The organism is Candidatus Nitrohelix vancouverensis (assembly GCA_015698305.1).
Lineage (GTDB): Bacteria > Nitrospinota > Nitrospinia > Nitrospinales > VA-1 > Nitrohelix > Nitrohelix vancouverensis.
The window spans coordinates 872,914-929,925 of the sequence record CP048620.1; the positions used below are offsets into that span (position 1 = coordinate 872,914).

General features: G+C 51.3%; 56 protein-coding genes and 1 pseudogene (2 of these 57 cut by a window edge). 31 read left to right on the forward strand and 26 right to left on the reverse strand.

The window, feature by feature from the left end:
* Positions 1–1,084, forward strand: partial view of an MFS transporter gene (locus G3M78_04270; GenBank protein QPJ64646.1) — the 3' portion only. It extends 350 nt beyond the left edge of the window; the window shows 1,084 of its 1,434 coding nt (coding positions 351–1,434); its start codon lies beyond the left edge, outside the window; it ends in the stop codon at positions 1,082–1,084.
* Positions 1,085–1,126: 42 nt separating this feature from the next.
* On the forward strand, positions 1,127–2,224 hold the full coding sequence (gene ychF / locus G3M78_04275) for a redox-regulated ATPase YchF (protein QPJ64647.1): 1,098 nt from the start codon (positions 1,127–1,129) through the stop codon (positions 2,222–2,224).
* Positions 2,225–2,397: 173 nt separating this feature from the next.
* On the opposite strand, the gene G3M78_04280 is transcribed toward ychF, so the two are convergent.
* On the reverse strand, positions 2,398–3,150 hold the full coding sequence (locus G3M78_04280) for an MBL fold metallo-hydrolase (protein ID QPJ64648.1): 753 nt from the start codon (positions 3,148–3,150) through the stop codon (positions 2,398–2,400).
* A gap of 111 nt (positions 3,151–3,261) precedes the next feature.
* Here G3M78_04280 and G3M78_04285 point away from each other — a divergent pair, with 111 nt between their 5' ends.
* Both G3M78_04285 and G3M78_04290 read left to right on the forward strand, forming a co-directional pair.
* Positions 3,262–4,221 carry an NAD-dependent epimerase/dehydratase family protein gene (locus G3M78_04285; protein QPJ64649.1) on the forward strand — a complete coding sequence of 320 codons (960 nt, stop codon included), beginning with the start codon at positions 3,262–3,264 and terminating at the stop codon, positions 4,219–4,221.
* A 125-nt stretch (positions 4,222–4,346) separates the two neighbouring features.
* Positions 4,347–6,290: a hypothetical protein gene (locus G3M78_04290; GenBank protein ID QPJ64650.1), complete on the forward strand. Its 1,944-nt coding sequence runs from the start codon at positions 4,347–4,349 to the stop codon at positions 6,288–6,290.
* Between the two features lie 23 nt (positions 6,291–6,313).
* Here G3M78_04290 and G3M78_04295 read toward each other — a convergent pair whose 3' ends face one another.
* From G3M78_04295 to G3M78_04305, 3 genes are all read right to left on the reverse strand, one after another.
* Positions 6,314–6,643 carry a hypothetical protein gene (locus G3M78_04295; protein QPJ64651.1) on the reverse strand — a complete coding sequence of 110 codons (330 nt, stop codon included), beginning with the start codon at positions 6,641–6,643 and terminating at the stop codon, positions 6,314–6,316.
* An 8-nt stretch (positions 6,644–6,651) separates the two neighbouring features.
* A complete protein-coding gene (locus G3M78_04300; protein ID QPJ64652.1) occupies positions 6,652–7,062 on the reverse strand; it encodes a hypothetical protein in 411 nt (136 codons plus the stop codon).
* A gap of 131 nt (positions 7,063–7,193) precedes the next feature.
* Positions 7,194–8,381 (reverse strand): hypothetical protein, encoded by a 1,188-nt coding sequence (locus G3M78_04305; protein ID QPJ64653.1) that lies wholly within the window; start codon positions 8,379–8,381, stop codon positions 7,194–7,196.
* 164 nt (positions 8,382–8,545) lie between these two features.
* Here G3M78_04305 and G3M78_04310 point away from each other — a divergent pair, with 164 nt between their 5' ends.
* Positions 8,546–8,902: a hypothetical protein gene (locus G3M78_04310; protein ID QPJ64654.1), complete on the forward strand. Its 357-nt coding sequence runs from the start codon at positions 8,546–8,548 to the stop codon at positions 8,900–8,902.
* 86 nt (positions 8,903–8,988) lie between these two features.
* Here G3M78_04310 and hemG read toward each other — a convergent pair whose 3' ends face one another.
* On the reverse strand, positions 8,989–10,422 hold the full coding sequence (gene hemG / locus G3M78_04315) for a protoporphyrinogen oxidase (GenBank protein ID QPJ64655.1): 1,434 nt from the start codon (positions 10,420–10,422) through the stop codon (positions 8,989–8,991).
* A gap of 62 nt (positions 10,423–10,484) precedes the next feature.
* The gene (locus G3M78_04320) at positions 10,485–11,033 is read right to left on the reverse strand and encodes a hypothetical protein (GenBank protein QPJ64656.1); all 549 of its coding nucleotides are present in this window, start codon (positions 11,031–11,033) and stop codon (positions 10,485–10,487) included.
* A 262-nt stretch (positions 11,034–11,295) separates the two neighbouring features.
* On the opposite strand from G3M78_04320, the gene G3M78_04325 reads away from it, so the two are divergent.
* The 6 genes from G3M78_04325 to G3M78_04350 all read left to right on the forward strand — a co-directional run bounded on the left by G3M78_04325 (position 11,296) and on the right by G3M78_04350 (position 17,009).
* Entirely contained in the window at positions 11,296–12,255 is a 960-nt protein-coding gene (locus G3M78_04325) for a DNA cytosine methyltransferase (protein QPJ64657.1), read from the forward strand.
* Positions 12,256–12,333: 78 nt separating this feature from the next.
* Entirely contained in the window at positions 12,334–12,852 is a 519-nt protein-coding gene (locus tag G3M78_04330; GenBank protein ID QPJ66763.1) for an HNH endonuclease, read from the forward strand.
* 243 nt (positions 12,853–13,095) lie between these two features.
* The gene (locus G3M78_04335; GenBank protein ID QPJ64658.1) at positions 13,096–14,301 is read left to right on the forward strand and encodes a CBS domain-containing protein; all 1,206 of its coding nucleotides are present in this window, start codon (positions 13,096–13,098) and stop codon (positions 14,299–14,301) included.
* Positions 14,302–14,411: 110 nt separating this feature from the next.
* Complete coding sequence (locus G3M78_04340) at positions 14,412–15,914, forward strand: ABC transporter permease subunit (protein ID QPJ66764.1); 1,503 nt, start codon at positions 14,412–14,414, stop codon at positions 15,912–15,914.
* A 148-nt stretch (positions 15,915–16,062) separates the two neighbouring features.
* Positions 16,063–16,524, forward strand: coding sequence for a hypothetical protein (locus G3M78_04345; protein QPJ64659.1), 462 nt, complete (start codon positions 16,063–16,065; stop codon positions 16,522–16,524).
* A gap of 56 nt (positions 16,525–16,580) precedes the next feature.
* Positions 16,581–17,009, forward strand: a complete 429-nt coding sequence (locus tag G3M78_04350) for a hypothetical protein (GenBank protein ID QPJ64660.1) — start codon at positions 16,581–16,583, stop codon at positions 17,007–17,009.
* Positions 17,010–17,032: 23 nt separating this feature from the next.
* Here the strand turns inward: G3M78_04350 and G3M78_04355 are convergent, their stop codons facing one another.
* The 3 genes from G3M78_04355 to G3M78_04365 all read right to left on the reverse strand — a co-directional run bounded on the left by G3M78_04355 (position 17,033) and on the right by G3M78_04365 (position 20,851).
* Complete coding sequence (locus G3M78_04355) at positions 17,033–19,321, reverse strand: response regulator (GenBank protein ID QPJ64661.1); 2,289 nt, start codon at positions 19,319–19,321, stop codon at positions 17,033–17,035.
* Positions 19,322–19,628: 307 nt separating this feature from the next.
* Positions 19,629–20,462 (reverse strand): chlorite dismutase family protein, encoded by an 834-nt coding sequence (locus G3M78_04360; protein ID QPJ64662.1) that lies wholly within the window; start codon positions 20,460–20,462, stop codon positions 19,629–19,631.
* 119 nt (positions 20,463–20,581) lie between these two features.
* Complete coding sequence (locus G3M78_04365) at positions 20,582–20,851, reverse strand: YtxH domain-containing protein (GenBank protein ID QPJ64663.1); 270 nt, start codon at positions 20,849–20,851, stop codon at positions 20,582–20,584.
* Positions 20,852–21,216: 365 nt separating this feature from the next.
* Here G3M78_04365 and G3M78_04370 point away from each other — a divergent pair, with 365 nt between their 5' ends.
* From G3M78_04370 to rpsT, 4 genes are all read left to right on the forward strand, one after another.
* A complete protein-coding gene (locus G3M78_04370) occupies positions 21,217–21,582 on the forward strand; it encodes a response regulator (GenBank protein QPJ64664.1) in 366 nt (121 codons plus the stop codon).
* 31 nt (positions 21,583–21,613) lie between these two features.
* Positions 21,614–21,970 carry an Hpt domain-containing protein gene (locus G3M78_04375; protein ID QPJ64665.1) on the forward strand — a complete coding sequence of 119 codons (357 nt, stop codon included), beginning with the start codon at positions 21,614–21,616 and terminating at the stop codon, positions 21,968–21,970.
* Positions 21,971–21,981: 11 nt separating this feature from the next.
* Positions 21,982–22,506 (forward strand): hypothetical protein, encoded by a 525-nt coding sequence (locus G3M78_04380; protein QPJ64666.1) that lies wholly within the window; start codon positions 21,982–21,984, stop codon positions 22,504–22,506.
* 75 nt (positions 22,507–22,581) lie between these two features.
* Entirely contained in the window at positions 22,582–22,854 is a 273-nt protein-coding gene (rpsT, locus tag G3M78_04385) for a 30S ribosomal protein S20 (protein QPJ64667.1), read from the forward strand.
* Positions 22,855–22,912: 58 nt separating this feature from the next.
* On the opposite strand, the gene holA is transcribed toward rpsT, so the two are convergent.
* From holA to G3M78_04410, 5 genes are all read right to left on the reverse strand, one after another.
* Positions 22,913–23,932 carry a DNA polymerase III subunit delta gene (gene holA, locus G3M78_04390; GenBank protein ID QPJ64668.1) on the reverse strand — a complete coding sequence of 340 codons (1,020 nt, stop codon included), beginning with the start codon at positions 23,930–23,932 and terminating at the stop codon, positions 22,913–22,915.
* 2 nt (positions 23,933–23,934) lie between these two features.
* Positions 23,935–24,456 carry an LptE family protein gene (locus tag G3M78_04395; GenBank protein QPJ64669.1) on the reverse strand — a complete coding sequence of 174 codons (522 nt, stop codon included), beginning with the start codon at positions 24,454–24,456 and terminating at the stop codon, positions 23,935–23,937.
* Between the two features lie 53 nt (positions 24,457–24,509).
* The gene (locus G3M78_04400; GenBank protein ID QPJ64670.1) at positions 24,510–27,008 is read right to left on the reverse strand and encodes a leucine--tRNA ligase; all 2,499 of its coding nucleotides are present in this window, start codon (positions 27,006–27,008) and stop codon (positions 24,510–24,512) included.
* A gap of 172 nt (positions 27,009–27,180) precedes the next feature.
* On the reverse strand, positions 27,181–27,612 hold the full coding sequence (locus G3M78_04405) for an energy transducer TonB (protein ID QPJ64671.1): 432 nt from the start codon (positions 27,610–27,612) through the stop codon (positions 27,181–27,183).
* A 176-nt stretch (positions 27,613–27,788) separates the two neighbouring features.
* Positions 27,789–28,577: a hypothetical protein gene (locus tag G3M78_04410; GenBank protein QPJ64672.1), complete on the reverse strand. Its 789-nt coding sequence runs from the start codon at positions 28,575–28,577 to the stop codon at positions 27,789–27,791.
* Between the two features lie 282 nt (positions 28,578–28,859).
* Between G3M78_04410 and G3M78_04415 the strand changes: the two genes are divergently transcribed.
* Entirely contained in the window at positions 28,860–29,522 is a 663-nt protein-coding gene (locus G3M78_04415; protein QPJ64673.1) for a class I SAM-dependent methyltransferase, read from the forward strand.
* Between the two features lie 10 nt (positions 29,523–29,532).
* Here the strand turns inward: G3M78_04415 and G3M78_04420 are convergent, their stop codons facing one another.
* Entirely contained in the window at positions 29,533–30,528 is a 996-nt protein-coding gene (locus G3M78_04420; GenBank protein QPJ64674.1) for a TIGR00341 family protein, read from the reverse strand.
* Between the two features lie 153 nt (positions 30,529–30,681).
* Here G3M78_04420 and G3M78_04425 point away from each other — a divergent pair, with 153 nt between their 5' ends.
* From G3M78_04425 to G3M78_04435, 3 genes are all read left to right on the forward strand, one after another.
* A complete protein-coding gene (locus tag G3M78_04425) occupies positions 30,682–31,776 on the forward strand; it encodes a mechanosensitive ion channel family protein (GenBank protein QPJ64675.1) in 1,095 nt (364 codons plus the stop codon).
* Between the two features lie 180 nt (positions 31,777–31,956).
* Entirely contained in the window at positions 31,957–33,066 is a 1,110-nt protein-coding gene (msrB, locus tag G3M78_04430; protein QPJ64676.1) for a peptide-methionine (R)-S-oxide reductase MsrB, read from the forward strand.
* Between the two features lie 45 nt (positions 33,067–33,111).
* Positions 33,112–33,381, forward strand: coding sequence for a hypothetical protein (locus tag G3M78_04435; GenBank protein QPJ64677.1), 270 nt, complete (start codon positions 33,112–33,114; stop codon positions 33,379–33,381).
* Positions 33,382–33,399: 18 nt separating this feature from the next.
* Here the strand turns inward: G3M78_04435 and htpX are convergent, their stop codons facing one another.
* Positions 33,400–34,278, reverse strand: coding sequence for a zinc metalloprotease HtpX (htpX, locus tag G3M78_04440; protein ID QPJ64678.1), 879 nt, complete (start codon positions 34,276–34,278; stop codon positions 33,400–33,402).
* 349 nt (positions 34,279–34,627) lie between these two features.
* Between htpX and G3M78_04445 the strand changes: the two genes are divergently transcribed.
* Entirely contained in the window at positions 34,628–35,248 is a 621-nt protein-coding gene (locus G3M78_04445; GenBank protein ID QPJ64679.1) for a hypothetical protein, read from the forward strand.
* 25 nt (positions 35,249–35,273) lie between these two features.
* Complete coding sequence (locus tag G3M78_04450) at positions 35,274–35,972, forward strand: tetratricopeptide repeat protein (protein ID QPJ64680.1); 699 nt, start codon at positions 35,274–35,276, stop codon at positions 35,970–35,972.
* A gap of 206 nt (positions 35,973–36,178) precedes the next feature.
* On the opposite strand, the gene G3M78_04455 is transcribed toward G3M78_04450, so the two are convergent.
* The gene (locus tag G3M78_04455) at positions 36,179–36,391 is read right to left on the reverse strand and encodes a hypothetical protein (GenBank protein ID QPJ63872.1); all 213 of its coding nucleotides are present in this window, start codon (positions 36,389–36,391) and stop codon (positions 36,179–36,181) included.
* A gap of 261 nt (positions 36,392–36,652) precedes the next feature.
* On the opposite strand from G3M78_04455, the gene G3M78_04460 reads away from it, so the two are divergent.
* The 3 genes from G3M78_04460 to msrA all read left to right on the forward strand — a co-directional run bounded on the left by G3M78_04460 (position 36,653) and on the right by msrA (position 41,147).
* Positions 36,653–39,964, forward strand: coding sequence for a PAS domain S-box protein (locus G3M78_04460; protein QPJ64681.1), 3,312 nt, complete (start codon positions 36,653–36,655; stop codon positions 39,962–39,964).
* A 158-nt stretch (positions 39,965–40,122) separates the two neighbouring features.
* Positions 40,123–40,629, forward strand: a complete 507-nt coding sequence (locus G3M78_04465; GenBank protein ID QPJ64682.1) for a heme-binding protein — start codon at positions 40,123–40,125, stop codon at positions 40,627–40,629.
* Positions 40,630–40,679: 50 nt separating this feature from the next.
* Entirely contained in the window at positions 40,680–41,147 is a 468-nt protein-coding gene (gene msrA, locus G3M78_04470) for a peptide-methionine (S)-S-oxide reductase MsrA (GenBank protein ID QPJ64683.1), read from the forward strand.
* Between the two features lie 45 nt (positions 41,148–41,192).
* On the opposite strand, the gene G3M78_04475 is transcribed toward msrA, so the two are convergent.
* The gene (locus tag G3M78_04475; GenBank protein QPJ64684.1) at positions 41,193–43,643 is read right to left on the reverse strand and encodes a response regulator; all 2,451 of its coding nucleotides are present in this window, start codon (positions 43,641–43,643) and stop codon (positions 41,193–41,195) included.
* 224 nt (positions 43,644–43,867) lie between these two features.
* Here G3M78_04475 and G3M78_04480 point away from each other — a divergent pair, with 224 nt between their 5' ends.
* The gene (locus tag G3M78_04480; protein ID QPJ64685.1) at positions 43,868–44,836 is read left to right on the forward strand and encodes a DUF523 and DUF1722 domain-containing protein; all 969 of its coding nucleotides are present in this window, start codon (positions 43,868–43,870) and stop codon (positions 44,834–44,836) included.
* A gap of 20 nt (positions 44,837–44,856) precedes the next feature.
* Here the strand turns inward: G3M78_04480 and G3M78_04485 are convergent, their stop codons facing one another.
* The 8 genes from G3M78_04485 to G3M78_04520 all read right to left on the reverse strand — a co-directional run bounded on the left by G3M78_04485 (position 44,857) and on the right by G3M78_04520 (position 50,668).
* A complete protein-coding gene (locus G3M78_04485; GenBank protein QPJ64686.1) occupies positions 44,857–45,336 on the reverse strand; it encodes a hypothetical protein in 480 nt (159 codons plus the stop codon).
* A gap of 6 nt (positions 45,337–45,342) precedes the next feature.
* Positions 45,343–45,891 (reverse strand): lipocalin family protein, encoded by a 549-nt coding sequence (locus G3M78_04490; GenBank protein ID QPJ64687.1) that lies wholly within the window; start codon positions 45,889–45,891, stop codon positions 45,343–45,345.
* Positions 45,892–45,953: 62 nt separating this feature from the next.
* Positions 45,954–46,382, reverse strand: a complete 429-nt coding sequence (locus G3M78_04495) for a DUF4149 domain-containing protein (protein QPJ64688.1) — start codon at positions 46,380–46,382, stop codon at positions 45,954–45,956.
* A 99-nt stretch (positions 46,383–46,481) separates the two neighbouring features.
* A complete protein-coding gene (locus tag G3M78_04500; protein ID QPJ64689.1) occupies positions 46,482–46,991 on the reverse strand; it encodes a hypothetical protein in 510 nt (169 codons plus the stop codon).
* Positions 46,992–47,008: 17 nt separating this feature from the next.
* Positions 47,009–48,373, reverse strand: a complete 1,365-nt coding sequence (locus tag G3M78_04505) for a TIGR01777 family protein (GenBank protein QPJ64690.1) — start codon at positions 48,371–48,373, stop codon at positions 47,009–47,011.
* Positions 48,374–48,389: 16 nt separating this feature from the next.
* Positions 48,390–49,325: a MerR family transcriptional regulator gene (locus G3M78_04510; GenBank protein QPJ64691.1), complete on the reverse strand. Its 936-nt coding sequence runs from the start codon at positions 49,323–49,325 to the stop codon at positions 48,390–48,392.
* Between the two features lie 28 nt (positions 49,326–49,353).
* The gene (locus tag G3M78_04515) at positions 49,354–49,689 is read right to left on the reverse strand and encodes a hypothetical protein (GenBank protein QPJ64692.1); all 336 of its coding nucleotides are present in this window, start codon (positions 49,687–49,689) and stop codon (positions 49,354–49,356) included.
* A 283-nt stretch (positions 49,690–49,972) separates the two neighbouring features.
* Positions 49,973–50,668 carry a hypothetical protein gene (locus tag G3M78_04520; GenBank protein ID QPJ64693.1) on the reverse strand — a complete coding sequence of 232 codons (696 nt, stop codon included), beginning with the start codon at positions 50,666–50,668 and terminating at the stop codon, positions 49,973–49,975.
* Positions 50,669–51,024: 356 nt separating this feature from the next.
* Here G3M78_04520 and G3M78_04525 point away from each other — a divergent pair.
* The 6 genes and pseudogenes from G3M78_04525 to G3M78_04550 all read left to right on the forward strand — a co-directional run.
* A pseudogene (locus tag G3M78_04525) lies at positions 51,025–51,610 on the forward strand (LexA family transcriptional regulator).
* A 2-nt stretch (positions 51,611–51,612) separates the two neighbouring features.
* Positions 51,613–52,077 (forward strand): translesion error-prone DNA polymerase V autoproteolytic subunit, encoded by a 465-nt coding sequence (umuD, locus tag G3M78_04530; protein QPJ64694.1) that lies wholly within the window; start codon positions 51,613–51,615, stop codon positions 52,075–52,077.
* The gene (locus tag G3M78_04535) at positions 52,068–53,360 is read left to right on the forward strand and encodes a Y-family DNA polymerase (GenBank protein ID QPJ64695.1); all 1,293 of its coding nucleotides are present in this window, start codon (positions 52,068–52,070) and stop codon (positions 53,358–53,360) included. The genes umuD and G3M78_04535 overlap by 10 nt, the downstream gene beginning before the upstream one ends.
* A gap of 283 nt (positions 53,361–53,643) precedes the next feature.
* Positions 53,644–55,665 carry a TonB-dependent receptor gene (locus G3M78_04540; protein ID QPJ64696.1) on the forward strand — a complete coding sequence of 674 codons (2,022 nt, stop codon included), beginning with the start codon at positions 53,644–53,646 and terminating at the stop codon, positions 55,663–55,665.
* A 72-nt stretch (positions 55,666–55,737) separates the two neighbouring features.
* Positions 55,738–56,277 carry a YfiR family protein gene (locus G3M78_04545; protein QPJ64697.1) on the forward strand — a complete coding sequence of 180 codons (540 nt, stop codon included), beginning with the start codon at positions 55,738–55,740 and terminating at the stop codon, positions 56,275–56,277.
* A gap of 15 nt (positions 56,278–56,292) precedes the next feature.
* Positions 56,293–57,012, forward strand: the 5' end (the start) of a protein-coding gene (locus G3M78_04550; GenBank protein QPJ64698.1) for a response regulator. The gene runs 1,197 nt beyond the window's last position; only the first 720 of its 1,917 coding nucleotides appear in the window; its start codon is at positions 56,293–56,295; its stop codon lies beyond the right edge, outside the window.

Consider the following 57,012-nt stretch of genomic DNA (forward strand, 5'->3'; position numbering starts at 1 on the left):
TGGGACGAAGATGATCTCCGACCATTTTCCCGACAACCGGATGGGACTGGCACAAGGAATCTACGCCGGCTGGGGTAATTTTGGCGCGGCGGCGGCGGCGTTTTCTCTGCCTGCAATCGCCTGGGCCTTTCCTGAAGAGACGGGTTGGCGGGTGGCGTCTTTCATTCTTGGCGGAGTTTGTTTGCTGAGCGCGGTCGCTTACTGGCATTACGCGGAAGACACCAACGGATTGCTCAAAGGGCATCTGTCTTTCAACGGTTTCGCGATTGAGGTGGGTTCTCGTCGCGATTTCATTTTGCAAGCGTTGACCTTGTCGGCGATTTTGGGCGGGATGGTTTTGATCGTCTACAAACTGACCTACGCAGAATATCCTTTGCTTTCGCCTCGAGGCGGTTGGATTGCTTCGGCGGTTTTGTTCGGTTTGTATGCGTGGAATATAAGGAGCATTTACAATTTGAACAAGGGGCGCTTCAGCAATGGCGGCGGCGAATACGATTACGCTTTCAGTCAGGCGCTGATCCTCAGTCTGGTCTACGCCCTGACCTTTGGCGCGGGGCTGGCGATCATATCCATTTTTCCAGAATTCCTGCAAATCACTTTTGGTTTGTCCGTGGTCGCGGCGGGAATCTTTGGCTCGACCCATTCGGTATTGAATCTGATATCACGACCCGGAGGCGGTTGGATTTCGGATCAATGGGGTCGCCGCAAAACTTTGATAGGCGTTGTGTTTGGCGCCTTTGTGAGTTTGCTGGTGATGTCGCAGATATCCTCCGAATGGAGTTTGATCGCTTCTGTGATGGTGGGGATGCTGGCAGGTTTGTTTCTTCAGGCGGGCAATGGCGCTTGTTTCGCTATCGTCCCGCGCGTGCGTAAAGAATTGACGGGCAAGCTGGCAGGCCTGGTTGGCGCTTACGGCAATCTGGGCGGGATCATTTTTTTGACCGTGTACAGCCTGACGGACACAGAGGGTCTGTTCCTCAGCATGGCGGGCTTTGCATTGGCGGTTTTGGTCAGTTTATTTTTTTTGAAATCGGAGGAGCGTTTGTCTGCGGACAAGGCGCTTGCTGAAACGGTTCAGCATTAGAGAATTATATTATCTATTGAGAGAAAAGGGAGCGATTGGATTATGGGATTCACCTGCGGCCTGGTAGGCCTTCCGAATGCGGGCAAATCGACTTTGTTTGGCGCGTTGACGCGAACCAAGGCGCAAGCGGGCAATTACGCCTTCACAACCATCGAACCGAACAGCGGCGTGGTTCCGGTGCCGGATCCGCGTCTGGACACGATTTCGCAATTCATCAAGGCGGAAAAAGTTGTGCCGACGCAAATGGAGTTTGTCGATATTGCGGGGCTCATCAAGGGCGCGTCGAAGGGCGAAGGACTGGGCAACAAATTTCTCGGACATATTCGCGAGGTGGACGCCATCGCCCATGTCGTGCGTTGCTTCGACGACGGCAACGTGCCGCATGTGAGCGGAACCATCGACCCGGCCTCTGACATCGACACGGTCAACACGGAACTGATGATCGCCGATCTGGAAAGCCTGGAGCGTCGAAAAATTAAAATAGAAAAACTGGCAAAATCCGGCGACAAGGAAGCGCGCATGCAAGTGGCGGTGCTCGACAAGATCGTGTCTGCGCTGAACGACAATCGGCCGGTTCGTTCGATCACTGATTTTAACGATGAAGAGAAACGGTATGTGAAAACGCTCACGCTTCTCAGCGCCAAGCCCTCGCTTTATATTTGCAATGTCATGGACCCCGGCGATATCGAAAACGATTACGTTCAAAAAGTGAAAGAAATCGCGGCGCAGGACGGCTCTTCGCTGGTGGCGCTGGCGGGAAAAATTGAAGGCGAGATCATGGAAATCGAAGACCCGGAAGAACGCGCCATGTTCATGGAGGAACTGGGCTTGAAAGAAACCGGACTGGATCGGATGATCGCGGCGGGTTACGGCCTGCTCGACCTGGCAACCTTTTTCACCGCAGGCGGTAAGGAGAACCGGGCCTGGACGATCCGCAAAAACTCCAAGGCTCCGCAGGCGGCGGGGGTCATCCACACAGATTTTGAAAAAGGTTTCATTCGCGCCGAGGTCTATAGCCTCGACGATCTGGTTCAGTACAAGACGGAAGCGGGCATCAAAGAGGCGGGCAAACTGCGCGTCGAGGGCAAAGAGTATGTGGTCAAGGACGGCGACATTTTACATTTTCGCTTTAATGTCTAGCGGCGGCTGTCGCCGGTTTAAAGTTCGAATTGCATACCATCCTCGGCTAGAAAAATATTCAAGTCCCAAAAGTTTTCAGCGCTCGGATCGGTAGGTCACAGTTCGAATTGCATACCATCCTCGGCTAGAAAAATATTCAAGTCCCAAAAGTTTTCAGCGTTCGCATCGTTAAGTCACAGTTCGAATTGCATGCCGTCTTCGGCTAGAAAAATTTCGCCGGAGTATTCCTGCGCGCAGGCCTTTCGGATTTCATCGAGGTCGCAAGGCGGGTAAAAATGAGTCAGGCAAAGTTTGCGGCAATTCGCTTCGCGCGCCAGCCGACCCGCCCATTGCGGGCTGAGGTGACCCTTCACTTTCATATCGTCGGGAAAGGCGCATTCCAGAATCATGAGATCGGCGTCTTTTCCCAGCTCGACCATCGCTTCGCAATAATCGGTATCGCCGGAAATCGCTACAGACGCGCCGCGCGCGTCGGTCACTCGGTAGCCGCGGCTCAAGGGAATGTGTTCGACTTTCTTCGATAGCACTTTCAGGTTTTCATAGACGCGTTCTTCTTCATCCTGCTCGCTGAAGGTGATCGCGTATTCGGTGGGACGCAACCATTTGCCGAAGGAGTTCAACAATTGATCGAGAAACTCATGAAAGCCCGGCGCTGCGACAATTTCCAGATCGGCGCGACGCGGGTCGGGATAGTAGCGCGAGCCGAACAGGAAGGGAATCAAATCACAGATATGATCGGGGTGATTGTGCGTGAAAAAAATACGGTCGATGCGGTGGTAGTCAATGCCTTGATTGAGCAGGGCCTTGAGCGTTCCGTAGCCCATGTCGAACAGGGTGTTGACGTCGCCGTCCTGCACGAGCAGGCCGGATGAATTGCGATGTAAGGAGGGAACGGCAGTTCCCGATCCTAAAATGGTGATTTTCATGATAGAATTGCAACTTCCTTTCCGGCCCCGCAGTGAAGGCCGGGAGGGCTTCTTCGGGCCTCGTTCTAAAATTTCCGAATTCTATTTTACTCCTGTTATGAAGCGTATCCTATGATTCTTGTCACCGGCGCGGCCGGATTTATTGGTTATCATCTATGCCGGGCCTTGCTGGACCGCGGCGACGCGGTGGTCGGTCTGGACAATCTCAACGACTATTACGACGTTGGCCTGAAAAAAGATCGCCTCGAGCGTTTGCTGAGCGCTCCGAATTTTTCATTTCATGAGGCGGATCTGTGCGACGCCGACGCTTTGGATGCGATCGCTTCCAAGGCGCCGATTCGAAAAATCTGTCATCTGGCGGCGCAGGTCGGGGTGCGTTATTCATTGAGCAATCCTCAGGCCTATCAAAAATCCAATCTCGACGGTTTCCTCAACATCATCGAGCAAGCGCGCAAACTTGAGGCGGAAAATTTTGTGTACGCTTCGTCTTCATCGGTCTACGGCAACAATCGCAAGATTCCTTTTTCAACTGACGATCGCACCGACGAGCCGATTTCGTTCTACGCCGCGACCAAGCGCGCCAACGAACTGACCGCTCATGTTTACAGCCATCTGTATCAACTGCCCGTCACCGGCCTGCGTTTCTTCACGGTCTACGGCCCCTGGGGTCGGCCCGACATGGCGCCCTTTCTCTTCACCAAAAAAATTCTCGCGGGGGAAACCATCGACGTCTACGGTCATGGAACGATGAAACGCAATTTCACCTATGTGGACGATATCATTCAGGGCGTGATGCTTTCCCTCGACCGCCCGCAGGCTTACAAGCTGTATAATATCGGCAACGACCGGACGGAGGAGCTCGAACGCTTCATCGCGGTGATTGAAGAGATCACTGGCAAGAAAGCCCTGCGTAACGAGATGGACAAGCAACCGGGGGAGATGACGGAGACCTGGGCGGATATCGAACCGATCCAGAACGATCTGGGCTACCAGCCCAGCACGGACATCGAATCCGGCATGAAGCGCTTCATCGACTGGTATCGCGACTATTACAATATTCCCGCTCGTTGAGTTGAAGTCTGGATATGCAAGTCGTGGGATCAATGCCTTTCAATATCCCAACTCTTAATATAATTTTTGGAGCTATAAACCACTGTGCTATAGTTTCAGAGCTTTTCAACCAGAGGTTCTGAAACATGAAAGCATCTCCCCCGCTCAATGTCAGTTTTTGCTCCGCCATTCTCAGTTTTTTCACTTTCCTTTTTCTCTTTTTTACTCCTTCAAAGCTAATCGCCAAGGCGACTGTGGATCAGGACGCGTCCTGCCGGTCAACGCTGGGTCATTTCTACCTTCCAGAAAAATGCTGGAATGACACCGAAAAGAAAATCTGGTCGCAACTGCTACAAGGCAAAAAAGCCGATTTGAATTCTTTGGAATTCTGGGACAACGCGCCGAACAAACCCGCGCACCTTCAGCCACAACCCAAATCAAACGAAAACTGGGAAGAGCCGCGCCTGATACGCGCTGGTTTTCTAAGAAGCATTTTATTGAATAAAGATTTCAAGGATGAGGTTCCGCACAAGGGCGTGAGAATCTCCGGGGCCCTGTTCTGCGAAGAACTGGATCTGTCTTCGTCTCATATCGAGCGCACCGTCTGGCTGGACAATTCCCGTTTTGAAAAAAATGTTTCTTTCGACGGCGTCAAATCCGGTTTCATGCTGTCGCTGGAAGGTTCTGGAATTTTGGGAAATTTAAATATGCTGGGAGCGGTGATTCCCGGTCAATTGAACCTTTCGTCCTTATACCTTGGCGGCGGATTCAATCTGGAATCCATCCATGTGAAAGGAACGCTATTCCTGAACGATGCCGTCATCGTAGGCGCGGCGGATGTTCTTAAGAATCCTGACAATAAAAATATTGAACTGCCCTTCGTGGACCGAAGTCCCAGTTCCGTTTGCCGCGATAGAATTTTCACGAAAGAGAGCCGGGTGGCCAAGGGCAACGAACCTTCCCTGGCAACGGACAATGCCGAATTGAAAACTTCTCCGGTTGTTCGTGATGATTGTTTGCTGGAACCTGCAAACGGAGTGGAGAATTTTATGCGCGGCGCCGTTGTCGATGGCGATTTGGAAATGAACCGCGCTCGCTTTTATTACGGATTGGATATGGACCGGGCGCAGGTGGAAGGCATCTTCTTCATGCGAGACCTTTCCGCCAATCAGTTTATTTTTGTCAATGGATCGGTCAAGGGCAACGCCTATATTGAAGGTTCGCGCATTCAGTCCTTGTTCATGGAGGGAACCCGGCTGGGCGGAAGCGTGTTCATCGACCAGAACTTCTCGCGGCATAAAAAAATGTGCCTTTCATTTTTGAAAGTGGACGGTAATGTTTTTTTCGATCACAGCGTACTTGGCAATCTGGAATTATCTTATGCCTCGGTTCAGGGCATGCTTTCATTTGGCAAAGGGCGGGAGAAATCTCTTTGGCAAAACGATTCCCGTCTCGATTTGAAAAACGCATCCGCCACACGGCTTGAAATGGATCTGCACCCGAAGCAAGGCGAAGATAAATTTCCAGGCATCCCCGGCTTGATACATATTCAGGGAATGACGCTCAGCCATTGGGAACTATTGGGCGCTCAGGAAAACCGGGAAGAAGATATGGAAAATCTGAAACACTGGCTTTCCCTGCACAAACCCTACACGCCCCAGCCTTATCAGGAAGCGGCGAAAGTTTTGAGAAAGGCCGGGTTCGAGGCGGAGGCATCGGAAATCCTCTACACCGGTCGGGAACGCGAGAGACAGGAACTCAGTCATTCCTTTGGTAAAAAAATCTGGTTGCTCCTGATGGATGCTCTGATCGGCTATGGCTACAAAATTGAAAGGTCTCTCATCAGCATCGGTGTCATGATAGCGCTGGGTTGGCTGATCTCATTGGGGGCTGGACTGGTTCGTCTCAAAGGAGGGGTTTGGGTGTTCTGGTTCAGTCTGGGCAGACTGTTGCCGATCATTCGACTGGACGACGAGCATTCAAAATTTCAACTTCACGGTATCGTGAAATATTATTTTTACGTCCATCATATCGTAGGTTTTGTTCTGGGCTCCTTCCTGCTGGCGGGGCTTTCCGGGTTGACGCGCTGACAGCGCACCATCCGGGGCGTTCGTTACTCGGGGGCGGCTTCGCCGGATTTCAAGATTCCCTCGTCTAAACAGCCGCAATCTTCGCCGACTTCCATTTCATAGGCTTTGTCGCAGAGAAGTTCGGCGCTGACCCTGCAAAGAGTCGTATAACTCCCCAAACTCCCGGAACCCTGAAGACGCGTTTCGCTGGCAGCGCCAATTCTTTTGAAGGAGGAACTACTCGAAGCGGAGCTACTTGAGGAGGAACTGCTTTGTCCGGCGGCGCAGGCGCTGAGCGCGAGAACAAGACTGAAAATGAGCAGGAGTCTAAATGGCTTGCGAAATGGAAGGATGCGGATTTTTAATGGATCCATTTTTAAAATTATTCGGAGTGAGAACGATTCTTTAGAGACCTGCTTTTGAGTCGCTGTTCTATGTAGACAGCGATTCCTTTTTTCTCCTTGCCGTTTTGAGTGCATTTGCAAACGTCCCCAACGACGAGTTCAAAGGCTTTATTGCAGCTTAGACTCTGATCGACATAACAAAGATCGGTGAAACGGGCCTCGTCAGGGATTTTGATTCCCGTAGTGGGTTCGCCGGATCGAAAGCCCGTCTTATGACCGTCTTCCAAAGGCTTTGCCCAATCGCCTTCGCGGTCATTCTCTATTGCTTCAAAGACTCTTGCAGAACCGTCGCTGTTTCCCAGAGCCTGCGCGTGGGACAGGGTGGGGATCGTAAACACGAAGAGCAAAATTGAAAAAATAAGCGATGTTATTTTGTCAAAGCTCGTCATAGCGTTCTCATGCCAATTGCAAAACAAATTTTTCAAACAGGCGTCGCCTGTATCACACTGATGCAGGTTTGAAAATTCCGGTCAGCAATTGACTGGCAGGCAACAAGTTTTTCAAAAGCGCATCGCTAATATTAAGCCGATGCAGGTTTAAAAATTCCGAAGGAGCTGGTGTATCCGTGCAGGAAGGTGGAACTGCCCACCGGCCCGATCTCGCCGTTGCAGAAAAATCCGCCGAGAGGGATGGCCCCCAGTTTTTCCTTGAACATATTCGAGTCGTGGTTGGGTTCTCCATACAGGTATTGACCGCGACCGAGACAGGAAAACAGCAAGGCGCCGGAACCTTCCGCAAGATCGTTCTTTTCGCTGTAACGGGTGAGGACCATGTTGAGGTCCTCCGCCGACATGATTTTATCGCGCAGGTGGAACTGCACCAGTTGACCTTCGCGAAGCATGGCGCCCACGGAAATGCCGCCGGACTCCCGGTCCGCGCCCATCAGGTTGCGGATGAGGAAATCGCCCTGTTGCGGGTTGTCGTTCAGCGCGTTCATTTCGATGCCGAGGAACAGCGAGGTCTGCAGAAGCTCCTGGTCTTTTTCATTGAGGGTCTCGTAGATTTCCTGAAGGATTTCCAGCGGCGGTTTGCCGTCCAGGGTGCGAATCAACATCTGGTCGCATTCGGTGATGTTCATGGGCTTGCCGATGGGTCGGCATCCCTGCGCCACGACGGTGTCGAGCTGAATGTTCCCGCTCAATGCCAGGCCGACCATGCCCTTGGAGTAAATTTTATCGTCGAGGAACAGACGGTTGCCGCCGGGTTGTCGCGCGCCGCTGGCCAGTCCGCCGACTTTTTTGCTGTTCGGGTAGGCAAAGTCGAAGCCCGCGAGAAATTCCTCGCCGCGAAAAGAAAAGGGATCGGCGAGAAAAATGAAGTGTAGATTTTCCACCGCTTCGACTCCCAGCCACTCCCGCCACACGCTGGGCGCGGTGTCCTGGTCGGGCAGGTTGAGCGTATCGGAATAAATTGGTTTGATGTTCACATCAGGCAGATGCGCGCAGGTCATGCTGAAGGCCGGTTTTTGTTCGACCTCTTCCCCTGCCCCGATGATGCCGCCGCCGGTGCAACCGAAAAGGATGCCGGGGGACATCAACTTGGAGACTTTTTCACGAACCGCATCGAGATCGGTTCCATAGTTGGACGATACGAACAGAATGGTCAAATGCGGCTCTGCCCCTCCCAGTTGCTGTTTGATCGATGCAACGGTCTCTTCGATGCAAGGGTCCAGTTGTTCATTTGTCGAAATTGCAGAAGCCCATTTCATGTAAAATTCTCCCTGTTCATATCATTTTGATTGCAAGTATCATTTAGATGCACTCGATTCGATTAAGATTTATGTCCGATCTGGCGCGCCAGCGTTTGCATCTTGACAGCGGCCCGCTGAGGCGGCAATCTAGCTGTGATTGACCCTTATTCGAGAGGACCCTGATGTTCATCGAAGTCGAACCGAACAAAAATATAGACGCTTGCATCAGCCAGATGTACCGGGATGTTTCGTCTCCGCGCGAGGCCTATTGTATCCAATATCAGGTGGATGGAAAAGACGAAACCGTGCGCCTCATGGGTTACGACCGGGACGAAAACCAATTTTGTCCCGCTTACGCTTGCGCCATCGAGGAATCGGGCGATGGACTGGCCTTATTGATCTTCGGTGGAAACGGCGGTTTGCGCATGAAACTGCTGGAGGATGAGTCGGACTGGAGCGTCGACGCGCCGGGTCAATGGAGCGAAACGCATCTCATCTACCCCAGCGACAGTTTCATCGTTTACAAAGATCAGATCTAAGTTGAAACAATATTTGATTGTTCATAAAGACACGATCTAAATCCTGGCCAGGGTTGCTGTTTGCAAATATCAGATCTAGGTCAATTTCAGGGCGCGGGAACCGGCGCAACGCCAAGGGCTTTTTCGGCGGCCTTGGTGCCGTCGAGAACGCAGTCGGGAATGCCAATTCCGTGATACGCGCTTCCTGCCAGATAAAGTCCCGGATGCGCTTCCATTTCTTTTTCAATTGAGGCGATCAGTTCGCCGTGTCCCACCTGATACTGCACGTTGGATTTCCGGTTGTGGTAGACCTTGCAGAAGACCGGTTCCTGTTCGATCCCCATCATGAATTTCAGTTCCTCCCGAACCATCGTCACGATTGCGGACTCCTCCTGCTCCGCCATGTCCTCGCGCTGGGCGCCGCCGACAAAGACGCGGAGCATGACATGGTCGTCGGGCGTGCGTTTGGGAAATTTGGACGAGGTCCAGGTACAGGCCAGAATGCGTCGCCCTTCGTTGCGCGGGATGACGAATCCGAAGCCGTTCAGCGGATGCTCGAAACCTTCTTTTTTGAAGGCGATGGAAACGGTGGCGGTGGACACGTATTTGATGGTCTTCAATAATTCGGAGGCTTTGGGCGCCGTCGGCTCGATCAGCTTCGCTGTGATGCTGGCGGGGCAGGAGACGATGACAATATCCGCCTCAAGCGCTTCGCCGCCCTCAACGTTCACCTTCCAGCCCTCGCCGTTGCGGGTGATGGAGTCGATGCGGGTGTTCGGGCGAAACTGAATGTCTTTGGATTTTTCGAGAACCGCATCGACCATTTCTCCGAGACCGCTTTGCAGGGTCATGAACAGGGAGAAGGGCGCGGGGCCTTTGGGCGCAGGCGTTGCGGGTTTTTTCATCAACATGTCGCGTTTGCGCGCCAGCGCGCCGAGAATGAGCGAGCGGTATTTTTTTTCCGCCTGCACGAACATGGGGAAGGTGCTTTTGATGCTCATGGTCTCCGGGTCGCTGGCGTAGATGCCGGCCAGCATCGGTTCCGCCATTTTGCGCAGCGCCTCTTCGCCGAGTCGTCGTCTAATGAAGGAAGCCAGACTTTCATCCTCGTCGTTCTTTTTACCGGGAATGATGAGGTCCATGCCCATGCGAATTTTCCCCGACCAGCTGAACAGCGGGCTGAGGGCGAAGGGCAGGAATTTGGTCGGGATCATCAAGCTCAAGCCGTCGGGCATGGTCACCAGACGCTGACCGGTGTAGACATAGGTCTTGGGTTGCTCCGGGTTGGTGCCCATCAAACGATGCGCCAGCCCGAGGCGTTTGCAAAGCTGGATGGCCCAGGGTTTCTGCGAGATGAAAGAGTCGGGGCCGCGTTCGACGATAAAACCGTCGAAGCGTTCCGTATGAATCTTGCCGCCGAAATGTTCGGAGGCTTCGAGAACCTGACATTGCACATCGGCTCCGTTGTCGATTTCTTCCTGAATACGAAAGGCCGCCGCCAGTCCGGCGATGCCGCCTCCAATGATGATGATTTTTTTCATGCGCTTATTATGTCAGGTTTGTGAGTTGTCGGCAAACGCTTCAAGCGGAGCATTCTACCGAATCAGGAATAGGCGTTCAACTGACTTCCGCGCCCCATGCGATAAAGGAAGAGATTGCGGTCGGCGTTGACCTTGTCCGCTTGCCTGCCGGCAAAGCAGAAACGGTAGCAGACGATGCGCGCCGAAGGCTTCAACTGCCCTTCCAATAGAGGGAGAAGGCGGTCCATCGCCTGATGCGTCAGATAGAGATAAACCACGTCCGCCTGCGAGACGTCGGCGTTGAGGAAATTCTGGCGCAGGAAGCGCGTTTGCCCGGCGACGCCCGCGCGTTTGGCCAGCCATGTGGCGGACCAGACCTTGATCGGGTCGATTTCCACGCCGACGCAGTGCGCGCCGAAATCCCGCGCCGCAGAAATGGAGACCCGCCCGTCGCCGGAGCCGAGTTCATAAAAATGCTCGCCCGCTTTCAGTTCGGAAAAATCGAGGATGCGTTGGATCGAGGCCTTGCGGAGCGGGTGCCAGGGCGAGCCGAAAAAGGCCGGAACCAGCGCGATAAGGGCGACGCCGGAAACCAAAATGAGCAGGGCGATGGATAGATAAGTGCTGAACAATAGGAAGTTCCGGGTGATTATTCAGGAGCGTTCAAGGATTCGGTCAGAGCCGACAGATTGCAGGTGTAAATTAGCACGAAGGCAGAGCGCTTCGCCAGAATTAGCTGAACGCCCGGCGACCTGCTCTGCATTTTCCTGCAAGGGATTAGTTCGCTATTTTTCGCTTTATTGTTAAAAATAAATTTTAATTCTGTTATTTTAATGGCGTTGAATTATTGTTTTGTTAACGTCTGAAATCAAGCATATCTATAGATTGGATTTAATGAAATCTTTACGCTGTATTGAAATATGTGCGGGCGCTGGAGGTCAGGCGCTTGGCTTAGAACGTGCTGGTTTTGAACCAGAAGCTCTGGTCGAGATAGATAGGCCGTGCTGTGAAACATTGAGGTTTAACCGTAGTTCTTGGAATATTGTTGAAGAAGACTTGAAGGATTTTAAAGGTCAGCCATTTAAAGGTATCGATCTTTTGGCTGGTGGAGTGCCATGCCCACCTTTTTCTAAAGCGGGTAAACAGCTTGGAAGAAATGATAGTCGAGATCTTTTCCCTGAGGCGCTTCGTTTAATAAATGAATGTAAACCTCGTGCTGTAATGCTCGAAAATGTTCGGGGGTTTTTAGATGCTATTTTTGAAGACTACAGGCATGGATTAAAACAGCAATTAAAAAAAATGGGCTATGAAACGGATTGGAGATTACTCAATGCTTCTGATTTTGGGGTTTCACAACTTCGTCCGCGTGTCGTGATTGTTGCAATACGAAAAGATATTGGGGAAGTTTTTTCTTGGCCAAAACCGAAAGAGCATAATCCCTTAACGGTTGGGGAGTTGCTTTATGAGCAAATGGCGTCCAGAGGTTGGAGGTTGGCAAAGAAATGGAAAAAACAGGCTGATGACATCGCTCCAACTGTTGTCGGTGGTTCTAAGAAACACGGTGGCCCAGACCTTGGTCCAACTCGTGCGCGTAAAGCGTGGGCCACATTAGGTGTGGATGGCATAGGGATAGCTAACGAACCCCCAGAGAGAGATTTTGTTGGGGCGCCCAAATTGACAGTTCCAATGGTTGCTCGTGTACAAGGTTTTCCAGATGAATGGATGTTCCTTGGTAAAAAGACACCGGCATATCGGCAGGTTGGAAATGCGTTTCCTCCGCCGGTTGCTCACGCTGTCGCGGAGCAAATTTATAGATGTTTAACGGCTAGAAAAATTCATGCGGTCTCTGGATGAAAGTTAACATTAATGACTAAGAAGGTTGGGGCGAGGTCTAAGTTAAGAGACCATTTCCTTGAAAATATTGGGAAGATCATGGATTCCAATGAATTAAGGCAAGTGGCTGGTGGAATTACAGAATGGGCAAGAAGAGTTAGAGAATTACGCACAGAAGAGGGATATCAGATACAAACACATAATGATCGAAGTGAATTAAAGCCCGGGCAATATGTTCTTTTTGACCCTAAGCCTGCTCCTGCGTTTGCGCGTACAATTTCGAAAGAAACCAGAGCTTTTGTGCTAGATCGGAATGGGTTTACTTGTCAAATGTGTGGTGCGGCGGCGGGAGAAAACCACCCATATGATGCAAATAGAAAAACGAGGCTACATATCGGTCATATTGTAGATAAGTCTCAAGGAGGAGCAGATGAGCCTTCGAATTTACGCGCGATTTGTTCCATATGTAATGAAGGAGCTTCGAATTTAACACTTGAGAGACCTTCAAACTTAAAACTATTGGCTCAGGTTAGACGAGCGAAAGGAGAAGATCAGATTCAACTATTAAAATGGTTGATACAAAAGTATCCAGATAAGGTGAAAGAATTTTTAATATAAATGATCCTTATTATGAAGTTATTGTTAAATTAGCCTCGCCTAACTCCTTTTCCAATCTCTAAATCTCTCCACATTTTGTTCTATAGCTTTCTGCTGAGGACGAAGTATTCCATCGGTTTTCGTTTTAAAATTATAACTTAAAAAATGGGGTGGATTTCCTTTGTCCTCCACAAGGGATTAGTTCGCTATTTTTCGCTTTATTGTTAAAATAGAATCTTTGAATTTTTTCTTCGAGGGCATCGCATGGATGAAATTCGCAATTATATGGAAGAGACGTTGATCTCGATCGATCGGGAACAATCGTTGAGCGATGGATTGAAAGTATTGCAAAGCAACAGCGTCAGTTCCCTTTTGATCACTGATAATGGCAAGTACGCAGGGATATTTACCGAGACCGATCTGGCTCGGCATGTGATTGCTGAGGGCCGCAAGCTGTCCAAGATTCCAATGAGCGTTTTTTTGAACAAGCGTCTCATCACCCTGGAGGCTTCGCATTCCATGCAGGAAGCCTATGAGCGCATGCGTTCGTCGCATATTCGTCACCTGGGGGTGACGGATGGTGGGGAGTTTGTCGGCCTGCTCTCGATCAAGGATTTTGCCAATTATTATCACAACGCTTTCAACGCGGATGACAGCGAGCGCGGCGATATCGACTATTTCATGCAAAAAACGTTGGCGATCGTCTCCCCGGAACAGTCGGTGCGAGCTGTCGCGAAAACGATGAAAGAGCTGAAAACCGGCGCCGTGCTGATCGGCAATCGCGAGGTCTGTACGGGTCTGGCGACGGAGCGGCATTTACTGCAACATGTGTGTAAGGCTCTGGAGGCGGGTTACGATTCGCAAATTGGATCGATCAAGGTTCAGCCCTTCGTCTCCATTCCCTGCAAGGAATCGATGGAGAGCGCGTATCAACTGATGCGCAAACACAATATCCGTCATCTGGCGGTTACGGACAAGCCCTCCATCGCTAACAGGAAAATTGTCGGCGTACTCGCCACCAATGATTTTGCCAGTTACTACAGTTTCAAGGTCGCACAGGACGTCGCCGAAGAAGACAAGGTGCGTTATTACATGGAAGAAAATCTTCTCGAAATCGATTCCGAGGCGACGGTGCAGGCGGCGTCTCAACTTATGCGCGAACACAACGCGGGCGCGCTTCTGGTGAAACGGGGCGACAAGTATTCCGGGCTGGTCACGGAACGGGATTTGATTCATGGCGTTCTTGCCGAAGGCGGCAAGGCGTCCGACACAATTTCAGCGCATCAGGCAAAGCCCGTTACCATTGATACGAACCGGTCGATGGAGGATGTGCTCTCGGCCATGCGCGACAACAATGTCCGCTATGTGATCGCGACGGAGAACAAGCGCATCAAGGGCATCGTTTCGATCAAGGACCTGGCGATTTATTTCAAACACAAATACGTTTCAGAGTCGGTTGAAAACGACTGACTTGCAATCAGTCCAGTGGGGTATTGAATCATGAATGCTTTGCGCTTTGTCTTTTTCCATCGCGACGTTCAGACATGAGCGCGCTTGAAGAGATTGTAGAAAAAAAGCAGATGCCTTCGGTCTCCCGCCCAGAAACCTTGCTTCGTTTTATCCCTCCTTATTTTCTAGTTCTGATTTTATTATTAGCTGGCTTGCCCATTCAAGCGAAGGCGCGCGGGTTGGAATCCATTCAGGAATCCGGCGTTTTATTGTGGGGCGCCGATGCGGAAGGCGGCGCGCCCTATGTCTACGCCGACCCCAAATCGCCGGAAGAACTGGTCGGCTTTGAGGTCGAGCTGGCCGGCTTGATTGCGGAGGAACTGGGCGTCGAAGCGCGGCATGTTCAGAATGATTGGGACACCTTGCTACCGGCGCTCAAACGCGGCGATTTCGACATCGCCCTCAATGGCATTGAGTGGACGCAGGAGCGCGAGCGGAAGGTGGCGCTGACGCGATCCTATTATATCTTTTCTCAGCAGTTGACGGTCCGGCGCGATGAGCAGGACATACAATCCTTTGACGATCTGGCGGGCAAGACCGTGGCGACGCTTGGCGGCACGACGGCGCACAGCATGCTGGAGGAAGCCGGGAACATCAGCGTAAAGATTTTTTCCGGTCAGGTGGAACCTTATGAGGAACTGGCGCTGGGCCGGGTGGACGCGACCCTGCTGGATTTTCCCATCGCTCTGTACTATGGCTTGCCCAACGAACGCTTGAAATTTGCCGGGTCTCCTTTTGGCGAAGGGAGCTATGTCATCGGGGTCCGCAACGAAGATGTGGAGTTGCTGGAAGAGCTTAACGAGATTCTGGAACGTTTGTCGGCCTCCGGTCGCCTTCGAATCTTGTATGAAAAATGGGGACTGTGGAACGACGCCCAAATCAGCCAGGGGGGAATGATTCAGGCGGCGCGGCGGCAGTCGGAAAAGGTGGATCCGGGGAACTGGGGCGGCTATGCAAGTCTTCTGCTTAAAGGCGCGGGCATGACAATCTTGCTCTCAACCTGCGCCATGACCTTGGCGATTTTCCTGGGACTGGCGCTGGTATTTTCCCGCCTGATTGGCGGCTCCCTGATGCGCGGTCTGGCTCTCGCTTATATCGAAGTGGTTCGCGGCACGCCCCTGCTGTTGCAACTCTATATGATCTATTTTGGTTTGCCTGCGCTGGGCCTGAACCTCAACGCGTTCACAGCCGCTATTCTTGCTCTGGGGATCAATTACTCCGCCTACGAAGCGGAAATTTATCGCGCGGGTATCGAGTCGATACCGCGCGGTCAAACGGAAGCGGCGCTCGCTCTGGGAATGCCAAAGACGATGATCTATTCCCGCATCCTCCTGCCTCAAGCCCTGAGAGTTGTACTGCCGCCCTCGACCAACGACTTTATCGCCCTGCTGAAAGATTCTTCGCTGGTTTCGATCATCGCCATTGTCGAGTTGACGAAGACCTTCAACATGCTGGCGGTCGCTTCGATGAACTATCTGGAGCTGGGCGTGATTACGGCGACGCTCTACCTCATGATGTCCTATCCCCTGTCGCGGCTTTCGCGGCGTCTCGAAAAAAAATTCGCGCTGGAGTGATTTCGGCGATTTTTGCAAAAGCAGACAAGAGAATGTTCGCGGCCCTTTCTACATTGGGGGTTATAAATTATTGCCATTCCGAATGCGCGTTTTATATAATCAGCTATGAATTTTTAAAAGATAAGAATCAAGCAAAGGAAAATCGGCCATGATGAAATTTCTGGCTTTGATCGGCTACAGTTTGGGGATCGCCTTCGATTGCTGGGCGGTAAAGGATATGATCTACGTTAATTCGGATAGCCTCATCACTCTGGAGGGGTTCCCCCTTTTTGTAGTTGCTTTATTTTCATACCTGCTCATAAGCAAGAGCCATATCATATTGTTTCCACAGGATGCAGAAGGAATTTCAAAACTTGGAAGCAGGAGTTCATACGAAGAATATGAACTGGAAAAAGAGATTCTTCGCTATGCAAAATCCGGCAAGGGAGAATTGACTGCGGTAGAACTCGCTGTGGATTCCAACTTTTCGGTTGAAGAAATTCAAGCGGGTCTCGATGCTCTTGTGGATATAGACGTCGCTGTTTTGAAAATCGGCGAAAGAGATTCTCGTTGTTATAAAATCAGGGGACTGCTAAGCGAAAAAGAAAAAAATGAAGCGGTGGCTCTTTGAAAAGGCCAGTGAATATCGAATTTAATATGGAACACAAATTAGGATTATGCTGAATCATGGATAAATTTTATTCTGTCATAACTTCATTCTTTGCTCTTGTTTGTATTTTTTTAATGATGGCGGCGGCGGGGGTGGCTTTTACTTTGGAGACCGGTATCCTAAACTCGTTATTGTTGCTTGCGGTGGCGATAGTCAACGGTTATCTGGGGATGATCATTGCGGGTGCTTCTAATGACACTTTATTTCTGCGCGACAGATTAAGATTAAGGCCCTCGGTGGAAAAAGGAATTCTTCAATTCGCCAAGTTGCGAAAGGGCAGGATAACGTCTGTTGAAATGGCGGTCGAGTTGGATTATGCAATCGAACAATCGATAAAAGATTTGAATGTTCTGGCGAATTCAGGACTTGTCCTCAGGCGCATCGCCGCTGATGGAAGCGTGGTGTATTGTTTTCCGGGCCTGGAAACTCAAAGCGGTGAAGCCTGAGAAGGACGCTTGTCTCTTCAGGATCAGGTTTTCGGCAGGGTTTTGGAAATCAGCTCTTTCAGTTCGGGAATATTGATGGGTTTGGTGATATAGGAATGGAAACCACTTTGCGCGACCTGGTTGATATCCGTTTGCATGGAACCTGCGGTGAGCGCGATGATTGGAACCTTGCGCGTTTTAAAAACCGACTGCAATTGCTCGAATGCGGTCTTGCCGTTTTCTCCGGGCAGGTTGGCGTCCATTAAAATCAAGTCGAGCTCCAACGACTGGGCGGCCTGAATGCCTTCTTCTACGTTGCCTGCGGTGTACAGTTTGATTTTGGGATTCTCCGCGAAAATCTGCTTCATCAATTCAATGCTGTCGGGCGTGTTTTCAATGTAGAGGATTTTTGTTTTCGCTTCCGTTTGTCGCCCCGAATCCGGTTGGGAGCTATCGGCGCTGAGCCCTTGCGTCGATTGTGGAATATCAAAATAAAAATAACTGCCTTCGCCGACAACGCTTTCGTAGTCGATGCGTCCGCCCATCATTTCTATGAGTTGTTTCGCCACCGCGAGGTTGATGCCAGCGCCTGTGATTTCATCGTTGAAATGGCTGATGCGCGAGAAGGCCTTAAACATTTGCTTGCGGTTATCTTCAGGGATGCCGATGCCGGTGTCGCGGACGCCGACGCGAATGAAATCGCCCTCGCGCATTTCAACGCCGACGCAAACCTTTCCTCCGGGTCGGGTGAATTTGACGGCGTTGGCGATCAGGGTCGTCAGGATTTGTCGGAGCCGAGAGGCGTCGGCATGCGCGAAAAGGGGCGGTTCGAAATAGTTGTCAAATTGCAAAGTCACTTCGCCTTCAAGCGCCCTGGGTCGTAACAGAGAGATTGCGTTGTCGACGATTTCACTCAGGTTGACGGTGTGAGGAGAGAGGGAGATTTCACCCGCATCGAGAGCCGACAAGTCGAGAATGCCATCGACCAGTTCGAGCAATTGTTCCCCGGCGCGCAGGATACGGCTCAGATTCTCTTTTTGTTCTTCGGATTTCGGCGGTTCGTCGTCCATTTCCAGCAATTGACCGAATCCCAGTATAGAATTCAAGGGCGTGCGAAACTCATGACTCATGCGCGCCAGGAACTGGGACTTGGCCTGATTCGCCTGCTCTGCCGTCTTTTTGGCTTTAACCAGTTCTGTTTTTGCATTTTCCCGTTCGGTGATGTCCACCGCCATTTCCATAACGAGTTCAGAGCCGTCAACATCGGTGAAGGGAGCGCATACGACAAGGTAGATGCGCCCGTCCATCGCCTGCCAGGTAGAGCTTTGTTCCGTCTTGCTTTCAATTATTTTTAGGGTATCGCTTCCGTGTACCAGGGAGTAGCAGGGGTTTTTCTGAGATTCGCCAAAGCGGTCGCGGAACATTTTATTTGAAAATGGAACGCTGTGATCTTTTGCCTGTAAATGAAAACAGACCGGCAATTTATCCAGCATCGAGAAAAGTTTCTGGCGTTCTTTGAGAGCGGCATTGTGCGAGGCTTCCAGTTCCCTCGACATGGTGTTGAAGGTCTTGGATAAAAATCCAATTTCGTTTTGCGAGCTTTCGTCCAGGCGAATGCAAAAATCACCCGCCCCCACCTTTTTAGCGGCTGTCGTTAGAGCTTCTATGGGCTTTGCCAGTTCCTTCTGAATGAGGCTGTAGAGAAAAACCAGCAGGAGGATGGCTATTCCAATAGATAATACAATCAGTAATCTGAAAAACTGGAGATGGCTTGCCAGCTCTAAATGAGTTTGTTCGATCTCTTGCAGTTCATCCGCAAGGAATTGATGAATACGTTTTTGGTAACTGCGCCCCAGCGTTTCCTCAAAAAAATTAGCGTAAGGATTGATTGAGCCGGCGCTCGGTCCGGCCAGAAAGTCTTGTGTTTTAGGCTGAAATTCCAGGTAGACCGCTTCCAGTTCCTCGATGGTTTTCAACTCGGCTTGTTCTTCGAGAAATGTTTCACGGACAAAGGCCATCTCTTCACGAGACAGGGTTTTGAGTTGCTCAAACAGATCGAGGTTTTTTTTGTGCTGGGCTTCCAGACTCGCAGATGCGTTTTTCCCATCTAATATCTGTTCGTCCAGTTTGTGCTCCACTTCGTGAATGGCCAAGGTCAATTGATTGATCAGATAGATTTTACTCTGCGGGTACTGAAGCCGTTTTTCATAATACTCAATCTGGTCCAATATATAGAGGCCGAGAATACCGGCGGAGACGAATAGTAAAAACAGGAAGGAAAAAAACGCGATCAGCTTTTTTTTTAAACTGAGAGGGTGTCCAGTCGGGTTCATTGGATAGAGCGGTTCTGAAATTGCTTTAGGATGGGCCTGGTAAAACTTTTGCACCAATAGACGCCTCAATGATAATGCATTAGGGCATTAAAAACTATTGAAAAATTGAGATATATTTAATTTATCGTTTAGTGCTTCAAGGTTTTGAGCGCGGATAGAATGGTATTGCTATTCATCCAAAATAGATGAAAACCATGAAGGGTGGGGGGTCTTTTGTTCAATAAAAAAAGATAAAGGGTGCGCCCTATTGGGTTGAAAGAGTAGCCCGCGCTTTGGAAAAAGGCGGGCCTGTCTTCCTTTTGCCGACTCAGAAAAGTTGATTGAGTGAGCGCACGCGCCGAGCTTTGAACAAAGGCCCTTCTTCGACAAACTTCCATTCCGGGTTGGTCTTCACGTCCCGCAGACCATTCAACAGATTGCTGAAAACTTCTTCAAAATCGTCGGGATATTCAAAATAAGTCACAAAATCCTGTTGCGGGTCGAGATCGCGCGAGTGGTAGAGCTTGCGAAAAATCATTTGAATGTATTTAAAGCCCACGCCGTTGTGTCCGAGATGATCCTTGCCGAAAGCTTTCGGATTCGTGTTGAAATAAGAGGTTCGCGTTTTTTCATCCATCGCCCACCATTCCGCGGTTTTTGAAAGCGGAAAAATGACCGCGAAGGCGTCGCTGTTGCCGCTGTAGCGTCGCGGCGCTTTCTCGCGCAACTGCGCCAGCGTTTCGGCGTCGGTATAGTTCAAGGGGCGGGTGATCGCGATGCGATATTCCAGATCAAGGTAATCCCCCAACACCTCTTTGACGTTTTCATAATAGCCGTCCACCTTTCTTCGGTCCATCGACTCCACGCGGATCAGGCTGATCGGAATTCGTCCCGTAATGGCTTTTCCATTGAGAGAATATTCAAGGCGCTGGTAGTAGGCGATGGTGTCCTCGCGGCCATGCAAGGGATTGAAGTCGTTGCCAAAATTACTGGCGTGGAGCTGTAGCTTCTGCATTATGGAGTCGCGCTTTTGGAAGGGGACTTCTTTCCCCTCTTTCGGAAACAGATAAATGAAACCGCCCACCAGACCCGGCCCGGCATGAGCCGCGCCGCACCAGGCGAAGAGCGTTAGAATTCCCAGCAGAAGTTTTAATGCGCGCATCTTGAATGACCTTTATGGAATGATGTTATTAATGGAAGCATCGAGACAACTGCCCCGCAAGCGCGACCCTGTCTGAACTGGCAGGATAGAGATGCGGGGCGTCATAGAATCCACAGACTTCAGTTTCCGAGCAAATCTTTCGCCGCTTTGGAAGCGTCGTCCACTGCATTGCCTATCTCATTGCCCGCTTCATCCGTTATTCTGGCGGCGTCCTCAACCGCTTCATTAATGTCGACGCCCGCTTCTTCCTTAGATTTGGATGCGTCTTCAAGCGCTGCATCAATTTGCGCGCCCGCTTTTTCTGCGGGTCCTTTTTCCTTGCATCCAAGCGTTGCGGCGACGCTGACAAATAAAATCAAGACGATAAAAATTTGTTTCAGGAAGTTCATGGATTTTTCCATTGAGAGGGTTATACCTAATTGAAAGTATTGTGATCTTAGCCAAACAAGAAAGCAAACTCTAATTCAACCCTGTTCGCAATGCGCTCTGCGATGCAGGCCCCTTTCTCTTTTCTATAAAAACAAGGGATTTTTCAATGTCTTTCATTTTTCAGGAGAAGCCGCTATAAGCTAGCGCTTGATAACCTTACGGGCTGAGGCTAATATGAATTCAACAAGCCTGCGCCTCTTGTTTTGAAGAGCTTGGCGGTAAATTTTGATTTTATAAGTCAGCGGCTCTATAGAAATTCCCTTGTGCAGTCTTCGCAGGGGAATTTTGTCAGGAGGTCTGCGGCGATTTTTTTACGGAGCGGCGATTGAAGATTCTTCTGGTCGAAGACAACGAGATGAACCGGGACATGTTGATCCGACGCTTGAAGCGCAAAGGCTACGAGGTGGTTTTTGCGGTGGATGGACAACAGGGCCTGGAGATGGCTCGCGCAGAATCGCCCGCTTTGATCTTGATGGATATGAGTTTGCCCGTCATGGACGGCTGGGAAGTCACCCGTCGATTGAAGGCGGAAGTGGACACCAAAGGCATCCCCATCCTCGGTCTTTCCGCCCACGCCATGAAAGGCGATGAGGAAAAAGGTCTGGCGGCAGGTTGCGACGACTACGACACCAAACCGGTCAATCTGGAGCGTCTGTTGGGAAAAATGAAGGCATTGCTGGGCGAAAGTTGAGCGTTTCGCCTCCACGCAGAGAGGTCTTTTCATGGAAAAAGCGCCACCGATAGATAAGCAAGCGGCAATGGAAGTGTGCGACGACGACATGGAACTGTTCATGGAAATCGTCGAGGTGTATCTGGAAGACGCGCCCAACCTGGCCCGCAAGCTGAAGCAAGCGGTGATGGATGAAGACGCGCCGCTGGTCGAAAAATTCGCCCACGCCCTGAAAGGCGCCTCCGGCAACATCTGCGCCGAGCCGGTGCGCGAGCTGGCGATGCAGATAGAACGCATGGGACGCGAAAATCAACTGGACGCCGTGCGCGACGTCTACCGCAAATTTGTCAAGGAATTCATCCGCCTCAAAGACAATTTGGATGTGATGGTCGCCGAAAACGGCGGATGACAGGAGGCCCCATGGTCGATCCTATTTCCAGCATCAGTCGTAGTTTTCTCCGCCCACAGACGACGGACATTCGCTCAAAATCAGATGAAACGCCGGGCGGCTCGGCGCAGACCGATTCGACGGAATTTTCATCCGAACGTCTGGTCGACGCGGTTCGCAGCCAGACCCGCGTCTTGAAGAAGGAGTTGCCCGGCCTCATCTCACAAGCTCTGCTGGCCCCGGCGACGGACACAGCGACGCGCTCGCAACCGTTGAACGCCTTACTTTTCAAACTGGATAACCCGCTCGACTCCCTGCTTCGGCAAGTGTCGGAGGGCGAACTCAACGAAGATTTGATCGGTCGTTTGCAATCCGAGGTGCAGGGGCTGAAAGGGCAGATCCCGCAATTTGCCGACAATGAAATATTGAGTTCCCTTGCGCTCGGTTCTGAAACCAGCGGTCCCCTGCAGGAAATCCTCAATTCTTTATCGGGTCAGCTGGGAGACCTTTCGGGGCGCCTGGAACAGGCATTATTGCGAACGCGCGGTTCGGCTTGACAGGGTTTTCAAATTCGCGTATAAATGATTGTTTTCCAACCGAATTATCATACTATTTTTTAAAGGGAGTTTTCCTTGGCAAACCATAAGTCGGCGCTGAAACGAAACCGCCAAAATGAAAAAAGATACGCGCGCAACAAAGCTCATCGAACCGTCGTAAAAAACGCGATCAAACGAACCATGTCTGCGATTGAAGAAAAAAACAAAGACGCGGCGGTCGCCGAGTTCAAAGCGGCGGAAAAACTCATTTCTAAAGTGGCGAGCAAAGGCGCGATTCATAAATCAGCGGCTTCCAGAAAAGTTGCCAGTCTTGCAAAAAGAGTTCACAAGCTTTCGGTCGCGAGTTAGGCCTTTGGCCTGACCCGCGAAACGCGGCTCCCCCTCCTTTTCAGTCAACCACTCTCAATTATCGCTTGCGCGCGCTCGTCGCGCACAAATTCCAGATCAATGTCCGGAGCGCCCCTTCCGGGCTTTTGCTCGTGCTTTTCAATTCCCGGTCGGTCTGGCTCAATTCCCTGAAACACTGTTTTAATTCTTCGACGCTGTAACGATTGGCCGCTGGCAGGGCTTTCTGAACGACAAAAGGGTTGGCGCCGATCGCTTTGGCGATTTGTTGCGGCGACAGCCGTTTGTCGGCGTGGCTTTTGACTTCCCAGATGGTGCGCAGTTGCCAGGTGATGAGTCCGAGCATGCGGATCGGTTCTTCGCCGTGGCTCAACTGGTTGTCGAGAATGCGCAGAGCTTTTTCGGTGTTCTTTTCTTTCAGGGCGTCGGTCAGCGCGAAACCGTCTTCGACGTGAACGTCGCCGACCAGACTGGCGGCGTCTTGCTCCTTGATGGTTTTGTTTGTCCCGGCGAAGGTCATGAGTTTTTCAAGCTCCATCGCCAGCGCGCCGGATTTGGCCCCCACCCGTCCCACGATCAACTTCGCCGCGCCGCCTGCCAGGGTGTAGCCGTGTTCCTGCGCCCGGAGTTTGAGCCAGGACACGAGCGAGCCTTCGTCGGGCGGGCCGCATTCGACGGCGTCTTTGCGCTTCGCCAGGGTTTTATAAAGTTTGCGTTTGCGATCGATTTTGTCTGCGGTGACGACCATGCAGGAGCCTTCGGCGGGTTTGTCTGCATAGGCCATCAGGCTGTCCGCTTCATCGGCTTCGAGCGTTCTTTCGTGCAGGTTGCGAACGACGATGAATTTGTCGCCGCCCATGAAGGACAGGGTGCGCGCGGCGGCGATCCAGGCGTTGGGGCCGCTTTCCTTCGCGTCGAAAATTTCAAAATTAAAATCACGATCATCGGGAGCGACGATCTGGTTCAGCAGGGCGTTGATGATTTCGCTGTGAAAAAATCGTTCCTCGCCGTAGAGAAAATGAAAGCCGCTCCACTGGCCCTGCTGGATTTGCTGGAGGAATTGTCCGGCGGAAAGAGGCATGGTTAAAAACGGTCGATCAGCAGACTGACGATACGCGAGGAGAGATCGCTGAAAGACTGGTCGATCGCGTCAATGCGCGCCTGCTCGGTGCTGATGACGTTTTCCGTCGCGCGAAAATCCCATTTCGTTTTCAACTGCTGTTTCAACAGTGGACGCTTCTTTTTGACGTCGGTGGCCTCGAAGTCGACCTTGATTTCGACCCAGTATTCGGAGACAAAATCATCGGCGCTGAAGGAAACGGCGCGCAGGTTGTACCAGACCAGAGAACCTTTCAATATCAGATCGGCCTTGCCTTCATCCACCACCTTGAGACGCCCGTCGCTGATGAAGGCGCGGCGGATTTCATCGGTCAACTCGCGATGAATTTCAGGCTCGCCGGAACTGTTGCTGATGATGGGAATGGCGAGGGTGCGAATATGCGCGGGCAATTGGGATTTGCCGGTGTTGGACAACTGGTAGCCGCAACCGCACAGAGCCAGCAGGAGCAGGCCGAGCGCGGCGTTCTTGAAAAATCGAGTCGTCATTGTAGGCGGCGCCTTGGGTTTGAGTTCATTGCATCGTTGAACGCTTCGCGAATCTATTTGACCACAATATTGACCAGTTTGTTCGGCACGACAATCACTTTTTTGATTTCCTTGCCGTCGATCCATTCCTGCAGTTTCGGGTCCGCGAGGCATTGCGCTTTGAGATCGTCCTGCGCGATACCGGCGGGGGCGTTGATGCGCTGGCGCACTTTGCCGTTCACCTGCACGACGATGATGATTTCGTCGGACTGCGTGAGCGCGTCCACATAATTCGGCCAGGGCGTTTCCACCGCCGCCGTTGTTTTATCCAGCTTCGACCAGAGTTCTTCGGAGATATGCGGGGCGAAGGGATTCAGAGCCAGGGTCAGCGTTTCCATCGCTTCGCGAATGACGGCTTGATAGGCGGCGTCCTTGTTCAGGGCTTCGGCGCTCTCGCGGAAGGCGTAAAGGTGATTGACGAATTCCATGATCGCGGCGATGGCGGTGTTGAACTGGATTCGCGTTTCGATATCTTCGCGGACGCGGCGCAGGGTGATATGCGTCATGCGTCTGAGTTCTTTCAGCGCGGTCGGCAGATCGGCGCCCGCTTCGGGTAGAGGATGCGCGTTTTTAGCGTCGTCGAGGAATTCATGAAAAATCTTCCAGGCGCGTTTCAGAAAGCGGTAGCAACCTTCAACGCCCTGACTGTTCCATTCCAGATCCTTGGCGGGCGGCGCGGCGAACAGAATGAACAGGCGCGCGGTGTCGGCGCCCAGTCGTTCGATGATCTCGTCCGGGTCGATGACGTTGCCCTTGGATTTGGACATCTTGGCGCCGTCTTTGATGACCATGCCCTGCGTGAGCAGATGCGAAAAAGGCTCGGCAAAATCGACCAGTCCCAGGTCTTTGAAGACGCGATTGAAGAAACGCGAATACAAAAGATGCAGGATGGCGTGTTCGATGCCGCCGACGTATTGATCCACCGGCATCCAGTAATTGACTTCGTCGCGGTTAAAGGGAACGCGGTCCTCGCGCGGCGTGGTGTAGCGGTCGAAATACCATGAGGAACAGATAAAAGTATCGAGGGTGTCGGTTTCCCGTCGCGCAGGTTTATTACATTTTGGACAAGGCGCGTTTAAAAACGAATCCATCGTTCCCAGAGGCGATTGTCCCTTGTCGCCGAGCTTCACATCGAGCGGCAGTTCGACGGGCAGGTCCTGCTCCGCTACCGGAACCAGACCGCAGTCGTCGCAATGGATGATGGGAATCGGCGTGCCCCAGTAGCGTTGGCGCGAAATGCCCCAGTCGCGCAGGCGGTAGTTGACGGTGCGCTTGCCGAGTCCTTTCGATTCGAGATACTCGCCGACCTTCTGAATGCCTTCGGCGCCGACGTAACCGTCGAATTCTCCAGAGTTCGCCATCACCCCTTCGCCTGCGAAGGCTTCGGTCATGGTGGCGCCGTCGAGCGCTTCGCCTTCGGGTTGAATGACGGGTCGTATGGGAATGTCGTATTTGCGCGCGAAGTCGAAATCGCGCTGGTCGTGCGCGGGCACGGACATGATGGCGCCGGTGCCGTAATCCATCAGGACAAAATTCGCGGTCCAGATCGGGACGGCCTCGCCGTTCATCGGGTTGATTGCGTAAGCGCCAGTGAACACGCCTTCTTTCTCGCCGCCTTCGGCGGTGCGGGCAATCTTGTCCTCCTTCTGCATCTTTTTCATGAAGTCGGCAACCGCGTTTTCCTGACTCGTGCCTTGAGATAATTTTTTCGTGAGCGGGTGTTCCGGCGCCAGGGCCATGAAGGTGGCTCCGTAGAGCGTGTCGGGTCGGGTGGTGAACACTTTAATGGTCTGGTTCGAGTCCCTGGTCTTGAAATCGACTTCGGCGCCGTAGCTCTTGCCGATCCAGTTGGTCTGCATGGTCAGCACCTGCTCCGGCCAGGAACCGCTGAGTTCCTTGCATCCTTCGAGCAGGCTGTCTGCGTAATCGGTGATTTTCAGGAACCAGCCTTCCTGTTCTTTTTCTTCGACGGCGGAGTCGCAACGCCAGCACAAGCCGTCGATCACCTGCTCGTTGGCGAGTACGGTGTGGCAGGATTCGCACCAGTTGACGCGGGAATTTTTGCGATAGATCAGGCCTTTATTCAGGAATTGAAGGAAGCACCACTGGTTCCATTTATAGTAGCCGGGGTGGCAGGTGGCGATTTCGCGGTCCCAGTCGTAACTGAAACCGAGGCGTTTGATCTGCCGTCGCATGGTTTTGATATTTTCGTAAGTCCAGTCCGCCGGATGGCTCTTGTTCTTGATCGCCGCGTTTTCCGCGGGCAGGCCGAAGGCGTCCCAGCCGATGGGGTGCAGGACGTTGAAACCGAGCATGCGCTTGAAACGCGCCAGCGCATCGCCGATGGCGTAGTTGCGCACATGGCCCATATGGATGCGCCCGGACGGATAGGGGAACATTTCCAGCAAATAAAATTTTTCTTTGGCGGCGTCTTTTTCTACTTTGAAAGAACGGCGTTCTTCCCAAAAAGCCTGCCACTTGGCTTCAATCGTTTTGAAATCGTACTCGGACATGGAATCGGCGACTTAAAGAATCGTTTGTGGTTTACAACATCGATGGAATGAACCGTAGGGGTTTATACGAATGCGATGTCTTGCCTCTTGTTGGTCGTCTTCAGGAGCGAAGGACCCGTACGCGCAGGCTTTCTCAATAATATCGGAAACGCTTGAAATAATCCAGCGCGCTTTAAGGCGACGCCGGGTCTTTGGGCAGGTAGGAGAAACGAAAACGGATGTCGATACTTTGCTCCTTGAAGGAAGCGGGAAACGGCGGAAAGGGTTCGCTTGCTTTCACAGCGTCGCGAGCGGCTTGTTTGAGTTCTCTGTAACGCGATGAAGACTCGACGGATCCCGTCAGAATGGTTCCATCGCGGTCTATGGTGACGCGCACTTCGACTTGCCCGGTTTTTCCGTCGAGCGCGGCGGATTGCGGGTAGCTCCAGTGGCTCAGAACCTGCCTTTGCAACTGGGAAAAATAATGAACGGCGACGGGGTCGGGACCCGCCTGAGAATTTTCAGCGCGAACTTCGTGCGCGGCGAGACTCAGGATCAATGAAACAAGCGCGGTGATGTGTGATATGCGAAAAAGCATTCCGAGCGTTTTGATTGGGTTCATCATGGATTGAATTTGAAATTTGTATCATCCAGAGTCGGCGAAAGCAAGCAGAGAATTATCTAAATCAATTGATTTTGCACGGTTTATTGAGTCGCGCTCCGGTAGCTGGTTCGCTGGAGGCGGTCTTGCGCTGGCGGGGGTGCAGCCTTGTAATGTCTGGAGAATCGGGGGACGAAGCCTTAGCTCATCGATGTCAATTGTTCGGGCAGGGGCGCGCCGATGGATTTCAAATACTCGATGACCCTTCCGAACTGCGGGTCGTTGAGGGTCGAGGGGGAGATCGGCAGGTCTTTCGGCAATCCTTCCAGTACCGTTTCGAACTGATCCCGAAATTCCTGAGGCAATTCGATGTTATTGGATTTCAAATACATGAGCAGACCGGGGTCGAGCAGGATATGCGGCGGCAACATCGAAAGCGTTATTTTTGGGCTATCGTCGCGTTCCCGAGTTGGAGCGATGGCGCGCTTGGCGATGGCGCGTCGGGCTTCGACCTGGGGGCGTTCGGATTGCGTGGCGTCTTTTCTTGGCGTTCCTCCGAGCAACCAGATTCTGCTGGCGCTGACTTCGTCGGCCCAGAGTTCCACCCGGCTGTATTTGGCGAGCAAGCCTTCCACGGCTTTCCGCCAGTCCGGCGCGGAGATATTGGCGCTCACCAGCGTGTCCGACAATTCCCGATTGACATGAAATTCCAGCCCGGTTTCGTCGGAAATATTTTGCAGAATCGCGCCGAGGGGCAGGTTGCTGTATTGGATCACAACCCCGCTGGAATGCGTTTGAGCCTGCGGCACGGGGACGGCTAAACGCGGAGCAGGGGCCAGAGATGGCGCCTGTGGCGACGGCAAGGGCTCGGGGTTCATGCGAAAGCCCAGGTTCGCGTGCGCGTATGGGAATAGGATCAGGGTCATCAGCAAAGCCAGCAACCCTTTAAAACGCCAGTTCATGAAGCCTCCCGCTTCATATTCAAGCATGAAAAAATCAACTTACGTATGCGCTGGTTGGAAGGAGCGGCCTTGATGGGTCTCAGGGGAAGCCGCCCCGGGTTCATTGAACCCGACTGAATGATAGACTGCCGAAGAAATATTGACAAGGTTTAAGTGAAAGCAATCGTCAATTTATCAACCTTTTCTAATTTTTAGAGGCCGTGCCAGCGCCGGGGTGAAGCCTTGCCCATGCATCATTTCAAGACAAGGTAGCGGGGATTTGATACATTCTACAGGCGTCTGGAAATTATCAACAAATCGGATGGGCCTATGACTGATGAGAAGAATACCTGCAAGTTGTGCGATTCGTCCTGCCAGTTGTTTTATCAAGATAAGCGGAAATATTTTAAATGCGATTCCTGCGGTTTGATTTTTACCAACGACGCGCCGGGCAAGGTTGAAGAGGAAGCGCATTACCGTTCGCAATGGGAAGAGACCCAGCCGGAATTCTGGATCAGCCAGGCGGATGTGCTTTTGCAGATCATACGCAATTATCACGAGCCGCTTCAGATTCTCGATTTTGGTTCCGGTTCCGGCGAGTTGACGCGCGAGTTGCGAAGCCGGGATTTATCGGTGACGCCGCTGGAGCCAATGGAGCAGGGTTATTTGAAAGATCAGCAGTATCCGGGGTTATTCGATGTTGTCGTGGCGCTGGAGGTGCTGGAACATCTTCCGCAACCGCTTGAGGAATTGCTGGAAATCGATCGGGTCCTGGCGCCCGGAGGAATTTTCGTTTGTTCAACCGCCCTGACGAATGCCTTCCTCGATCACGCGTCCGGGAGGGACCAATTCGCACAGTGGTGGTATAAAGACGACCCGACGCACCTCTGCTTCTTCGGCAATCGCACTCTGGAAGCCCTGGCGCAACGCCTGGACTGGGGGTTGGATATTTACGGCGAGAAGGCGTTTGTGATGAAAAAACCGGGCGAATGATAATCGCGGATCAAAATTCTACGGTTTTGCGCAGATAAATCACCATGACCAATGCGCCTAGCGTGATGACCCAGAACGCGATATAAGCGATCATGGATTGACGCGCCTTTTCCTTTTCCATCCAGGTGCGCGGTTTGACGCCGCGGGCCAGGAACACGAGTTTTGCAGATAGATTCACGGCGACCACGTTGATCGCCAGTAGAAGAGTCGCTCCCCAGGCCAGTTCGAGTTGTCCTGCCCCGAGCATGAGTCCGACCGCCGCGGCGGGAGGCAAAAGGGCGACTGCGACCATGACCCCCACCAGAATACTCGGCAATCCCGTCGTCAACGACAAGACCGCCGCCGCGCCCGAGGCCAGGGCCAGCACGAGAGAATCGATGCCAACGTCGGTGCGGGCCATCAATTCATGACTTTCCAGATTGATGGGCAACCAAAGTCCAATGCCAAAAGACATCACGAGTGCGATAGCAAGACCAATCGCGCCGGTTTTTAAGGATTGAATAGTCAGGTCCACTCTGCCAAGGGCGGCGCCCAGGGCCAGCGCCAGATTGGGCCCGAGGAGCGGAGCGATCACCATCGCTCCGATGATGACAGCCACATTGTCTTTGAGCAATCCGATCGCCGCGACGATGGTGGACAGGAAAACCAGAAGCATGAAATTGAAATCGAGCCGCGCGCCTTTTTCGATGCTGTTGTAAAGCTCTTCGCGGGTGATGCTGACGCTTGAATATTTTTTCTTGTCTTTGTCGACGTCGTCTTTGTCGTTTTCGGGAAGCGTCGCTTCAACGGGACTGACAACGATTCGGGTTTTGGGGTCGGCGTCGATCACAGACTGCAATGCGTCGAGTACGGATTGGCGTTCCTCGTTGTCGACCAGTAGTTTGATGGAACGTCGACTGTCTTCGCCTTCCGGCCCCACCCAGAAATCTTCCGCTCCGAGCCGTTGCGCGACGGTTCTGATGGTGCGGCTATGATCCTTGTGCGCGATGATTTCAATGATTTTCATGGATTCAGAATTATCAGATTGAAGGCTGGAAACTTATAGTTTCGGTTGTAGAGGATGAGTCTGATTTTTTGAAGAAAAACGCTCTGGTTGACTTGTTGCGAACGCTGTATGCATAATGTCATTTCACACATTAACCATATTCCATAATTTTTTATGACTGAATTATTTCAAAAGTATATCCCTGCGTGGGTGATAGAGCAAGGTTATGTCGGCCAGGTCTTCTTTGTTGTGTTCGTGACCATGCTCGCCAATTTCATGCAAAAAAGAGCGCTGGTTCGTCTCGAGACAAAATTGCAGAAAACAAAAATGCATTGGGACGAGGCTCTGGTTTACGGCGTACAGAAACCGATTTCTCTGATCATCTGGGTCGTGGGACTTTCCTTTGCGGCTGAGATCGTGCGCAAGGCGACGGGGGCGCCGATTTTTGACGCGGTGCATACCATCCGCGACGCGGTGGTGATCGCTTCGATCGGCTGGGCCATCATTCGCTTCATCAGTTTCACGGAAAAATCGATTCTTGAAGAGGATAGCAGTCGGGATCGGGCGACGGTTGAAGCGGTTTCAAAATTATTACGTATTTCGGTCATCATCACGGCGACCCTGGTGGGTCTGCAGACGCTGGGTTACAGCGTTTCCGGCGTGCTCGCTTTTGGCGGCATCGGCGGCGTTGCGATTGGTTTTGCGGGTAAGGACCTGCTGGCGAATTTTTTTGGCGGACTGGTGATTTACCTGGATCGTCCCTTTGCGACGGGAGACTGGATTCGTTCGCCGGATCGCGACATCGAAGGAACGGTGGAAAAAATCGGCTGGCGTATCACGCGGATTCGTACCTTTGACAAACGCCCTCTGTATGTTCCCAATGCGGCGTTCACGACCATTTCCGTAGAAAACCCTTCGCGCATGCTCAATCGACGTATTTTTGAAACCGTGGGTATTCGCTATCAGGATGCGGGCAAGATGGAAGCAATCACGGGAAAGGTGCGGGAGATGTTGAGGCAACATCCCGAGATCGAAACGAATAATACCTTGATCGTCAATTTTAATAAATTCGCGCCGTCGTCTCTGGATTTCTTTGTCTATGCCTTTACGAAAACGAGAGACTGGGTGGAATACCATACGATCAAGGAAGAGCTCATGCTCAAGATTCTAGCCATCGTGGAAGAAGAAGGCGCCGAGGTGGCATTCCCCACCTCGACACTCCATTTAGGCGATCAGGAGATTTTGAAAAGTCTTCAGCAAAACAATTAGCGGGGCGGGCTTTTTATAATGGAGGAGATGTCTGGTTTGAATCGGTTGAATACGTTCCTCAGGTATGAATCCTGAGGGAGTTTTGTAAGGCTTTGTTCTTCACGAAGACCAAAGGGTATGGATTTAGCCGGGATGAACTTGTCGGTTTAAGAAACCGATTTCGACTCAAGGAGACGGACAATGCATTCTTTTTCCTTTAGAAAAATAGTTTTGGGCGTTTTAATCAGTCTGTTTTCCGCCGTTCCGAGCTTTGCAGATTCTGGCAAGGCGGAATCGCGGGCGTCGTCGAATTCTTTGCAGACGGCGATTTTTGCGGGCGGCTGTTTCTGGTGCATGGAGCCGCCCTTTGAAAAACTGCCGGGCGTGCTGGATGTCTTGTCGGGTTACACCGGCGGGAAAATGGAAAACCCGACTTATGAGCAGGTCTCTTCCGGCGCGACGGGTCATGTCGAGGCGGTGCAGATTCGCTTTGATCCGGCGGTGATCAGCTACAAGGATCTGCTGGAAGTGTTGTGGCGAAATATCGACCCGACGGACAAGGGCGGCCAGTTTGTCGACCGAGGCAGTCAGTATGCGTCTGGAATTTATTTCCTCAACGATACGCAGAGACTGGAGGCGGAGGCTTCGCGCGAGCGTTTGCAGAACAGCGGTCGTTTTGAGGGTCGCATTGTCACGCCGATCTTCGAGGCCGGACCGTTTTATCCGGCGGAAGAATACCATCAGGATTTTTACAAGAAGAGTCTGATTCGTTACAAAGTGTATCGATTCGGTTCCGGTCGGGATCGCTTCATCGACAAGGTCTGGGGCGATGACAGTGAATACAAGCCTGCGCCGGCTCAATACGAACAACAATCATTTCAAAAACCTTCTGCGGAGACGCTGATGAAACAGTTAACCGAACTGCAATATTATGTCACTCAGAAAAACGGGACGGAACGTCCGTTCGACAACGAATTCTGGGATAACAAGAAGCCGGGAATTTATGTGGATGTGGTGTCCGGCGAGCCTTTGTTCAGTTCGCTGGATAAATTCGATTCGGGCACGGGCTGGCCTTCGTTCACCCAACCGCTGGCGAGTGAAAATGTTGATACGAAGACCGATGAAACTCACGGCATGGTGCGGGTGGAAGTGCGCTCGAAGAATGCGGACTCTCATCTGGGCCATCTTTTCGAAGACGGCCCGGCGCCGACAGGTCAGCGCTATTGCATCAACTCGGCGTCTTTGCGTTTCATTCCCGCCGACAAATTGAAGGAAGAAGGCTATGAGCAATATGCGAAACTGTTTGAATGAGCTTGTTGACGACCCAAAGGTGAACGCTGATTTAAAGGAGGCGTGGTGACGGACGAGGAAGCTTTGGAACGCTATGGGCAGGTTCCCTTATATTTTTCACATTATTATAATTTCGTCTTCGTTTACAAAAGCGCCGTGCTAGAAGACGGCGAGCGGGTGTTTCTTCATCTTGGCGGGTCGATGGAACAGGTCTCCGCGATGGTGGTGGATGCGGAGGTTCCCATGACGCTGGAAGAGGATGGCGACGACGAATACGCTTATGTTAAAGACGCGGACAAGCAGACGCTATGGACTCAGGGAGACCCGCCGGATTGACCGGGGGTCTCTCTTTGTTTAGACCAGCGAATGCGCGCGTCCGCCAATGCGTTTCAACTCTGTGTTCAGCGATTGTAGTTTGGCGACACGCTTTTCAATCGGAGGGTGCGTGCTGAACAGGCTGGCAAAATCCACGCCCGCGAGCGGACTGACGATGAACATGTGAGCGGTCGCCGGTTCCGCGTTATGCATCGGCACCCTTTGCGCCGTTTGCTCCAGCTTGCGAAGCGCCGAGGCCAGCGGCGCGGCGTCTGCCATCAATTGCGCGCCTGTGGCGTCTGCCTTGTATTCCCGCGTGCGCGAGATCGCCATCTGAATGAGCAGGGCGGCGATCGGCGCGAGGAAGATCATCAACAAATGCAGAGCCGGGTGAACGTTTCTCTCGCCGCGTCCGCCGCCGAAAATCATTCCCCATTGCGCGATATTCGCGAGCATGCTGATGGCGCCTGCCAGCGTCGCGGCGATGGTTCCGAGCAGGATGTCGCGATTTTTGATATGGCCGATTTCATGCGCCATCACGCCTGCAAATTCCCTCTCATCCAGAATATTCAGAATGCCGTCGGTGAAGGCGACGGAGGCATGCTCCGGGTTGCGTCCGGTGGCGAAAGCGTTTGGTTGCTCGGACGGTATGTGGAAAATGCGCGGCATGGGTATCTCTGCGCGTCGCGAAAGATCGCGGACAATGCGATGCACGTCGGGAAACTCGCGTTCCGAAACTTCCTGGGCGCCGTACATGGAAAGGGCCAGTTTATCGCTGAAAAAATAGGCTCCAAAGTTCATGACCATCGCTATGATGAAGGCCATGACCATGCCTTCCTGGCCTCCCAGGGCCATGCCTCCCATCACCAGAAGAAGGGTCAGACTGGTCAGCAGTAGCGTCGTTTTAAACGTGTTCATGGTTTGTGTTTGCCTCTTTGATTTTAGGGTTTGACTGTTATGTAATTATAATAAGATCGCTTTTTGCGCTGTCAATTTCCCGCTGGAAAATAGTTTAAATGCATTGGGAGCCTGGTTCACAGGTTGATTTGCAGATCTTCCCTGGAGCGAAGGTTTTGATATGAAAAGGCGTTCGGGAATTGGAATAGGGAATGGTCAACTCCCGTTGACGCGCTCTATTGAAACGTCGTACTCTAGGGGCCGATATCATCCCGACATTGCGTTTCGCCGCAATTATACAGCGAACAGACTTGGAGTCTGTTCTGTGGAATACGGGTCAACGGGTTTAATAGATTGAGAGGAGAGGTCCATGCCAGGTATCAGTGAAATCCTGCCGGGTATCATCACCTGGTCGGAATTTTCAGAAGAAAAACAACTCAACTTCAACGGCTATTTCATGCGATGCGGCGATGATTCGGTTCTCATCGACCCTGCGCAAATGGATGAGGAGACCTTGCAGGATTTGCATGTGACGGTGGAACGGTTCCCCGATCAGGAATTGCGCGGCATCTATCTGACCAATGTTCACCATGAGCGCATGAGTCGTCAGTTGGCGGATCAGTTTGGAGTCCCGCTTTGGATACATGAAAAAGATAAGGACCTTCTGGAGACGCCTCCGAATCGCACTTTTAAAGACGGCGATACCCTGCCTTGCGGTTTGGTCGTCGTTGGTTTGCAGGACCAGAAATCGCCGGGGGAATCGTGTTTCTACCAGGCGGATCAAAAGATTTTGTTTGTCGGGGACGCTTTGATCGGCAAAGTTCCAGGCAAGGTGAATCAGTTGCCGGCGGATAAATTCAAGGATATCGCCAAGGCCTGCGCCGGCTTGCGGGTTCTTTTGGAATACGATTTTGAAGCCCTGCTGTTGGGGGACGGGGAACCGATCGTGACGGGCGGTAGACAGGCCTTATCAGAATTTTTAGACACTTAAACATCACCAGAAAAGAGTTTTGAATATGACGGAAAGCATGATCGCGGATTTGGAAAAGAAGCTGGAAGAGTCTTTGAGCGGTTCGGATCGTTACGAACAGTTCAAAGCTCACACGGCATTGGGTCAGGCGCATCAGTCGGGAAGGAATTTCAGCTCTGCCTTGAACAGTTTTCGCAAGGCGAATCAAATCATCGAAGATTACGGCAACAATAGCGAGGATCAACTGATCGCCCTGGCCAACCTGGGGAGCGTTTACTGGGAGATGGCTCAGCTTAAGAAATCCATGGACCTGCTGGAGATGGGTTTGCTCCTAACGAATAATATGGCGAATGTTTCTCTGCGCTCGCAATTTTTGGCGATGATCGGTATTTCATACTGGCGACAACTGGATTGGAATACAGCGTTTCTAAAGTTTGAAAGGGCGCGGCGAAATTGTCCGGATAAAAATCTGGATGCGATGAGAGAGGGCCTGCAATTGTTTCAGGGTTCCTGGGGGCGGGGCGTCGATACCTTGAACAATCGTCTGCAGATGTCGCGGAATCGCGGTGATAAAGAAAAAGTTCTTCTGGCGGGTTTTTCCCTGCTACCTCTCTTATTGTTCACCGGAAAGAAAAATGAGATCGCTCCCCTGCTGACAGAAATTCAGCCGCTTGCCGAATCTTTTTCAAAGGCGGATATTCTGGAAGCGATCCCGCGTTTTCAAAAACTCATGGGGATTTCATGATCGGAGCGCGGGGTTTGTTCGCAAGAGCGGATATTCTGGAAGCGATCCCGCGTTTTCAAAAACTCATGGGGATTTCATGATCGGCGGACGGGGTTTGTTCGCAAGAGCGGATATTCTGGAAGCGATCCCACACTTTGAAAACTCGCTGGATTCGTTTTAGATGTTTTTCAAAATGTCTGTTTTAGCGCCGTTGTCAGATGCGAATTTTATTGCGGGTCGTCTTTACGCTCAATCGCGTGGACAACTACTTTTCCCACCAGTTTCCCGTTAATATTGGGAGCCTGATTCCTTAAATACTCGCGCACCAGCATCACCGCGTGGCGGTCGTCTATTGCTTTGATGAAAATGCTGAAATCATCTTCGGAGCGGTCTGTGTCGCTCTGGATCACGCCTTTGACTTTAAAAAAAGACTCTTTCATAGTTTCGATATAAGCGCAGATTGTTTATTTGCAGGTTTTGCAGTGTGCCTTTTAGCTGGTGAATAATCAATCTTTTCCTGAGCACAGGGAAAAGCGCGGGGCAATTTGATGCAGGTCTGTCAGGTTCTCTGGAGCGGAACAGAGGCCATTGGACTCCCCGATGGAGAATCAGGTGATTATCAAAATAGATCGATTTCTATTATAATTTTAGCTAACATAAACAGTATAAATGTTTCTAAAATCGAATGAAAGACTTTGGCTATGAACGACAAGGGATCGGCCCCATTCCTGCACCTGCCAGAATTACGGGCGAGGCGCTGGGATCGACTTTTGATCAAAACTCTCGAGGCTTCGTATAACGAGGTCTATGTTTTCGATGCATCGACCTTTCAGTTCACTCTGGTCAGTCAGGGAGCCTGTCGAAATTTAGGCTATAGCCAGCAAGAATTGTGCGAACTCTCTCCTCTGGATCTGAAACCGAATTTCACTCTTCAGAACTTCAAGGACTTGTTGGAGCCCTTGTCCGATGCGAAAACGCCGTTTGTAAGCTTTCAGACCATCCATCAACGCGAAGACGGAACGACCTACCCGGTGGAGGTGCGGGTTCAGTTGGTGAAAGAGCATAGCCCTCCCGTTTACATTGCCATTATTCAGGATTTAACTGAAAAGTTTTCGTTGACGGGCGCCGTGCGGGATGTGCAGGACAGATACAGGGATCTGTATGAAAATGCTCCTGACCTGTTCGCGACGGTGGATACAAAAACGGCGACAATCCTCACATGCAATCGCACCTTTGCAAATGGTCTGGGTTACTCAAAAGATGAAATCCTCGGGCGGGACATTTTTTCTTTTTATCATGAAAATTGCAGGAAAGAGGCGCGCTCGATTTTTGACAGTTATGTCAGGGGCGGGGTCATTCAGAATGTTGAACTGCAGTTTCAGAAAAAAAACGGGGCGATTATAGACGTGATCCTCAACGCTTCTACAGCGTACGACGACAATGGAAAAATGTTGTACAGTCGCGCGGTGTGGAGGGACGTCACGGATTTGAAAGTGGTTGAACAGCGGCTGAAATATAAAACCGATTTATTACAAACCGTTCAAAACATTCAGTCGCAATTCATTTCAGAGGACAATCCGAAGTTCATCTTCAGTGAAATTTTATCTCAGATTCAAAGATTGTCAGAGAGCGAATTTGGCTTTTTGGGAGTCATCAACCGCAACCCTGCAAATCAGCAACCCTATCTAAAAGTATTGTCATACACCCATGTTCTTTATCTGGGAGAAAATGGCCCAAACGAAAATCAACTCGATCCGGAGTCTGATGAGTTCATGGAGTTTCATAATCTTGACACCTTGTTTGGGCGGGTGATTGTCACGCAAAGCCCGGTGGTGTCCAACGATCCTAAAAATGATCCGAGAAGCGGCGGACTTCCTTTGGGACACATTCCCCTGGAAGCGTTTCTGGGAATTCCCATTTTCCATAGCGGCGAGATGGTGGGCATGGTGGCCCTTGCAAACAGGATCGGTGGTTATGACAAGTCGATTGCCGATAATTTACAGCCCGTTCTCGGCGCCTGTGGAGGGATCATTCAAAGATACAATGCGGAAATAGCTTTGCAAGCCAGCAATGAGCGCAGACGCTGTCTCGTCGATGCGATCGCATCCATCGTGTGGTCGGCGAATGAGAAGATGGAACTGACCGCGTCGCAGAAATCCTGGGAGGAATACACCGGGCAAAATTGGCCCGAGCCGCAGGGCCGCGGCTGGTTGGAGATGTTTCATAGCGAAAGCAGAAAACGAATCATTAAGGTTATGGAAATTGCTTTGCAAAAACGACAGGCGTTTGAATTTGAAGCTCCACTCTGGAACAAGGATAAGGCTGAATATCGATTTGCTTACTTCCGCGCTATTCCCCGACTCAGTGGAAACGAAAAGATTCGGGAGTGGGTGGGCGTCATTAATGACGTGCATGACAAGGTCCATGCGGATAAAGAGTTGGCGCGCTATCGCGAGGATTTGGAAGAGCAGGTGCATTTAAGGACGCGGCAAATCGAGGCAACCCAAAAAGAATTGCAGACGAGCCAGCGAACTTTATTTTCTTTTATCAATAATCTGAAGGGAATGGTGTATCGCCTTGACTCAGAGGGGATCGTCCTTTTTGTCAGCGATGGCTGTTTTGAATTGACGGGTTATAACGCCGCTGATTTTGAGAAAAAATCTTTCCGCTCGTTTCGTAATCTGATCCCGCTGGAAGATCGACATCGAGTGGATCAGGAAATTGATTTTGCTTTGAAACATCATAAGCCATTCATCATCGATTACCGGATTCTCACTTCGGAAGGAAACCAGAAGTGGGCGCTGGAACAGGGCTGGGGCGTGTATGACAAGGAGGGCAGGCTGGAAGCTGTGGAGGGTTTTGTGACGGACTGCACGGCGGAAAGAACCGCGCAGGAAAGTTTGCGAGTCAGCGAAAAGTTGTTCCAAACCCTGGCGGACAATGCGCCCGCCGGTATCTGGAGAACGGATCGCAAGGGCGATTATATTTATATCAACAGTTTTTATGCCCGTAATTTTGGCCTCTCTCTTGGCGAGATGAAGCAGGGCGGCTGGGTTCGACGACTGGCCCCGGAAGAGCGCGATGCGGTTCATGCCAAATGGTTGCGCGCCGTAAAATATGGATTGCCGTTCAGGGAAGAGTACCGTCTTTTGGATAAGGGGGGAAGGGCTTTTTGGGTTTATGCGCAGGCGACGCCTGAAAAGAACGCCTTGGGCGTTACCACGGGTTATGTGGGAACCGTCACCGATATCACCGAGTTGAAACTGGCTGAGCAGACCATCAAAATGGTCAACGCGAAATTGTTGCATAATGAAAAACTATCGGCGTTGGGCAAGTTGACGGGTTCGATCGCGCATGAATTCAATAATCCTATTTACGGCGTTCTCAACTTGCTCGAACAAACGCTTGAAAGCGACCAGTTGAGAAACGAGCCGAAGGAGTTTTTGGAGATCGCCATTAAGGAATGCAACCGGATGGCGGAGTTGATACGTAAATTGCAGAATTTTTACAAACCATCGGCTGAGGAGAAAAGGCTCACTCAAGTCAACCAGATCATTGACGATATCCTTGTGCTGACCAAGCAACAACTGGCGGAGAGAAATATCCGGTTGGAAAAGAACCTGCTCCCATCGCTTCCGGCGATTTATGTGGTTCAGGATCAGATCGAGCAGGTCATCCTCAACATGCTTCAAAATGCAATGGATGCCATTTCTGAGAATGCGGCAGGAGGCGTGATCCAGATTTCAACCGACTTTGACGATGCGTTTTTGGATGTGAAAATCGGCGACAATGGTTCGGGTATTGCTCCTGAAAAAATGAATATGATTTTTGATCCTTTTTTCAGCACCAAATCAGCGGTGAAGGGTACCGGTTTAGGGCTTTCAATCAGCCACGGGATCATTAAGGATCATGGCGGTGAAATTTTGTGCGAGAGTTTTCCCGGGTCTGGAACGGAATTTACAATTCGAATTCCTTTATATGAATACGGCGCCAAACAGGGCGAAAGCAATTGACTGTGAAGCGAAGGGGATAGGATGGGGTCTGTAACGGTTCGTATTTGAAATGAGAGTGTCTTTGTCCGCGCCGATTGTTTTATAATTCAGTTAGAGTGAAACTAGTATTGTTACAGCCTCATTGGCTAATCTATTTGCTAGAGGAGTGTTGAATGTTTATGCCCTGTTTTAAGAAAATCAAAACAAGCGTGGTGGTGTTGTCATTGATGTTTGTGTTATCTCCGGCGCACTCTGTATCTGCGGGTTTGCTGGATGCGAAAGCGCTGCCTCTGGAGATGGCGCAAAAGGCGGCCAATTCAGCGCTCAAGCAGTGTGAGACGGACGGCTACAAAGTCAGCGTGGCGGTGGTCGATTCTGGAGGAAACCTGAAAGTGGTTGTCAAGGCGGATGGCGCAGGCCCGCACACAACGGACAGCAGTATCAGAAAAGCCTATACCGCGAACAGCTTGAAGCGGTCGACTCAGGAACTGGCGGAAATGATCGCCAAGGTTCCCGCGCTTCACTCTCTTGGCAAGATGAACGATAACATTCTGATGCTTGGCGGCGGTCTGCCGGTCATCGTCGAGAAGCATTTGGTAGGCGGTATTGGCGTGGGCGGCGCGCCGGGAGCGCACCTGGACGAAGCCTGCGCAAAAAAAGGCCTGGAAAGTATTGGCGCCGAATGAGTGGCGCCGATCTTGACCCAATGTTGACCATTCAATAAAAGGACTGATCTATGGAGAAAGCGACTTTTGGCGCTGGGTGTTTTTGGGGAATTGAGGAGGTGTTTCGGAGCACGCCGGGAGTGCGATCAACGGCGGTGGGTTATTGTGGCGGGCATATGCCTGAGCCGACTTATGAAATGGTTTGCACGGGCGGAACGGGTCACGCCGAAGTGGTACAGCTTGAATTCGATCCCGATCAAGTATCTTACGAACAATTGCTCGACGTATTCTGGGCCAATCATGATCCCACAACCTTGAACCGGCAGGGGCCGGATGTTGGGACGCAGTACCGCTCGGCTATTTACTACCATAGCGATGAGCAGGAAGCATTGGCAAGTCAGTCAAAAGCGAAGCAGGATGAATCGGGACGTTTTCGTAATCCTATTGTGACGGAAATTGAAACGGCGCCTGCTTTTTATCGCGCTGAAGAATACCATCAGCAGTATCTGGCGAAGCGCGGTCTGGGCAAGTGTCATTAGCAAGCCTGGCGACGTTTACGCCAATCAGCCGCCGATCAGCCTGAGCTAGTTTTTCGGGTCGTGATTCTCTATGGCAATCTTCTGCAGCGCTTCAACAATTGCGTCCATATCGTAGCTCTTGACCATCTGTTTGATGCAATCAACTAAGGGCGCGGGGATGCTTGAATCCGCATGGAGTATTTCCAACAGTTTTTCAAGCTCGGTTATATTGGAAAATTCCGCGGCTAACTTCAAGCCTGCGTGCAATTCTTTCGGCAAAGAGTATTGGGAGAAGTCGAAATCGTGCGGGGAAGTCGCTTGTACCAGAACGCTTGAGTCTTCGTAGATGTATTCAATTTGGAGTAATTCCTTGATGCAATGAAACACTTCTTCTTCCACAAAGGGTTTGGAAATATATTCATCGAATCCCATCTGTAGAAAATGTTCCCGCCGGGTGTCCATTGCGGACGCGGTGATGGCTATGATCTTGATCGCGTCCTTTCCAAACTCCTCTTGAATCAGGCGGGTCGCCTCTTCGCCTCGCATGACGGGCATGCGCATGTCCATGAAGATAATGTCCGGGCGTTGTAGTCGCACTTTTTCGAGAGCAACCTGCCCATTCTCCGCTTGCGTGACCTCGACTCCGATTCCTGTAAGCAGGCTGGTCAGGACTTCGCGATTTTCCTTGATGTCGTCAACTACCAGCGCATGCACGTGGTAACTGGGATCGATATGCAAGATCGAACGTGTGTTGACAGCGCTGGTTTTTATTTTTTTGGCGGATGGCGGTAGAGTGATCGTGAAATAAAAATGCGCGCCTTCATTGATGTCGGATTCCAATTGAAGGTCGGCGCCCATAAGCTCAAGTTGTTTTTTAGAGATTGCCAGTCCCAGGCCGGTGCCTCCTTTTGTGCTTCCTTCCATATCCTGCTGGAACGCTTCAAATATTTTTGCCTGGGCCGACTTGGGGATTCCGGGGCCGGTGTCCCGGATGTCAAAACGATACTGATCATTGGACAAGGTGGTGATAGAAAATGAGACTTCCCCCGAATCGGTGAACTTCACTGCGTTGCCCAATAGATTGGTGAGCGCCTGACGCAACTTGTTCTCATCGCCCAGCACGGAAATGGAATGAGGCATCGGTTTGATTTCCCAGCGCAGTCGTTTTTGCTGACATCGCAATTCGAAAAGGCTCGCCAGATGGTCCACCAGTTTTTTCAGATCGAAAGGCGCCAGGCTGAGTTCCATTTTTCCGGCTTCGATTTTGGAAATATCCAGAATTTCATTGATCAGTTTCAGCAGATTGTGGCCGCTGGTGTTGATGGTCTTGATGGCGTCGTGGGTTTCTGTTTCCAGATTCTTTTTGCGCAATAGAATCTGGGAGTAGCCCAGAACCGCATTCATCGGGGTTCTGATTTCATGACTCATATTGGCGAGAAATAATGATTTGGCCCGACTGGCGTCTTCCGCTTGTTCTTTCGCCACTTTAAGTTCCTGAGTGCGTTCTTCGACCTGATCTTTGATGCGCGATGTTGTTGAAGCGTTTACCTGGAAAAGAACAGAGATGAACAGAAAAATGCTGAACACGCCAATCCCGCCGCCCAGGGCATAATCGTTTCTATAGCCGCCCGCAAAATCGGATGTCCCCTGCCAGACGACATGCCATTCGCGTCCAAAAAAATCAACCTTGGCGACGACCTGTAACGGTGAACTTTCATTCAAGCGACCGAACAATCGGTTTTTTTCTTCGTAAACGTTATTTTGATAGATTGCAAAACTGGACTCAGGCTCCAGGATTGGGACCATGATGGTTTGCATGAGGTCTTCGGTACGATAGAGACCCAGAATAAACCCCTTCAGATGGCGTTCGCGATCAACGACGCTTATGGGCGAAGAGTTCTTTCCATAAAATGGGGCAAAAATGATGACGGCTGGAATATTGCTGGCGTCCTGAACCAGATTGATTTTTTCCGTGGCTAGGGTTTTTCCCGTATCGCGCGCTTTAGTCAAGGTTTTATATCGATTCGGATTGCTTGCGAGGTCGTAGCCAAATGCTTTTTCATTGCCGCGCATGGGTTCTGTGTAAAGGGCCGGGAAGTATTCAGGGCGTTGCCCGGCGCGTATTAATTTGCCTTCAGATTGTTCGGTGATGCCAATGCTTTCGGGATTGCGTTCCTTGAGCAGAGTTTCAAAGCTTGCCCGATCTTTCGCCGGAACGCGGGGCGCCCATTCAAGCGCCTGAACGAATCTATAGTGTTGCAGGATGGGGGTGACGAAAATACTGAATTCATTTTCGTCTACATGGGTTGAGGCTTCGAACATGGAGCGAACGCCGAGCAGAATCTGCGTGTTGATGTCCAGCCGCCCACGCAAAAAGGTCATTTCTTTTTGCACATAGACGGCAAATTTTTCGGACCATAAACTTTTTTGATGCGCGTGTATCAGAAAATAAATAAGGATCGAGAGAGCCAGTCCTAAAAACAAGAGCCATTTGGTTTGTTTGTTTAGTTGATTCATTTATTATGAAACCACATAGCTTGCAGGCAAAATGTTTTCCAGACACCAAATCAAGCTTTGCTGTTGAACTGGCAGCTTGACTGGGTGGTAAATGTAAAGAAATTTTTCTTTATTATATCGGTTCTTCTTCAATAAAGCTATATATTCCACTTATCAATGGCTTAGCTCCGTTGAGGCGGGACTTATACTGTGGTATCCAGAAAATCCATGAGGAGGAGCGCGTCATGAATCGTCAGGATCAGTTTCCCAAAATCAAAATTGGCGTTAGCAGTTGCCTTGTGGGCGAGAAGGTTCGCTGGAACGGGGATCATAAACAGGATCGCTTTGTGCGCGAGATGTTGGGCGCTTATTTTGAGTATGTGCCGGTTTGCCCGGAAGTCGAGGTGGGAATGGGGGTTCCGCGCGAGACGGTGGCCCTGTATGGCGAACTGGACTCTCCGAAAATGATCAGCAAAAAAAGCCGCAAGGATTGGACGAAGCCGATGCGGAGCTATCTTAAAGATCGCATCAACGGGCTTTCAGACGATGCGCTTTGCGGCTATATATTTAAAAGTAAATCGCCTTCCTGCGGTCTGGGTCGGGTGCCTGTCTATACGGAAATGGGAAGCGCCAAGGTGAGGCACGGTCCGGGCATGTTCGCCGATGCGTTTATGAAGGCCTTTCCTCTGATCCCGGTTGAGGATGAGGGGCGCTTGAACGATGCGCGTCTGCGCGAAAATTTTATCGTTCGGGTTTTTTGCTATCAACGCCTTCAAAGTTTGATGCGTGAAGGTCTGGCGCTCAAATCGCTCGTGCGCTTTCACACGCAACACAAGTTTCTTCTCCTTTCCTACAGCCGAAAACACTACGACGCCTTGGGTCAACTGGTGGGCAATCCCAAATCGGTCCCGCGTCGTGAATTATTCTCCCGTTACGGAGAACTGTTCATGGAAACCCTGCAACTCAAATCCACGCCTAAAAAAAATACCGACGTGCTGTTGCATATGATGGGTTTCTTTAAAACGATCCTCAGCAAGGAGGAGAAGGAGGATATTTTGAATGTCATCCACGATTATCGAAATGAGCTTCTGCCGCTGATCGTGCCGGTCACCCTGATTCGACATCAGGTCAGCAAACACAATATTGAATACTTAAAGGATCAGGTTTACTTGAATCCTCACCCGAAAGAACTGATGTTGCGCAACCATGTCTAGTTCGCGGCGCCGCAAGCGATTCATGAAGCCTGCTGGAGTTTCAGCGCCCATACCGGAGTTTGCCTGCGAGTCCATTTCAGGAGGCGGCTTTTTTCTCCCACATAATAATTTCTGTAAGCGGCGCTCGCATCGGCCTGCCGGTATTGCTCCGGCATGGCCTGGGCGAAGGCAGTCAGCCCACAGTCGGCGATGGCGGGGCTGGGAAGCGACTGGATCATGTCGAAGGATTTGTGATTAACGGTTTTCCTGAAACGGTAACGGTATTCTTTATTCAAGGCGGCGGCGAGTTTGCGCAACCAGTTCCAGTTGGACAATGAGCGCCGCGTCCAGATCGCGCAGGGGTGGTTGGCGTGCGTTAGTTTATACCCGCAGTCCAGACCGCTCAATCGAACCGCGCCGCTCAGCAGTTGCGCGGATTCAAGAATCATTTTCACCACATGCCGGTCGCAATGATAGCGCGCGCACCGGCTCGGGTCCGTATCCAGAATGAAGATGTTCATTTCCCCTTATTCCTGCGCCAGTAAACGACTCATGTCGAAATTCTTTTGGGTCAGCGCTTCTTTTATCTCGTTCAGCGTGGCGGCGTCCATTTGCGGCGAACGACTCAATATCCAGAGGTATTGTCGGTTCGGCTCGCTCACGACGGCGTATTGATAGTCAGAATCCAGATGAACGATCCAGTAGTTTCCCCAGAACGGCCACAAAAACTGGACTTTCAGTTTTGCGTTGCCACTCGAGTCTGTGCTGGCGACCGTGCCTACGATTTGTTTCAATGCTCCCTCCGGGCTGTCCATTCGACATTGATTGACCACCTGAATCATTCCATCGGGCATCTTTTGATAGAAAGCCGTTGACTGGAAACATCCTTTCTCTAAAGCATGTGGGTAGCGGGCGATCTCATACCACTTGCCAAGGTAGCGATCTATATCCACATGGGGAACGACCTGAAGCGGCGGTGTGTCGTTTTTCGGGACGTTGGCGCAAGCGCTCAGGAGTAGTAAAAAACCAACTGCAATAGGATAGATAGTGAAACTGCGCCATTTAATGATCTTCATGATTGTATCCTTTGAAAAAGGCATGAAGCCTTGGTGAAAAGTCAAAACGAAACCGATCCATTTCAGATCTGTGCGACGACACGAAACAGGATGAAACCAACGGCGCCCATCTGTATTAGATTAATTCCTACGCTCAGACGATGCAAACTGTTGAATGCTTTTTTGGCCTGAGTGTTTCCCTTGAGTTGTTCATCGCGATAATGATTGATTCTTGGCGTCAACCATAGCCAGGCCCAGAGAAAAAGCATGACTATTGTTAAGAGATAAATCGCTTCTGGAAAATTCCACAAAACGAGAGCCGCCGCAAGGGTCATCCCTGCCATAGCCGCGCTATATACGGGGAAAGCCTGCCGAATGAAGGGGCCGGAAATGTCCGGCGGCAATTTAGTGAAAACCAGCGGGGTCATGATTGCGGCGAAGAAAAACATGCCGCCTGTGACTAAAGCCAGCAGAAACATGCCCGTCATATCCAGAAAATGAATGCTGTTCATGATCGTCTCCTCTTTCTAGGTGATGAGAGTTTCGGAGAGCCCGGGTTCCCAGTTTTAGAAAACCACTGGAAAGCCCCCAGGCCATTCCCCAGGCTCTCCTTATGCGCGAGGCTGGAACGATTCGATTTGATCCTTCATCATTTCAGCGACTTTGTGCAGATCAAACGGCCAGGCATAGTCGATATGCGCGGCTGGGTATTTTTCTTTCAATTTGCGGATCTCTTCGGGAATTTCTTTTTCCGCATGAGAGCCTCCCGGCGTGACCATGGTGGTCAACAACACAATATTCATGACGCCGGACGCGATGAGCGCATCCACCGCCTGCGCGATGGTCGGTTGGCAGAATTCGTTGTAGGCGGTTTTCAGCTCAACGTTTGCGAGTTGCGCGCGGAGTTGTTCCGCCAACGCCTCGAGCCCGAACTGATAGGGATCGTTTTCCGGCGTTCGCGGCCAGGACCTCAAGGTGTTTTCAAGGTCCATTTCCGTTTGCGACGGCGCCTGGTCTGCGGGCCTTTTCTTGTGCAGATCCATCCATTTTTTGAGCAGTTCGCGGGGAAAATCCTTCGGTACGCCGCCGTGACCGATCAATACAACGCCCTGTTGTTCCATCAGGTTCTCCTTTCATTTCACCCGTCGAGTAATCGCGCGAGCGTGTGTCGGCGATAATTGAAGACAGTTTCCAGATTCCTTCGAATCCATCCTTTCGCCGCCCAGTCGATCGCAAAACTCAGCGGGATTTTGTAGTGCACGCGGTCGCGTATCAGGGTGCCGTTGTTTTTTTCCGTGAACTCATGCGTGTGGCGCCAGTATTGATAAGGACCTTTCATTTGCAGGTCGGAAAATTTCTCATCCGGTTTCCAGTAAACGATCTTGGATTGCCAGCGCATGGGAATGCCGTGAAAAGAAAATCGATAATTGATGCGTGTGCCTTCCTCAATCTCCCGAGTGGATTGATCGACGACTCTAAAGCGCATGTCTCCAGGCGTGATTTTCTCCAGATTTCGCGCGTCCCTGAAAAATTCAAAGACCTTGTGAATCGGTTGCGGCACCCATTGCTCGGTTTGAATCTCATGGAAGGATTGTTTGCAAATATCCTCCAGAGCGTCTTTCAGGTTTGCGAAATTGAAATTGAATCCGGTCTTTACGATCTTGTCCGCCGAGACGCGCTGGCTGGCGAGCAATAATCCAGAAAGCTCTCCGAGTAGCAAACGCAGGGCGAAAGCGGGAACGGGTAGAATCGTCGGACGCTTCAGCGTCTGCCCCAGCGTTTTGGTGAACTCCAGGTTTCGGACGGGATTGGGACTCACCGCGTTATAGATTCCATTCATGCCGGGTTGTTCGACGGCGTGGATCAGCAGATCGACCAGATCGTGAATATGTATCCAGCTCATCCATTGGCGCCCGTCGCCCAACCGGCCGGCAAGACCCAGACGGAACGCGGGTTCCATAGCGCCGAGGGCGCCGCCGTCATGGCCGAGGACCATGCCGAAACGCAGGGCGACGGTGCGAATGCCGGAGTCTTTGGTTTCGAAAATTTCATTTTCCCAGCGCTGGCAAACCCTGGAGAGGAAGCCCTCGCCTTCGCGGGCCGTTTCATCAAGCGATTCGTCGCCGCGATCTCCATAGAAACCAATGGCGGATGCGGAAACGAAAACCCGGGGTCTCTTGTTGCATTGCACCATGGCGTCGACCAGCCTGCGAACGGAACTGACCCTTGAGTTCATGATTTTTTGTTTGCGGGTGTCCGTCCATAGCCCGTTGGCGATGCCTTCGCCAGCCAGGTTGATGACGGCGTCGATCCCTTTCATGATACTGGGAGACAAGGCCTTGCCTTCGGGCTCCCATTCCCGTAGCTCGCATTCGACGGGAATATTGAAACGCGCCGCCTCCGGCTTTCGGGTCAAAACGACCATTTCGTGACCTTTATCGTTCAATCGCTTGACGAGTTCCTTGCCGATGAATCCTGTCGCTCCTGTCACCATGATTTTCATAAGGCTTCCCCTTTATTCAGGCAGTTTCCTGCTGTTCGACCAACCACTCGTAAAATCCCTTGAAGGTGTTGAAGCGCTTCATGCCTTTGGATGCAGGCGGCGCGCCTCTGCCGCCGAGCGCGATGGTTGTCTCGCTGTTCAGCCGACTTTTGATTTCTGCAAGTCGATCGACGGCTTTTCTGGCGTCCACGCAGTTCGAAATACTCAGACAGAGCAGTTGAGCGTCGCAGTCGTCCACGGTTTTGACGATGTCGTCCACCGGCGAATTGGGGCCGAGATAGACGATTCTATAATCCGCCAGGCCGGCGACGACGGCGCACATCAGCAGGCCAAGATTATGCGTCTCGTCCGGTAGCGTCGACAACACCGCGCAGGGTCCGTCTTTGCGGACGTTGAGCTGACGCCATTTGGAGCTGAGAAAATCGCTGAGATGCGAAGTCGCAAAATGCTCCTGGCCGACGCTCAATTCGCCGTTGACCCAGCCGTCGCCGATGCGTTCGACGAATGGGGCGGCGTAATCGAGTATGAAATGGAGAGGTCCTTCCTTGTTCCAGATTTTATAGAAACTGTGCGCCAGCGTTTCATCGTTGTAATGATGCACCGCGTCGATCCACTGTTCCACCACGAGTTCTCTGGATACCTGGCCAGTTTCTGGCTCTGCTTCTTCGGAGCCGGAGTGAAGGAATGTTTGAACTCCCAACAGCCCTTGCAACTCTTCCAGCGTGCCGGTCACCACTTTGCTGGCGCGGTATCCAGACTCCAGGGCCCTCGCAATGGCCCGTAGTCGGGGGACTTCTTCCTTGGGATACCTTCGGTGCCCGGAGGGAAGGCGCTCAGAATTCGGCGCTCCGTAACGTTTTTCCCAGACTCTCAGGGTGTGAACGCCTATTCCGGTCAATCGGGACAACTCGCCTATCGAAAGGTAATCTTCAAGTTTAATTGGATCGGTCATGGTCTTTTTTTGGTTGAGATTAATCAAATTAACAATGGATGCGAACGCGCGCGTCAGCGCTGTGGTTTTCTATCAGAGCGACATCGTTGAGATCAACGCTTCGGCCCAACTGCTTGGCAAAGGACAGAGCGGATATCAGATCGTAGCCCCGCTTGTCTTCGATCGTATCGCGAATGAGCGCATCCTTGCCCATGCGAATGCTCACTTTTGCGGCGCGTTCTCCCAGGTTGGCGATGACGGAATTCGATTCACAGGAAGTTCTCCAACCGGGTTCCAGAACGATCTGCTGGAAGGGGCTGATGTTGCGAGTCATGATCGGTTCTTCCGCATTGACTCCCGTAGCAAGACTCAGCGAGACCGTCATTCCAATAATTCCGGCGACGCTTGATTTTATAAGGTTCCTGTACATTATAGCGCTCCTTTCAACACCGGGCGGGGAAAGTGGATGCTTCGCTTTCCATCCAGTTTGTTTTTGAGAAGCCTCCCGAAGGGAGGGTTTTTGCATTGAGATCATTGACCGTGTTAGCGAGCATTTTATAAACGCCCCTGCTTTGAAAAGTCCCCGAAGGGAGGGTTGTTGCATTGAGATCATTGATAAGGTTTATGGACATTTGAAACTCCTCCGGTAAATAAACGGTTTCAGTGACTTACATCGACGAGTCGTTAGAAGTCGCCATGGCCACGCCGCCCATTTCTGCATGGTTCAAAACCTTGATGCCCGCCGTGGTCTTCTCGATCATGAACTGATGACCAGCGATCGTGGTCTGAAAGGTGTTTCCCGGTTTGATGTCGTATTCTTTCAACAAAGATTGCTCGAATTTGTTCAGACCGACATAGGCGTTCTGGTCATTCTGAACCATGCCGCGAACGATCTTGTTTTGCGTCGTCACGCCGAAAGTCCATTCGTAAGGCAGATTCGCATGGTCGTGACCGGTGTGCGATTTATGTTCCATCGAAGCCTTGGAGACCATGTTGATGCGTTTGATCGGCACCTGATCCGAATACGCCACCTGCTCCGCGCCGTTCACTTTAGAGATGCTCATGCCAGCGGAAGTTCTCTCTATCAGATAATTGTTTCCATCGATAAGGGTGTTGAACTTGTTGCCGACATTGATGTCGTAATGAGCCAGTTTTTTTTGCTCGAAATGAGACAAGCCGATCAGGTTATCGATGCTGGACGCGTTCAGCTTGCGTTCGATTTTTGCCTTGAAATCATCAGAGGCGGCCCATTTGTAGGAAACCGTTGAATGATCGTGGTCCGAATGAGCGAAAGCGGCGCTGGCGGTCAAAGAGATCGTGGTTGCGATTGCGAGGGCGTTGAGTACATTTTTTTTCGTTTTCATTGTGATTCTCCTGAGAAAGTTTTTGTGAGTGGTAAATCAAAATCATCAAGCTATATGCTAAATATAGACACTATGTTAGTTTTTGTCAAGGAAATATGATAAAAAATCTAATAAAATGTATAAATAAATTGTTGAGTGTTGAAATATAAGGGCTTATTATCTAATAAAAAATGCATATTTTGACTAGCTTGTGTCCATTCCGGCCCGCTGGATGGATTTTTCCTGTCCAAATCTATGAAAATTTCTAGATATAAGGTGAGATTTTTGCTTTGCGGGGGTGTCGAGAGGAATCCTGCTTGACTGGAGAACGATTGTTCTCTAATATTGGAGAACAATCGTTCTCTCAATATAAGATTATGGCCACTAAAGACTCTGAATATTTATCCAGGCTTCAGGACTATTACGCGCAGAACCATAGCCTGCCCTCCTACGCGCGCTTGTGCGAGGCGCTTGGGCTTGCCGCCAAGTCTGGCTGTCAGCAAGTTGTTGTTGCGTCTGGAGGCGCGCGGGTACTTGTCGCAGACGCCTGACAAGCGATGGGTTCCCGAGGAGCGTTTCTTTGAGCGCAGTTTGTCCGACGCCCCGGTGGCGGCGGGACATCCTGTGACGGTATCCGACGCGATTTCCAGACCCTTTCTGATCGACCGCTTTCTGGTCGACAAACCTTCAGAAACGATGCTGATCCCGGTTCGAGGCGATTCGATGATCGACGCGGGCATTCATGACGGCGATCGGATTGTCGTGGAAATGCGTACAGACGCTCGTTCCGGAGATATCGTGGTTGCCATGGTGGATGGCGAGTTCACGGTCAAGACGCTGGATATCAAACGCGGGAAGCCGGTTTTGTTGCCGGCCAATAAAGACTATCCCGCGATTCGCCCGAAGGGAAATCTTGAGTTGGTCGGCGTGGTCGTTGGTTTGATCCGTAAGTATGGGAGGTGATGATGAGCGCCGACCTTGAGTTGAAAAACAGCGATGGGCGCCCGGCTCTGGTAGCGGTCGAGCCGGAATTGTCGGCGGGATCGTGGCCGGTGTTTGCGTCTAACGTATCAGCGGGGTTTCCATCGCCTGCGGATGATTATATAGAGAGCCGCATTGATCTCAACGAGCACCTCATTCAGCACAAGGAGGCGACGTTTTTTTTAAGAGTTCAGGGCGACTCGATGACGGGTATGGGGATTTTGAACGACGATCTTCTGGTGGTGGATCGTTCCCTGCCGGTGGAAACGGGAAATATCGTGATTGCGGCGATCGACGGCGAGTTTACGGTCAAGCAACTGCTGATTCGCCAAGGAACCCGTATTCTGAAAGCGGCTCATCCTGCGTACCGGGACATTGTTATCGACCCCGAAGGCGATCTGGAGATATGGGGGGTTGTCCGCTGGGCGATTCACAAGCTATGGCCGTGAAGGATCGTTGCATTGCGTTGGTGGATTGTAATAATTTCTACGCTTCCTGCGAGCGGGTGTTCGATCCCGCCTTGAACGGCGTTCCCCTGGTCGTTCTGTCGAATAATGATGGATGCGTCATCGCCCGGTCTCAAGAAGTGAAGGACATGGGGATCAAGATGGGCGAACCGTGGTTCAAGGTCGAGGCGCTGGCAAAGCGTCGCGGAATCGTCGCCTTGTCGAGCAATTACACGCTGTACGCCGATATGTCGAACCGGGTGATGAGTCTCCTTTCCAGATTCAGTCCGCATCAGGAGGTGTATTCCATTGACGAATGTTTTCTGGATCTTGCCGGGTTTCAACGCTGGGGTTTGACCCATTACGGACAAGGCATTCGATCCACCGTCCGGCAATGCGTTGGCCTGCCGGTTTGCGTCGGCATTGGGTCTTCCAAGACATTGGCGAAGCTCGCCAATCATCTGGCTAAAAAACGATCTTCTTTTGACGGCGTTTGCGATCTGGCCGGTCTCTCTTCGAACGATGTGGAGGCCTTGTGTTCTGAAACCCAGGTGGGCGAAGTCTGGGGCGTGGGTCGAAAGACTGAAAAGAGACTGAACGCGATGGGCATTCGGAGCGTTCTCGACCTCAGGCGCGCGTCGCCCAAAGTCCTGCGCAGGCAATTCTCGGTTGTGATGGAGCGGATCATCCGGGAGTTGAACGGTGAATCCTGCATTCCCCTGGAAGAAGTCGCTCCTCCTAAAGAGCAGTTGATGTGCTCCCGTTCTTTCGGCGCTCCCATTGTTTCCCTCGGCGAGCTGGCAGAAGCCGTTGCGACTTATACGATACGCGCCGCCGAGAAACTGCGTCGTCAGGGATCAATCGCGGCTCTGCTTTATGTTTTCATTCACACCAATCCATTCAGGGCAGGCGACCCGCAATACAGTAACGGACGTTTCATGCCCTTACCGGAAGCGACGGACGACACGCGAGCTTTGCTGGGAGCCGCGTTGACCGGCTTGCGGGATATTTACAGGCCGGGTTTCGCCTACAAGAAGGCCGGCGTGTTGCTCAGCGAGCTATCGCCTGCGGCGGGGCGACAGCAAGGGCTGTTCAAGGAGGAGGAATCAGAGCGTTCCTCGCGTCCCTTGATGCAGGCCATTGACGCGATCAATCATTTAATGGGATCGGGAACCATCAAATTCTCCGGAGAAGGATTGAAAAAGGCCTGGGCGCCAAAAGCCGAGAAAAAAACGCATCATTACACAACCCGCATTACAGAAATCCCCATCGCGCGCGCTGTTTGAACTCCAGGCAGGGCGTCGCTTCCGGTAGTACTCCATTCTTTAACCGATCATCTTCTGAAGATTATCCTGGTCAGTAATTTGCCCGTTAGGGCGCTCTGCTAGGGCCTCAATCGAAAATAAGCGACGAAATTCGAAAGGTTTGCACGATTGTGACTTGACTGTGATGAGCCTGTTATTCACCTGTGGGATATTAGGTAGATCGCTATAACCAGACGAAGCCTGAATTTGATAGGATATCGGAGTTCATTTCATTCATAACGATATCGACAGGCGAGAAAATTTCATGGGTTCAATTGATAAAAATAAAAAATGGATCGGTCTTGCAACTTTGTTTTTCTTCCTGGGGCAAGGCGTTTCGTTGAGCGCGGAAACGTTTAAGGACCCCGCCGGGTTGTTGAATCTGGACCTGGAAGACCTGGGAGAGATTGTGATCTCCACTGTCTCCAAGAAAGAGGAGTCGCTGTTCAACTCGGCGAGCGCCGTGTATGTGATTTCCAGCGAGGACATACGACGATCCGGCGTGACGACGATTCCCGAAGCTCTGCGCATGGCGCCGGGGGTCGAGGTGGCCCGACTGGACGGGAACAAATGGGCGATTTCAGTTCGCGGATTCAGCGAGCTGTTCTCAACCAAATTACTAATCATGATCGATGGCAGGAGCGTCTACACACCCTTGTTCGCCGGAGTTTACTGGGATATGCAGGACACGCTTCTGGAAGATGTGGAACGCATCGAGGTGGTTCGCGGACCGGGCGGAACCTTGTGGGGCGCTAACGCGGTCAACGGCGTGGTGAATATTATCACCAAACAAGCTGAAGACACGCAAGGGGTTTTGGCGACAGCTTCGATGGGCAATGTGCAGACGAGCGAGGGCGCGGTTCGCTATGGCGACAAACTGGGGGAGAATGCCTACTACCGCACTTACATGAAATACGCTCAGCATGGCGAGTTCAATGATTCGCTGGATAAGATCGGCGGCGACGGCTGGAACAACACTCAAGGGGGCTTTCGTGTTGACTGGAATCCCAGCGAGAATAATCGCTTCACGTTTTTGGGCAACGGCTATTCGGGAAAATCAGGGCAGAGGCGTCAATCCATCACTCAGGCCGGTTCTCCATTTTTCACGACTTCCGACGAAGACATTTTGATTCATGGCGGTAATCTTCAAGCAGAGTGGAAGCGGACCTTATCCCCAACATCGGATATTCAAAGCAAAATTTATTTCGACCAGACCAATCGTCAGGATCGGGTTTTAGGACAGACCATCAACACGGTGGATTTCGAGTTTCAGCATGGGTTCCAGGCCAATGAAAATCACGAATTGATTTGGGGTTTTGGACAGCGCGTGATTTGGGATGATATGGACGATACCTTCACAATCTCTTTCAAACCTGAAGAGAGGGTAGACAGCATCACGAATGTTTTTGTACAGGACAAGATCCCTTTTCTGGATAACAAGGTTCATCTCACGCTGGGTTCAAAACTTGAATGGAACACGATGACGGAATTTGAAGTTCAACCGAGCGTCCGTCTTTCCTGGCTTCCCCATGATTCGCATTTCTTCTGGGGCGCGGTGTCCCGAGCGGTTCGAACTCCTTCCCGAGTGGAAGACAGTTCCCGCCTGAATTTTACGGGATTTTTTAACGGAGCGAATAATGTCAACGCCCTGATTGGCGATGGAACCATGGATTCGGAGAAGTTGATCGCGTTCGAAACGGGCTACCGTTTTCGACCCGACAATACATTTTTGCTCGATGTCACGGCCTTCTTCAATCAATACGACGAGTTGAGGACGAGCGAATCGAAGGCTTCTTTTACCGAGACGATACCGGGACCCGTGCACACGGTGAACCCGAGAATGTATGGCAATAATATGGAAGGCGAAGCCTACGGCGTAGAAATGACCGCTCAATGGAAAGCGCTCGAATGGTGGGAACTGAATGCCGGATTCACCTGGTTCCAACTGCACCTGCATTTGGACCCTTCCAGTAGCGACACTACGGCGGAACTGGCGGAAGGCAACAGCCCTGAGTATCGTTTTCATCTGCGTTCGAATATGGATCTGACGCGGCAGGTTGAGTTCGATACGGCAATGTACTTTGTCGATGAACTGAGCAATCAAAAAGTCGACAGTTATGTCCGGTTCGATGCGCGTCTGGGCTGGAAGCCTACGGACACTGTGGAAATCAGTTTATCGGGACAGAATTTATTTGATCCGGATCATCCCGAGTTCGGTCAACAAAATGGGATTTTCAGCACGGAAGTTCCAAGAACCCTGCTGGGGAAACTAACGCTTCGTTACTAGCGTTCTAAAAGTTTTATGAATTCATTCAAACACATTTCAAGGCAAGTCATTACCCAATCATGGCAAGGCAGGGTGCGAGCGGAATTTCGCCTTGCCCTGCTGGCGGGCTTGCTTGTGATGTTTGGTGATTTGAGTCCGCTAAGCGCCAAGGAAGACCTGACTCTGGAGTCTCGCATCAAGGCGGCCTACATACTGAAGTTCATTCCCTTTATGGAATGGAACGCCGACACGCCTCTTCCTGTTGACGGCGTCACAATTGGAGTGATTGGGAGTACGGGCATTTTCTCCGCGCTCGAAGAATTCAAAAACGCCAACGCTAAAGTAAAAATCAATCTGGTCTCACTCTCAAGCGAGGACGATTTAACGAGGGTTCATATTTTATTCGTCGATAAAGCGTTAGCCAATCACTTGCCGAAACTCGTTGCAAAATTGAAAGATCGCCCGGTATTGACGATCGGAGAATCCGATAATTTTGTCTCGAAAGGCGGCATCATCATGTTTGTCAAGGAAGCGGGCAAGGTAAAGTTTGAAATCAATGTGAATGCGGCTAAACGCGCAGGGCTGAAAATAAGCGCGCGCGTTTTGAAGGCGGCGCGCCGCGTGCATAATTAAGGCGATAAATTCCTCATGAAATTTGACTATTTTAAGAACGCTTCAATTCGAAAAAAATTGATATGGATTTCCATGACAACCTGCGGGATCACTTTGTTTCTTGCCTGCACCGGGTTCTTTTTCTATGAATGGATTAAATCTGAAAATGATTTGCGCGTTGAAGTTGAAACCTTGTCGGAGATCATCGCGAACAATAGCATTGCCGCATTGGAGTTTGAGGATGAAAAATTGGGCCAGGAAACGTTGAATGCTTTGGCAACGGACCCTAAAATCCTGTCCTCGGCGCTCTATCTGAAAGACGGGCGTTTGTTCAGCGCTCATGCGCGTAATGAAACTGGTCAGGCGCCGTCCAGTCCCGGGCAGGACGGTCTCTATTTCAAGGACGGCAATCTCATTGTTTTTCACCCCATTGAATTTGACGGATCCCGATTGGGAACGCTTTACATGCAAGTGGCTCTGGATGTTTTGAGTGAAAACCTGAAATTGTTTTTTTACCTCGTCATCGTCGTTTTGTTGATCTCATTTCCTGTGATCTTTTATCTGTCAAGAGCGCTTCAGAATCTGGTCACGCGACCTATTGAAAATTTAAAGAAGGCCACGCAACATTCTCTCACCCATGGTTTGGATGAAACCGTGATTGAGGTCGAATCGAATGACGAAATCGGGGAGTTTGCCGCATCCTATAAGGACATGATCGGAAAGCTCAACCGCGCTGAAAAAGAATTGAAAACCTAT

Excerpts from the sequence above, each read along its gene's own strand:
- G3M78_04400 (QPJ64670.1), bottom strand. The coding sequence starts at position 27,008 with ATGTCCGAGTACGATTTCAAAACGATTGAAGCCAAGTGGCAGGCTTTT.
- G3M78_04295 (QPJ64651.1), bottom strand. The coding sequence starts at position 6,643 with ATGGATCCATTAAAAATCCGCATCCTTCCATTTCGCAAGCCATTTAGA.
- msrB (QPJ64676.1), top strand. The coding sequence starts at position 31,957 with ATGCATTCTTTTTCCTTTAGAAAAATAGTTTTGGGCGTTTTAATCAGT.
- G3M78_04280 (QPJ64648.1), bottom strand. The coding sequence starts at position 3,150 with ATGAAAATCACCATTTTAGGATCGGGAACTGCCGTTCCCTCCTTACAT.
- G3M78_04350 (QPJ64660.1), top strand. The coding sequence starts at position 16,581 with ATGGATAAATTTTATTCTGTCATAACTTCATTCTTTGCTCTTGTTTGT.
- holA (QPJ64668.1), bottom strand. The coding sequence starts at position 23,932 with ATGCCTCTTTCCGCCGGACAATTCCTCCAGCAAATCCAGCAGGGCCAG.
- G3M78_04460 (QPJ64681.1), top strand. The coding sequence starts at position 36,653 with ATGAACGACAAGGGATCGGCCCCATTCCTGCACCTGCCAGAATTACGG.
- G3M78_04420 (QPJ64674.1), bottom strand. The coding sequence starts at position 30,528 with ATGAAAATCATTGAAATCATCGCGCACAAGGATCATAGCCGCACCATC.
- hemG (QPJ64655.1), bottom strand. The coding sequence starts at position 10,422 with ATGAAAAAAATCATCATCATTGGAGGCGGCATCGCCGGACTGGCGGCG.
- G3M78_04425 (QPJ64675.1), top strand. The coding sequence starts at position 30,682 with ATGACTGAATTATTTCAAAAGTATATCCCTGCGTGGGTGATAGAGCAA.
- G3M78_04515 (QPJ64692.1), bottom strand. The coding sequence starts at position 49,689 with ATGACGGTCTCGCTGAGTCTTGCTACGGGAGTCAATGCGGAAGAACCG.
- G3M78_04355 (QPJ64661.1), bottom strand. The coding sequence starts at position 19,321 with ATGAACCCGACTGGACACCCTCTCAGTTTAAAAAAAAAGCTGATCGCG.
- G3M78_04335 (QPJ64658.1), top strand. The coding sequence starts at position 13,096 with ATGGATGAAATTCGCAATTATATGGAAGAGACGTTGATCTCGATCGAT.
- G3M78_04500 (QPJ64689.1), bottom strand. The coding sequence starts at position 46,991 with ATGGAACAACAGGGCGTTGTATTGATCGGTCACGGCGGCGTACCGAAG.
- G3M78_04405 (QPJ64671.1), bottom strand. The coding sequence starts at position 27,612 with ATGATGAACCCAATCAAAACGCTCGGAATGCTTTTTCGCATATCACAC.
- htpX (QPJ64678.1), bottom strand. The coding sequence starts at position 34,278 with ATGAACACGTTTAAAACGACGCTACTGCTGACCAGTCTGACCCTTCTT.
- G3M78_04415 (QPJ64673.1), top strand. The coding sequence starts at position 28,860 with ATGACTGATGAGAAGAATACCTGCAAGTTGTGCGATTCGTCCTGCCAG.
- G3M78_04290 (QPJ64650.1), top strand. The coding sequence starts at position 4,347 with ATGAAAGCATCTCCCCCGCTCAATGTCAGTTTTTGCTCCGCCATTCTC.
- G3M78_04535 (QPJ64695.1), top strand. The coding sequence starts at position 52,068 with ATGGCCGTGAAGGATCGTTGCATTGCGTTGGTGGATTGTAATAATTTC.
- G3M78_04330 (QPJ66763.1), top strand. The coding sequence starts at position 12,334 with ATGGATTCCAATGAATTAAGGCAAGTGGCTGGTGGAATTACAGAATGG.
- G3M78_04520 (QPJ64693.1), bottom strand. The coding sequence starts at position 50,668 with ATGAAAACGAAAAAAAATGTACTCAACGCCCTCGCAATCGCAACCACG.
- G3M78_04455 (QPJ63872.1), bottom strand. The coding sequence starts at position 36,391 with ATGAAAGAGTCTTTTTTTAAAGTCAAAGGCGTGATCCAGAGCGACACA.
- G3M78_04485 (QPJ64686.1), bottom strand. The coding sequence starts at position 45,336 with ATGAACATCTTCATTCTGGATACGGACCCGAGCCGGTGCGCGCGCTAT.
- G3M78_04340 (QPJ66764.1), top strand. The coding sequence starts at position 14,412 with ATGCCTTCGGTCTCCCGCCCAGAAACCTTGCTTCGTTTTATCCCTCCT.
- G3M78_04510 (QPJ64691.1), bottom strand. The coding sequence starts at position 49,325 with ATGACCGATCCAATTAAACTTGAAGATTACCTTTCGATAGGCGAGTTG.
- G3M78_04285 (QPJ64649.1), top strand. The coding sequence starts at position 3,262 with ATGATTCTTGTCACCGGCGCGGCCGGATTTATTGGTTATCATCTATGC.
- G3M78_04540 (QPJ64696.1), top strand. The coding sequence starts at position 53,644 with ATGGGTTCAATTGATAAAAATAAAAAATGGATCGGTCTTGCAACTTTG.
- G3M78_04325 (QPJ64657.1), top strand. The coding sequence starts at position 11,296 with ATGAAATCTTTACGCTGTATTGAAATATGTGCGGGCGCTGGAGGTCAG.
- G3M78_04490 (QPJ64687.1), bottom strand. The coding sequence starts at position 45,891 with ATGAAGATCATTAAATGGCGCAGTTTCACTATCTATCCTATTGCAGTT.
- G3M78_04495 (QPJ64688.1), bottom strand. The coding sequence starts at position 46,382 with ATGAACAGCATTCATTTTCTGGATATGACGGGCATGTTTCTGCTGGCT.
- G3M78_04445 (QPJ64679.1), top strand. The coding sequence starts at position 34,628 with ATGCCAGGTATCAGTGAAATCCTGCCGGGTATCATCACCTGGTCGGAA.
- msrA (QPJ64683.1), top strand. The coding sequence starts at position 40,680 with ATGGAGAAAGCGACTTTTGGCGCTGGGTGTTTTTGGGGAATTGAGGAG.
- G3M78_04450 (QPJ64680.1), top strand. The coding sequence starts at position 35,274 with ATGACGGAAAGCATGATCGCGGATTTGGAAAAGAAGCTGGAAGAGTCT.
- ychF (QPJ64647.1), top strand. The coding sequence starts at position 1,127 with ATGGGATTCACCTGCGGCCTGGTAGGCCTTCCGAATGCGGGCAAATCG.
- umuD (QPJ64694.1), top strand. The coding sequence starts at position 51,613 with ATGAGCGCCGACCTTGAGTTGAAAAACAGCGATGGGCGCCCGGCTCTG.
- G3M78_04310 (QPJ64654.1), top strand. The coding sequence starts at position 8,546 with ATGTTCATCGAAGTCGAACCGAACAAAAATATAGACGCTTGCATCAGC.
- G3M78_04365 (QPJ64663.1), bottom strand. The coding sequence starts at position 20,851 with ATGAACTTCCTGAAACAAATTTTTATCGTCTTGATTTTATTTGTCAGC.
- G3M78_04480 (QPJ64685.1), top strand. The coding sequence starts at position 43,868 with ATGAATCGTCAGGATCAGTTTCCCAAAATCAAAATTGGCGTTAGCAGT.
- G3M78_04505 (QPJ64690.1), bottom strand. The coding sequence starts at position 48,373 with ATGAAAATCATGGTGACAGGAGCGACAGGATTCATCGGCAAGGAACTC.
- G3M78_04475 (QPJ64684.1), bottom strand. The coding sequence starts at position 43,643 with ATGAATCAACTAAACAAACAAACCAAATGGCTCTTGTTTTTAGGACTG.
- G3M78_04300 (QPJ64652.1), bottom strand. The coding sequence starts at position 7,062 with ATGACGAGCTTTGACAAAATAACATCGCTTATTTTTTCAATTTTGCTC.
- G3M78_04465 (QPJ64682.1), top strand. The coding sequence starts at position 40,123 with ATGCCCTGTTTTAAGAAAATCAAAACAAGCGTGGTGGTGTTGTCATTG.
- G3M78_04410 (QPJ64672.1), bottom strand. The coding sequence starts at position 28,577 with ATGCTTGAATATGAAGCGGGAGGCTTCATGAACTGGCGTTTTAAAGGG.
- G3M78_04305 (QPJ64653.1), bottom strand. The coding sequence starts at position 8,381 with ATGAAATGGGCTTCTGCAATTTCGACAAATGAACAACTGGACCCTTGC.
- G3M78_04395 (QPJ64669.1), bottom strand. The coding sequence starts at position 24,456 with ATGACGACTCGATTTTTCAAGAACGCCGCGCTCGGCCTGCTCCTGCTG.
- G3M78_04345 (QPJ64659.1), top strand. The coding sequence starts at position 16,063 with ATGATGAAATTTCTGGCTTTGATCGGCTACAGTTTGGGGATCGCCTTC.
- G3M78_04360 (QPJ64662.1), bottom strand. The coding sequence starts at position 20,462 with ATGCGCGCATTAAAACTTCTGCTGGGAATTCTAACGCTCTTCGCCTGG.
- G3M78_04380 (QPJ64666.1), top strand. The coding sequence starts at position 21,982 with ATGGTCGATCCTATTTCCAGCATCAGTCGTAGTTTTCTCCGCCCACAG.
- G3M78_04375 (QPJ64665.1), top strand. The coding sequence starts at position 21,614 with ATGGAAAAAGCGCCACCGATAGATAAGCAAGCGGCAATGGAAGTGTGC.